The organism is Amycolatopsis sp. NPDC039088, assembly GCF_055598845.1.
This window is the reverse complement of the sequence record NZ_JBVKAE010000004.1, coordinates 56,184-113,052: the sequence shown is the minus strand read 5'-3', so window position 1 is coordinate 113,052 and position 56,869 is coordinate 56,184. Positions and strand designations below refer to the sequence as shown.

General features: G+C 69.1%; 52 protein-coding genes (1 of these 52 running past the window's edge). 22 read left to right on the top strand and 30 right to left on the bottom strand.

Going from position 1 to position 56,869, the window contains the following annotated elements; translation table 11 throughout:
• Window positions 1-472, top strand: partial view of a diacylglycerol/lipid kinase family protein gene (locus ACZ7KI_RS06940; RefSeq protein ID WP_470272259.1) — the 3' portion only. Its footprint begins 455 nt before the window's first position; 472 of the gene's 927 nt are visible here — the last part of the coding sequence; the start codon falls outside the window, past its left edge; its stop codon occupies window positions 470-472.
• A gap of 273 nt (window positions 473-745) precedes the next feature.
• Entirely contained in the window at window positions 746-1,000 is a 255-nt protein-coding gene (locus tag ACZ7KI_RS06935) for a WhiB family transcriptional regulator (RefSeq protein ID WP_037306843.1), read from the top strand.
• Between the two features lie 290 nt (window positions 1,001-1,290).
• On the opposite strand, the gene ACZ7KI_RS06930 is transcribed toward ACZ7KI_RS06935, so the two are convergent.
• Window positions 1,291-2,814, bottom strand: a complete 1,524-nt coding sequence (locus ACZ7KI_RS06930) for a sensor histidine kinase (RefSeq protein ID WP_470272258.1) — start codon at window positions 2,812-2,814, stop codon at window positions 1,291-1,293.
• A 106-nt stretch (window positions 2,815-2,920) separates the two neighbouring features.
• On the opposite strand from ACZ7KI_RS06930, the gene ACZ7KI_RS06925 reads away from it, so the two are divergent.
• Window positions 2,921-2,995 carry a 50S ribosomal protein bL37 gene (locus ACZ7KI_RS06925; protein WP_098515123.1) on the top strand — a complete coding sequence of 25 codons (75 nt, stop codon included), beginning with the start codon at window positions 2,921-2,923 and terminating at the stop codon, window positions 2,993-2,995.
• A 67-nt stretch (window positions 2,996-3,062) separates the two neighbouring features.
• Here the strand turns inward: ACZ7KI_RS06925 and rsrA are convergent, their stop codons facing one another.
• Together rsrA and ACZ7KI_RS06915 are read right to left on the bottom strand one after the other, a co-directional pair.
• Window positions 3,063-3,386, bottom strand: a complete 324-nt coding sequence (gene rsrA, locus ACZ7KI_RS06920; protein WP_470272257.1) for a mycothiol system anti-sigma-R factor — start codon at window positions 3,384-3,386, stop codon at window positions 3,063-3,065.
• Window positions 3,383-4,021, bottom strand: coding sequence for a sigma-70 family RNA polymerase sigma factor (locus ACZ7KI_RS06915; protein WP_465503944.1), 639 nt, complete (start codon window positions 4,019-4,021; stop codon window positions 3,383-3,385). Before ACZ7KI_RS06915 ends, rsrA begins: the two co-directional genes overlap by 4 nt.
• Window positions 4,022-4,211: 190 nt before the next feature.
• Between ACZ7KI_RS06915 and ybaK the strand changes: the two genes are divergently transcribed.
• Window positions 4,212-4,688 (top strand): Cys-tRNA(Pro) deacylase, encoded by a 477-nt coding sequence (ybaK, locus tag ACZ7KI_RS06910; RefSeq protein ID WP_470272256.1) that lies wholly within the window; start codon window positions 4,212-4,214, stop codon window positions 4,686-4,688.
• Window positions 4,689-4,873: 185 nt separating this feature from the next.
• Entirely contained in the window at window positions 4,874-5,437 is a 564-nt protein-coding gene (locus ACZ7KI_RS06905) for a hypothetical protein (RefSeq protein WP_470272255.1), read from the top strand.
• Here the strand turns inward: ACZ7KI_RS06905 and ACZ7KI_RS06900 are convergent.
• Window positions 5,387-5,995, bottom strand: a complete 609-nt coding sequence (locus tag ACZ7KI_RS06900; RefSeq protein WP_470272254.1) for an alpha/beta hydrolase family protein — start codon at window positions 5,993-5,995, stop codon at window positions 5,387-5,389. The two genes, ACZ7KI_RS06905 and ACZ7KI_RS06900, sit on opposite strands and share 51 nt — an antisense overlap.
• Window positions 5,992-6,750, bottom strand: coding sequence for an SOS response-associated peptidase (locus tag ACZ7KI_RS06895; protein WP_470272253.1), 759 nt, complete (start codon window positions 6,748-6,750; stop codon window positions 5,992-5,994). Before ACZ7KI_RS06895 ends, ACZ7KI_RS06900 begins: the two co-directional genes overlap by 4 nt.
• A gap of 101 nt (window positions 6,751-6,851) precedes the next feature.
• Between ACZ7KI_RS06895 and rsgA the strand changes: the two genes are divergently transcribed.
• The 5 genes from rsgA to ACZ7KI_RS06870 all read left to right on the top strand — a co-directional run bounded on the left by rsgA (window position 6,852) and on the right by ACZ7KI_RS06870 (window position 11,440).
• Window positions 6,852-7,862, top strand: coding sequence for a ribosome small subunit-dependent GTPase A (gene rsgA, locus ACZ7KI_RS06890; protein ID WP_470272252.1), 1,011 nt, complete (start codon window positions 6,852-6,854; stop codon window positions 7,860-7,862).
• Between the two features lie 62 nt (window positions 7,863-7,924).
• Window positions 7,925-8,812 carry an SCO4651 family lipoprotein gene (locus tag ACZ7KI_RS06885; RefSeq protein WP_470272251.1) on the top strand — a complete coding sequence of 296 codons (888 nt, stop codon included), beginning with the start codon at window positions 7,925-7,927 and terminating at the stop codon, window positions 8,810-8,812.
• Window positions 8,813-8,940: 128 nt separating this feature from the next.
• Window positions 8,941-9,621, top strand: a complete 681-nt coding sequence (locus tag ACZ7KI_RS06880; protein WP_470272250.1) for a hypothetical protein — start codon at window positions 8,941-8,943, stop codon at window positions 9,619-9,621.
• A gap of 72 nt (window positions 9,622-9,693) precedes the next feature.
• Window positions 9,694-10,494: an SCO4651 family lipoprotein gene (locus ACZ7KI_RS06875; protein ID WP_470272249.1), complete on the top strand. Its 801-nt coding sequence runs from the start codon at window positions 9,694-9,696 to the stop codon at window positions 10,492-10,494.
• 61 nt (window positions 10,495-10,555) lie between these two features.
• Window positions 10,556-11,440, top strand: a complete 885-nt coding sequence (locus ACZ7KI_RS06870; protein ID WP_470272248.1) for an NAD-dependent epimerase/dehydratase family protein — start codon at window positions 10,556-10,558, stop codon at window positions 11,438-11,440.
• 94 nt (window positions 11,441-11,534) lie between these two features.
• Here ACZ7KI_RS06870 and ACZ7KI_RS06865 read toward each other — a convergent pair whose 3' ends face one another.
• Window positions 11,535-12,026 (bottom strand): DUF6912 family protein, encoded by a 492-nt coding sequence (locus ACZ7KI_RS06865; RefSeq protein ID WP_470272247.1) that lies wholly within the window; start codon window positions 12,024-12,026, stop codon window positions 11,535-11,537.
• Window positions 12,023-13,429: a WS/DGAT/MGAT family O-acyltransferase gene (locus ACZ7KI_RS06860; RefSeq protein WP_470272246.1), complete on the bottom strand. Its 1,407-nt coding sequence runs from the start codon at window positions 13,427-13,429 to the stop codon at window positions 12,023-12,025. The genes ACZ7KI_RS06865 and ACZ7KI_RS06860 overlap by 4 nt, the downstream gene beginning before the upstream one ends.
• Before the next feature lie 34 nt (window positions 13,430-13,463).
• Here ACZ7KI_RS06860 and ACZ7KI_RS06855 point away from each other — a divergent pair, with 34 nt between their 5' ends.
• Entirely contained in the window at window positions 13,464-14,237 is a 774-nt protein-coding gene (locus ACZ7KI_RS06855) for a TrmH family RNA methyltransferase (protein WP_470272245.1), read from the top strand.
• Here the strand turns inward: ACZ7KI_RS06855 and ACZ7KI_RS06850 are convergent.
• Window positions 14,234-14,674 (bottom strand): HAD family hydrolase, encoded by a 441-nt coding sequence (locus ACZ7KI_RS06850; RefSeq protein WP_470272244.1) that lies wholly within the window; start codon window positions 14,672-14,674, stop codon window positions 14,234-14,236. The genes ACZ7KI_RS06855 and ACZ7KI_RS06850 overlap by 4 nt on opposite strands.
• Before the next feature lie 90 nt (window positions 14,675-14,764).
• Between ACZ7KI_RS06850 and ACZ7KI_RS06845 the strand changes: the two genes are divergently transcribed.
• The gene (locus tag ACZ7KI_RS06845; protein WP_470272243.1) at window positions 14,765-15,280 is read left to right on the top strand and encodes an Rv3235 family protein; all 516 of its coding nucleotides are present in this window, start codon (window positions 14,765-14,767) and stop codon (window positions 15,278-15,280) included.
• Window positions 15,281-15,346: 66 nt separating this feature from the next.
• On the opposite strand, the gene secA is transcribed toward ACZ7KI_RS06845, so the two are convergent.
• The 8 genes from secA to ACZ7KI_RS06805 form a co-directional block, all read right to left on the bottom strand.
• The gene (gene secA / locus ACZ7KI_RS06840) at window positions 15,347-18,175 is read right to left on the bottom strand and encodes a preprotein translocase subunit SecA (RefSeq protein WP_470272242.1); all 2,829 of its coding nucleotides are present in this window, start codon (window positions 18,173-18,175) and stop codon (window positions 15,347-15,349) included.
• Window positions 18,176-18,426: 251 nt separating this feature from the next.
• Window positions 18,427-19,119: a ribosome hibernation-promoting factor, HPF/YfiA family gene (hpf, locus tag ACZ7KI_RS06835; protein ID WP_037306587.1), complete on the bottom strand. Its 693-nt coding sequence runs from the start codon at window positions 19,117-19,119 to the stop codon at window positions 18,427-18,429.
• Window positions 19,120-19,661: 542 nt separating this feature from the next.
• Window positions 19,662-20,312 (bottom strand): ComF family protein, encoded by a 651-nt coding sequence (locus tag ACZ7KI_RS06830; protein WP_470272241.1) that lies wholly within the window; start codon window positions 20,310-20,312, stop codon window positions 19,662-19,664.
• A 602-nt stretch (window positions 20,313-20,914) separates the two neighbouring features.
• Complete coding sequence (locus tag ACZ7KI_RS06825) at window positions 20,915-22,645, bottom strand: LpqB family beta-propeller domain-containing protein (RefSeq protein WP_470272240.1); 1,731 nt, start codon at window positions 22,643-22,645, stop codon at window positions 20,915-20,917.
• The gene (gene mtrB / locus ACZ7KI_RS06820) at window positions 22,642-24,324 is read right to left on the bottom strand and encodes an MtrAB system histidine kinase MtrB (protein ID WP_470272239.1); all 1,683 of its coding nucleotides are present in this window, start codon (window positions 24,322-24,324) and stop codon (window positions 22,642-22,644) included. The genes ACZ7KI_RS06825 and mtrB overlap by 4 nt, the downstream gene beginning before the upstream one ends.
• A gap of 43 nt (window positions 24,325-24,367) precedes the next feature.
• Window positions 24,368-25,045 (bottom strand): MtrAB system response regulator MtrA, encoded by a 678-nt coding sequence (gene mtrA, locus ACZ7KI_RS06815; protein WP_005150760.1) that lies wholly within the window; start codon window positions 25,043-25,045, stop codon window positions 24,368-24,370.
• 111 nt (window positions 25,046-25,156) lie between these two features.
• Complete coding sequence (locus ACZ7KI_RS06810) at window positions 25,157-26,293, bottom strand: NAD(P)/FAD-dependent oxidoreductase (protein ID WP_470272238.1); 1,137 nt, start codon at window positions 26,291-26,293, stop codon at window positions 25,157-25,159.
• Window positions 26,290-26,607, bottom strand: a complete 318-nt coding sequence (locus ACZ7KI_RS06805; protein WP_470272237.1) for a bifunctional 3-phenylpropionate/cinnamic acid dioxygenase ferredoxin subunit — start codon at window positions 26,605-26,607, stop codon at window positions 26,290-26,292. The genes ACZ7KI_RS06810 and ACZ7KI_RS06805 overlap by 4 nt, the downstream gene beginning before the upstream one ends.
• A gap of 153 nt (window positions 26,608-26,760) precedes the next feature.
• Here ACZ7KI_RS06805 and ACZ7KI_RS06800 point away from each other — a divergent pair, with 153 nt between their 5' ends.
• From ACZ7KI_RS06800 to ACZ7KI_RS06785, 4 genes are all read left to right on the top strand, one after another.
• Window positions 26,761-27,546, top strand: a complete 786-nt coding sequence (locus ACZ7KI_RS06800) for an IclR family transcriptional regulator (protein ID WP_470272236.1) — start codon at window positions 26,761-26,763, stop codon at window positions 27,544-27,546.
• Window positions 27,547-27,798: 252 nt separating this feature from the next.
• A complete protein-coding gene (locus ACZ7KI_RS06795; RefSeq protein ID WP_470272235.1) occupies window positions 27,799-30,246 on the top strand; it encodes a GcvT family protein in 2,448 nt (815 codons plus the stop codon).
• Window positions 30,243-31,388: an N-methyl-L-tryptophan oxidase gene (gene solA, locus ACZ7KI_RS06790; RefSeq protein ID WP_470272234.1), complete on the top strand. Its 1,146-nt coding sequence runs from the start codon at window positions 30,243-30,245 to the stop codon at window positions 31,386-31,388. The genes ACZ7KI_RS06795 and solA overlap by 4 nt, the downstream gene beginning before the upstream one ends.
• The gene (locus tag ACZ7KI_RS06785; RefSeq protein WP_470272233.1) at window positions 31,385-32,488 is read left to right on the top strand and encodes an aromatic ring-hydroxylating oxygenase subunit alpha; all 1,104 of its coding nucleotides are present in this window, start codon (window positions 31,385-31,387) and stop codon (window positions 32,486-32,488) included. Before solA ends, ACZ7KI_RS06785 begins: the two co-directional genes overlap by 4 nt.
• A 38-nt stretch (window positions 32,489-32,526) precedes the next feature.
• Here ACZ7KI_RS06785 and ACZ7KI_RS06780 read toward each other — a convergent pair whose 3' ends face one another.
• The 3 genes from ACZ7KI_RS06780 to ACZ7KI_RS06770 all read right to left on the bottom strand — a co-directional run bounded on the left by ACZ7KI_RS06780 (window position 32,527) and on the right by ACZ7KI_RS06770 (window position 34,593).
• Window positions 32,527-33,159 carry a dTMP kinase gene (locus ACZ7KI_RS06780; RefSeq protein ID WP_470272416.1) on the bottom strand — a complete coding sequence of 211 codons (633 nt, stop codon included), beginning with the start codon at window positions 33,157-33,159 and terminating at the stop codon, window positions 32,527-32,529.
• Between the two features lie 85 nt (window positions 33,160-33,244).
• Entirely contained in the window at window positions 33,245-34,012 is a 768-nt protein-coding gene (locus ACZ7KI_RS06775; RefSeq protein ID WP_470272231.1) for a hypothetical protein, read from the bottom strand.
• On the bottom strand, window positions 34,009-34,593 hold the full coding sequence (locus ACZ7KI_RS06770) for a papain-like cysteine protease family protein (RefSeq protein WP_470272415.1): 585 nt from the start codon (window positions 34,591-34,593) through the stop codon (window positions 34,009-34,011). The genes ACZ7KI_RS06775 and ACZ7KI_RS06770 overlap by 4 nt, the downstream gene beginning before the upstream one ends.
• Window positions 34,594-34,843: 250 nt before the next feature.
• Here ACZ7KI_RS06770 and ACZ7KI_RS06765 point away from each other — a divergent pair, with 250 nt between their 5' ends.
• From ACZ7KI_RS06765 to ACZ7KI_RS06755, 3 genes are all read left to right on the top strand, one after another.
• On the top strand, window positions 34,844-35,839 hold the full coding sequence (locus tag ACZ7KI_RS06765; RefSeq protein WP_465503797.1) for a hypothetical protein: 996 nt from the start codon (window positions 34,844-34,846) through the stop codon (window positions 35,837-35,839).
• A gap of 190 nt (window positions 35,840-36,029) precedes the next feature.
• Entirely contained in the window at window positions 36,030-36,473 is a 444-nt protein-coding gene (locus tag ACZ7KI_RS06760) for a helix-turn-helix domain-containing protein (protein ID WP_470272230.1), read from the top strand.
• A gap of 70 nt (window positions 36,474-36,543) precedes the next feature.
• Window positions 36,544-37,056, top strand: coding sequence for a hypothetical protein (locus ACZ7KI_RS06755; protein ID WP_470272229.1), 513 nt, complete (start codon window positions 36,544-36,546; stop codon window positions 37,054-37,056).
• On the opposite strand, the gene ahcY is transcribed toward ACZ7KI_RS06755, so the two are convergent.
• Complete coding sequence (ahcY, locus tag ACZ7KI_RS06750) at window positions 37,044-38,516, bottom strand: adenosylhomocysteinase (protein WP_061985970.1); 1,473 nt, start codon at window positions 38,514-38,516, stop codon at window positions 37,044-37,046. The genes ACZ7KI_RS06755 and ahcY overlap by 13 nt on opposite strands.
• Before the next feature lie 92 nt (window positions 38,517-38,608).
• Between ahcY and ACZ7KI_RS06745 the strand changes: the two genes are divergently transcribed.
• Window positions 38,609-40,903, top strand: a complete 2,295-nt coding sequence (locus ACZ7KI_RS06745; RefSeq protein ID WP_470272228.1) for a hypothetical protein — start codon at window positions 38,609-38,611, stop codon at window positions 40,901-40,903.
• Window positions 40,904-40,947: 44 nt separating this feature from the next.
• Here ACZ7KI_RS06745 and ACZ7KI_RS06740 read toward each other — a convergent pair whose 3' ends face one another.
• The 3 genes from ACZ7KI_RS06740 to ACZ7KI_RS06730 form a co-directional block, all read right to left on the bottom strand.
• A complete protein-coding gene (locus tag ACZ7KI_RS06740; RefSeq protein WP_470272227.1) occupies window positions 40,948-41,652 on the bottom strand; it encodes an LPXTG cell wall anchor domain-containing protein in 705 nt (234 codons plus the stop codon).
• Between the two features lie 223 nt (window positions 41,653-41,875).
• Entirely contained in the window at window positions 41,876-43,396 is a 1,521-nt protein-coding gene (locus tag ACZ7KI_RS06735; protein ID WP_470272226.1) for an amino acid permease, read from the bottom strand.
• Window positions 43,397-43,559: 163 nt separating this feature from the next.
• The gene (locus tag ACZ7KI_RS06730; RefSeq protein ID WP_470272225.1) at window positions 43,560-44,474 is read right to left on the bottom strand and encodes a cation diffusion facilitator family transporter; all 915 of its coding nucleotides are present in this window, start codon (window positions 44,472-44,474) and stop codon (window positions 43,560-43,562) included.
• A 154-nt stretch (window positions 44,475-44,628) separates the two neighbouring features.
• Between ACZ7KI_RS06730 and ACZ7KI_RS06725 the strand changes: the two genes are divergently transcribed.
• On the top strand, window positions 44,629-47,643 hold the full coding sequence (locus ACZ7KI_RS06725; protein WP_470272224.1) for an AfsR/SARP family transcriptional regulator: 3,015 nt from the start codon (window positions 44,629-44,631) through the stop codon (window positions 47,641-47,643).
• A gap of 44 nt (window positions 47,644-47,687) precedes the next feature.
• On the opposite strand, the gene ACZ7KI_RS06720 is transcribed toward ACZ7KI_RS06725, so the two are convergent.
• From ACZ7KI_RS06720 to ACZ7KI_RS06695, 6 genes are all read right to left on the bottom strand, one after another.
• Window positions 47,688-48,194: a hypothetical protein gene (locus ACZ7KI_RS06720; RefSeq protein WP_470272223.1), complete on the bottom strand. Its 507-nt coding sequence runs from the start codon at window positions 48,192-48,194 to the stop codon at window positions 47,688-47,690.
• Window positions 48,195-48,387: 193 nt separating this feature from the next.
• Window positions 48,388-49,611, bottom strand: coding sequence for a mannose-6-phosphate isomerase, class I (manA, locus tag ACZ7KI_RS06715; RefSeq protein ID WP_470272414.1), 1,224 nt, complete (start codon window positions 49,609-49,611; stop codon window positions 48,388-48,390).
• Window positions 49,612-49,678: 67 nt separating this feature from the next.
• Window positions 49,679-50,770 carry a hypothetical protein gene (locus ACZ7KI_RS06710; RefSeq protein ID WP_470272222.1) on the bottom strand — a complete coding sequence of 364 codons (1,092 nt, stop codon included), beginning with the start codon at window positions 50,768-50,770 and terminating at the stop codon, window positions 49,679-49,681.
• Window positions 50,754-50,975, bottom strand: a complete 222-nt coding sequence (locus ACZ7KI_RS06705) for a Trm112 family protein (protein WP_465503788.1) — start codon at window positions 50,973-50,975, stop codon at window positions 50,754-50,756. Before ACZ7KI_RS06705 ends, ACZ7KI_RS06710 begins: the two co-directional genes overlap by 17 nt.
• Before the next feature lie 84 nt (window positions 50,976-51,059).
• On the bottom strand, window positions 51,060-52,415 hold the full coding sequence (locus ACZ7KI_RS06700; protein WP_470272221.1) for a phosphomannomutase/phosphoglucomutase: 1,356 nt from the start codon (window positions 52,413-52,415) through the stop codon (window positions 51,060-51,062).
• 71 nt (window positions 52,416-52,486) lie between these two features.
• Window positions 52,487-52,840, bottom strand: a complete 354-nt coding sequence (locus ACZ7KI_RS06695) for a DUF3499 domain-containing protein (protein ID WP_074038239.1) — start codon at window positions 52,838-52,840, stop codon at window positions 52,487-52,489.
• Window positions 52,841-52,956: 116 nt separating this feature from the next.
• On the opposite strand from ACZ7KI_RS06695, the gene ACZ7KI_RS06690 reads away from it, so the two are divergent.
• Window positions 52,957-53,388, top strand: a complete 432-nt coding sequence (locus tag ACZ7KI_RS06690) for a metallopeptidase family protein (protein WP_037306554.1) — start codon at window positions 52,957-52,959, stop codon at window positions 53,386-53,388.
• Between the two features lie 137 nt (window positions 53,389-53,525).
• Here ACZ7KI_RS06690 and ACZ7KI_RS06685 read toward each other — a convergent pair whose 3' ends face one another.
• The gene (locus ACZ7KI_RS06685) at window positions 53,526-56,834 is read right to left on the bottom strand and encodes a glycosyltransferase (protein ID WP_470272220.1); all 3,309 of its coding nucleotides are present in this window, start codon (window positions 56,832-56,834) and stop codon (window positions 53,526-53,528) included.
• Window positions 56,835-56,869 lie beyond the last annotated feature (35 nt).

Genomic DNA, 56,869 nt, shown 5'->3' with positions numbered 1-56,869 from the left:
CGTCGTCGGCCGGGTGGCCAAGCGGCGGGGCAAGCAGACCACCGCGGGGCTCTACCTGAGGGCCGCCGTGGCGTCCCATCTCCGGCCTCCGCTCGGTCGTCCGCCCCTCACCGTGCGGATCCCGGGTGAGGAGCCCACCGAAGTGCTGACCGCTTTCGTGTCGAACACCGATCCGTGGAGTTACCTGGGTGACCGTCCCGTGCACCTGAACCCGGGCAGCTCGTTCGACACCGGATTGGGCCTTTTCGCGTTGAGCGGTCTGCGGTTGCCCACCGTGTTCAAGCATGTACGGCAGGCATTGCTCACGAAGAGCGACCAACGCGGACGACGTCTCCTTCGTCACGATGACCTGCCGATGATCCGCATCGACGCTGCTGAACCGGTAAACTTCCAGGTGGACGGCGACCTCGTCGGCCAGCGGACGAGGGTGGAGTTCTTCAGCGTCCCGGGAGCACTCACAGTAACCGTGTGACGACCGGACCGCTGATCGCCTGCGGCAAAGTGCTATCTGCCGTTCATCGACGCAGAACCTCCGCTCACCGCATCGGCCTTCCCAACGGGAGGCCGTTTCGGAACGAAACCGCAGGTCAGGAGCGTCGCTCGGCCGGGTGAGCTGACTCACCGATCTCCAGAAAACCCTTGTCGAAACGGGTGCTTCGTGAAAGCATTCACAAGCACCCAAAAAAACGACCGCCATGACGACTATGGCGCGGAGTACCGCGCCGTTATGAAGGAGCTCAGAAACATGGACTGGCGCCATGACGCGGCCTGCCGAGACGAGGACCCCGAGCTGTTCTTCCCCGTGGGAACCAGTGGTCCGGCTCTGTCGCAGGTAACGCAGGCGAAGGCCGTGTGCCACCGCTGCACCGTCGCATCCGACTGCTTGGCCTGGGCTTTGGCCAGCGGGCAGGACGCAGGCGTCTGGGGCGGGATGAGCGAGGACGAGCGACGGGCCCTGAAGCGCCGTCGTACGCACATCGGCACGCGTACCTCCGCCTGAGTCTTTCGGGACTCAGCACTCTTCATCACAGCAACCAAAAGCTACATCCAAGCTTCGGGCCAATCCCGCGGCGCAATGGCTGTATGGCCGTGCGCTGCGAGGTGACACGTACCCGACTTGAGCTTAACAAGCGAGGCCGACACACCCCCACGGGGGTATGGCTTCACAGGACTTTTCTCCAGTCCTCCCGCGGAACCGTTGCAGGGCCGGCGCCACTTCTCTTCGGGCGCCGGCCCTTAAACGTGTCCGGATCAGACGGTCCACAAAGGATGCTCAAAGGGGACAGTCCACTAGAGACGGCGGGAAAGCGGGATCCGCAAGGCCGCCTCGGTTCCCGCCCGGCGGCCGCCGGTTTCCTCTTGCTCCCCACGCAGTCCGCGAAGCGACAGCGAACCGCGTAGTTCCGACTCCACCAGCGTCCGAACGATCTGCAGCCCGAGGCCGTCGCTGCGTTCGAGGGAGAAGCCCGAAGGCAGTCCGCGCCCGTTGTCGCGGATGACGACGTCGAGCCAGCGGGCCGACCGTTCCACCTCGAGTTCGACCTTGCCCGGCCGTCCGCCGGGGAAGGCGTGCTCGATGGCGTTCTGGACCAGTTCGGCCAGCACCATCACCAGCGGCGTCGCGATCTCGGCGACGACGATGCCGAACGAGCCCTTGCGCGAAAGGCCGACCTGCGACTCGGCCGTCGCGACCTCGCCGACCATCGGCAGGACGTTGTCGAGCAGCTTGTCGAGGTCGACCCGCTCGTCGACGGAGATGGACAGCGCCTCGTGCACCATCGCGATCGACGAAACCCGGCGTACGGACTCACCGAGCGCGAGCCGCGCCTCCTCGCTGGAGGTCCGTCGCGACTGGAGCCGCAGGAGCGCGGCCACGGTCTGCAGGTTGTTCTTCACCCGATGGTGGATCTCGCGGATGGTCGCGTCCTTCGAAAGGAGGGCACGATCGCGACGCTTCACCTCGGTGACGTCGCGCACCAGCACCAGCGCACCGGCGGCCTGCCCGGCCGGGCGCAGCGGCAGCGCACGGAACAGCACGACGGCACCGCGGCGTGAATCCGCCTCCGTACGGCTGCTGGGCTTGCCGTCGAGTGCCTCGATGATCCGATGCGACACCTCGGTCGCGTCGAACGGGTCACGGATGAGCGAGCGGGTCAGCGGCGCGAGACGCTGCCCGACGAGGTCGGATTCGTGCCCCATCCGGTGATAGGCCGACAACCCGTTCGGGCTGGCGAAGACCACGGTGCCGGTCGGGTCGAGTCGGATCAGGCCGTCGCCGACCCGCGGGCTGGTGTGCGTGTCGGTCTGATTCCCCGGGCTGGGGAAGGTGCCGTCGACGATCATCTGGCACAGGTCGCCCGCGCTGCCCAGATAGGCGATCTCGAGCGGGCTCGGCACCCGCGAGGCCGCCAGGTTGGTCTCGCGGCTGAGAACGGCGATCACCGTGCCGCCGAACACCACCGGGATGGCCTCGCGGCGCATCGGCAGGTCGCGGTACCAGTGCGGATCCTCTTCACGGCAGATCCGCACCTCACGGCTCGCCTTGGCCAGCTGCGGATGCTCGTCCACGGTGAACCGGGAGCCGACGACGTCCTCCGGATGGGCCGTGGGCGCCGTCGTCGGGCGTGCGTGCGCGACGCAGACGTAGTCCCCGCCGTCGGGCTGCAGCTCCTCGGAGACGGCTACCCAGAGCAGGAAATCGGCGAAGGAAAGGTCGGCGAGCAGCTGCCATTCGGCGACCACGGTCTGGAGGTGGTCCGCGGCTTCGCCGGACAGACCGGTGTTCTCGGCGAGCAGATCGGAGAGGGTCGACACGTCCCCATCCAAGCAGGGTGGGAGCCGCATGACACACTGGAGAGGTTGACCCTGGCCCAGCGGTGTCGTATCACCCCGCGAGGGCCACTTGGACAAGGAGTGGAACATGTCGAAGCGCGCCCGCAAGCGTCGCGACCGTAAGAAGAACGGCGCGAACCACGGCAAGAAGCCCAACGCCTGATCATCGATCGGACGGCGAAGGCCCCCGCACCGGATTCGGTACGGGGGCCTTCGCGTGTCCGAAGTGGTTATTCGAAGGTCTGCTCGATCTTGACCTCGGTGCGCTCGATGGTGAGCGAGCCCTTGGTCTGCACGGTCTGGCGGATCGAGGCCCGCAGCCGGGACTTCAGCTCGTCCGGCGCGTGGTCACCACCGCATTTCCGGGCGAGCAGCTGCTTGATGTGCTCGTCGATGCCGTATTCCTCGAGGCACGGCGGGCAGTCCTCGATGTGCTTGCGCAGGGCCGCGTCGCGTTCGGCGCTGCACTCCTTGTCCAGCAGCAGGTAGATGTCGGCGAGGGCCTCTTCGCACTTGACCTTGTCGTCCGCGCCGCTGCAGTAGTCCCCGCTCATCGCCCCGCCACCTCCTGCTGTTTGCCGGCGCGGATGAAGCCCCGCTCGCGGGCGACGTCGGCGAGCAGGTCACGAAGCTGGGCACGGCCGCGGTGCAGCCGGGACATCACGGTGCCGATCGGCGTGTCCATGATCTCGGCGATCTCCTTGTACGCGAAACCTTCGACATCGGCGAGGTAGACCGCGAGGCGGAACTCCTCGGGCAGCTTCTGCAGCGCTTCCTTGACGTCGACGTCGGGCAGATTGTCCATCGCCTCGACCTCGGCCGAGCGCAGGCCGCTGGAGGTGTGACTCTCCGCCTTGGCGATCTGCCAGTCGGTGATCTCCTCGGTGGGCTGCTGCACCGGCTGGCGCTGACGCTTGCGGTAGCCGTTGATGTAGGTGTTCGTGAGGATGCGGTACATCCACGCCTTGAGGTTCGTACCCGCCTTGAAGGAGGCGAAAGCCGCGTACGCCTTCAGGTACGTCTCTTGAACGAGGTCCTCGGCGTCGGCGGGATTCCGGGTCATCCGCATGGCGGCCGAGTACAACTGGTCGAGCAGGGGCATCGCGTCCCGCTCGAAGCGCTCGGCCCGCACGGCCACCTCTTCGGCGTCCGTGCCCGTTTCCGGCGCGGGATTCTGCGTGCTCGGCAAACCGTTCCCTTCCCGATCGGCGTCGATGCGCTTGTGCGCATGAGACGTCGTCGAGTTTACGCGCGGGAGGATCACCTGGCCGCCCGGCGTGCGCGGGATCAGGATTCGGGGAGCTTCCAGTGTGGTGGACACGTGCCTTCCAACAGCGCGGCCCGGCCGGGCATTCCCGGCGCGCTCGTAGACTCCGCCCATGGCAGGCAAGGGAACCCCGGCGACGGCGCTGCTGGCGAAGCAGAAGGTGCCGCACGTGCTGCACGCGTACGACCACGACCCGCGAGCCGAGTCGTACGGTCTCGAAGCGGTCGAGGCGCTGGGGCTGGACCCCGCGCGCGTGTTCAAGACACTGGTCGCCGAGGTCGACGGGAAGCTGACCGTGGGCGTGGTCCCGGTCACCGGTCAGCTGGATCTGAAGGCGCTGGCCGCCGCCGCGGGCGGGAAGAAGGCGAAGATGGCCGACCCGGCCGCCGCGCAGCGCGCGACGGGGTACGTGCTCGGCGGGATCTCGCCGCTCGGGCACCGGAGCCGGCTCCCGGTGGTGATCGACGCCTCGGCGGAGAAGTTCGAGACCGTGCACTGCTCGGCCGGGCGCCGAGGCCTGGAGGTCGAACTCGCGCCTGCCGACCTGGTGCGGCTCACCGGCGCCGTGGTGGCCCCGATCGCGAGCTGACCCGTCTCGCGTTTAGTCCTCTGAATGCGGTAGTTGCACGCGCAAGGACCGCATTCAGAGGACTAAACGCGGTAGGGCGACTCACCCTCACGAGGGAGGAAGATCGTCCCGCGGCGGGAAGAGCATCCGACCGGACTCGGGAATCGTCATCGGTAAGCGAACGACGACTCCTGGGGAGCCCCGAAATGACCAACACCGTGCCCGGCGTACCGAGATGGGCGAACGTCGCCGCCCATGCGACGTTGCTGGCGACCCTGCCGTCCGGGCTGTGGCGGATCGCGATGGGACTGGGCATCCCGGTCGGGTTCACCGCGCAAGGATTGGTGGAGTTCGGCATCCCCGGCTGGGGCACGGCCTACGTCTTCGGACTGAGCCTCCTCGCCGAGACGCTCGCGTTCCTCACCCTCGGCCTCGTCCGGCCGTGGGGTGAGGTGTGGCCACGCTGGATCCCGGGATTGCGCGGCCGTCCGATCCCGCCGCTCGCGGCGATCATCCCGGCCGCGGCGGGGGCGATCGCCCTGACCGCGCTGGGTGTCCAGGGGCTGTTCGGCTGGGCGGAGGCCGGTTCCTCGATGTCGCCGGGGAGCTGGGAGACCTCGCCGGTCTACGGCGCCGTGATGGCCGCCTGCTACGCCCCGCTCCTGCTCTGGGGTCCGCTGCTGGCAGCCGTCACCGTGCACTATGCCCGGCGACGCCACTCAGGTGAGCGGCCGCAGCACTCGCTCGAGCCACTCGGCGGCCGCGCGTGACACGCCTTCGAGGTCGGCGCTGAGGTTGTGGTCGCCCTTGAGCACCACGATCTCGTGATGCGGGCCGCCTTTGGGCAGGCCGAAGGGGTCACGTTCGCCCTGGATCACCAGGGTCGGCACCTCGACGGCGTCCAGCTCGGCCTGCCGGGTCTTCTCCGGCTTCCCCGGCGGATGTTCGGGGAAGGCCAGGCAGAGCACCGCCGACGCCTGCCCCGCCGCGGCCGTCCGGCAAGCGACACGCGCGCCGGAGGACCGGCCGCCGAACACGATCGGGAGATCGTCGAACCGGGCGGAGATCTCGTCGGCCACGGTGAGCCAGGCGGTGTCCAGCTGCGCGGCCGGTGCGGGCGCCCGGCGGCCGGCGACCCGGTACGGCTGCTCGACGAGCGCGACGTGCACACCTGCGGCCTGCGCCGCCCGCGTGACCGCCACCAGGTCCTTCGCGCCGATCCCGCCACCAGCGCCGTGGCCGAGCATCAGCACCGCGACCCCCTCCTCGGCACAGTGCAGCTCGGCCCGCGCGGGGCCGTGGGCGGTGTCGATCTCCAGCTTCGTCATGAGTTCGGCAGGTCGAACAGGGCGCTGTCGGCGGCGGGTTCGACGCGGTCGAGCAGCTCCGGACCGTTGTTGCGGACGTTGTTGACCAGACTGGACACCGGCCGCAGCTCGATCGTGTCGACCAGTTCCGCCGGGGGCGGGACGAGCAGTTCGGTGACGTCGGACAGGTCGGGGTCGAGCCAGGTGTCCCACTTCTCGCGCGGCATCAGCAGCGGCATGCGGTGGTGGATGTCGGTGAGCCTGCCGACCGAGTCCGTGGTGATCACCGAGAAGGTGATCAGCGGATCCGCGTCCTTGTCGTCCTTCGGCCGCCAGGTTTCCCAGATACCGGCGAAGGCGAGCGAAGCGTCATCGGGGCCTGTCATGAAGAAGGGCTGCTTCTCCTTGCCGTCGCGGCGCCACTCGTACCAGCCGTCGGCGGGGACCAGGCAGCGCCGTGCGGAGACCGCCTTCTTGAAGGACGGCTTCTCCTTGGCGGTCTCGGCTCGCGTGTTGATCATCTTCGAGCCGACGCCCGGGTCCTTCGCCCAGAACGGGACCAGGCCCCAGCGCATCATCCGCAGCGACCGGACGGCAGGCTCGTCTTCGAGCACCGCGCCGTCGGCGTCCCGGGGATGCCGCTGCACCACGGTGGCGACCTCCTTGGTCGGCGCCACGTTGTGATCGGTCCGGATCCGGCCTTCGGTCAGGTCCACCGCGGCGAACTCGTCGATCAGCGCGGCGGGGTCCTTCGTGGCGGCATAGCGCCCGCACATGCGAAAACCTCCTCGTCGAAGAGCCATCGTTACACGCTCGCCAGGCGATGGCGAGCGGCATGGGATCATTCTTCCGCGGTGTTCGAAGAGCAGGAGGCGGTTTGTCGGGCAAGGACTGGCGCAGGCTGGACGAATCCGATGTGCGGATCCGTCCCGGCAAGGGCACCAGACCGCGCAGCAAACGTCGTCCCGAGCACGCCGACGCCTCCACCGCGATGGTCATCGGGAAGGACCGCGGGCGCTGGACCTGCGCGATCGACTCGGATCCGGACCGGGTCGTCACCGCGATGCGGGCCCGCGAAATGGGCAGGGTCTCGGTCGTCGTCGGCGACACCGTCGGCATCGTCGGCGACGTGAGCGGCAAGCCGGACACCCTCGCCCGGATCATCCGGGTGGATGAACGCTCCAGCGTGCTCCGCCGGACCGCGGACGACACCGATCCCTACGAACGGGTGGTCGTCGCCAACGCCGAACAGCTGCTGATCGTGACCGCACTGGCCGATCCCCCGCCGCGCACCGGATTCATCGACCGCTGTCTCGTCGCCTGCTACGCGGGCGGACTCGAGCCGGTCCTGTGCCTGACGAAGGCCGACCTCGCGAGCCCGGACGAACTCCTCGCCGGTTACGCGGGCCTCGACATCCCGGCCGTGGTCACCCGGCACGACGAACACCCGGACGAACTGGCCGGACGGCTCAAGGACCGGGTCACCGCGCTGGTCGGGCATTCCGGGGTCGGGAAGTCCACTTTGGTCAACCGGCTGGTGCCGGACGCCGGGCTGGCGACCGGGGTGGTCAGCGCGGTCGGCAAGGGCAGGCATACGTCGGTCGCGGCGGTCGCGCTCTCGCTGCCCGGCGGCGGCTGGGTCGTCGACACCCCCGGCATCCGCTCATTCGGTCTCGCCCACGTGACGGCGGACGACATCGTGCTCGCGTTCGAGGAGTTCGCCGAAGCGGCCGAGGAGTGCCCCTCGGGCTGCGGTCACCTCGGACCGCCGTCGGATCCGGACTGCGCCCTCGACGACGTGGTCACGGAGGGTCACGCGAGCCCGGAGCGGCTAGGCTCCTTGCGTCGCCTTTTGGGCTCCCGAGCCGGGCATGACGACGAGCGGTAACTAAATTCGCGCTGGTGCGATACCCCGTTCGGATCAGATCAACTTTTTCTGAGGGGTTCACTTTGAAGCGCGTAACCAAGCTCGCCGCGGTGACCGTGGCACTGGCCCTCGTGGTCACCGGCTGCGGCGCCCGCCCGAGTGCGACCGGCGAGAACAAGGGCGTCGAGAACAAGGGCGGCGAGCTGGCGCTGGCCACCCCGTTCACCGACGCGCTCGGGCTGGTCGAGGCCGCGAAGCAGGGCACGGCGAAGAGCAAGTCCTCCAAAACGACCGTCGACAGCATGATCGGCAACAAGGTCACGGGCACCTTGACGGCGTACTACGACGGTCCCGCCTCGAAGATCGAAGCGAACATGACCGTCGACGGCGAACAGGGCATCCTGCGGCTGGTGAACCGGACGCTGTTCCTCAAGCTGCCGCCTTCCGAGAAAGCCGAGCTCAAGACGGACAAGAACTGGGGGAAGGTCGACCTGGACAGCGAAGACCCCCAGGCCAAGGCCTTCGGGAAGGCCATGGTGAAGTCGTTCGAGATGGGCGATCCGGCGAAGCAGCTGGAACTGATCGAGAAGACCGGCCGCATCGTCCGTTCGGAGCAGACCCAGCTGAACGGCGTGCCGGTGAACCACTACTTCGTGGAATTCGACGTCAAGAAGCAGATCGCCCTGTTCCTCGGCGATGACGTCCCCGCCGACCAGCGGGCGAAGCTCGAGAAGCGGTTGGAGGGCAAGGATCTGCGTGTCCCCGCGGAAATGTGGCTCAACGCCGAGCAGCTTCCGCTGAAGATGACCATGGACATGACCTCGTTCCTGAAGTCTGCGGGCAGCGCCATCGAGGGTGAGGCCAAGGCGACCTACACCTACAGCGACTGGGGCGTGCCGGTGGAGGTCACTCCGCCACCGGCCGACGAGGTGGGCGACTACGCCGAAATGAACAAGAAGGCAGGTCGCTAGACCTCGCTCCGCGTGAAGGCCCCTTCCCTCGGCCCTGTTTTCGAGTGACCGCCGAGGGAAGGGGGCCTTCACGCGCCGGCGTTCTCTGGCTACGGTGGTGGTACAGACCATTCACCCGAGGGAGTCCTATGCGTGCCACCGGATTCGCCGCCGTCTGTACCGCCATCCTCCTGTTGGGCGGTTGTTCCGGGGAAGAGAAACCGGTGGCGAAGCCGGTCACCGACGCGGCTCAGCTGGCCTCGGTCGCCGCCGCCGGCACGCAGAAGGCACGCTCGTCGAAGGTGGCGCTGGAGACCACCGCCGAGGACGGCCGCAAGGTCGCGGTGACCAGTTCCGGGCTTTACGAGGGATCGAACAGCAAGTTCTCCATGGTCGCCGAGATCGACGGCGAGAAACGGGATCTGATCTTCGCCGACGGCGTCCTCTACTACCACCTGTCCGACGCGCAGCTCCAGGAACTCAAGACCGGCAAGGAATGGGTCAAGATCACCGCCGGTGGCAAGGACACGATCTCCGCGGCCCATGGCGAGCTGATGACGAAGGTCGTCGAGACGATGGATCCGACGCGCACGATCGACCGGATCTCGAAGTCCGGCAAGGTCGTCAAATCCGAGCAGGCCGACGTGAACGGTACGGCCACCACGCATTACGTCCTCGACCTCGGCGGCGCCCCCGCCGAAATATGGCTCGACGCCGAGCAACGCCCGGTTCAGGTCACCTTCGGCAAGTCCACGGTCAACTACGACAGCTGGGCCTCGGACGTGGTGATCATCGCGCCGCCGCCCGAGGCGATCGGCGACAGCCGCTGAGCCGTTCCCCCGATCGGGGCGAGGTCCGCGGCTGTGTTTCGCTTGGGTGCCCGCACTTGAAAGCAGGTCCTCATGCGGAGAACGGCCCTGTCCACCGTCGTGTTCGTACTCGGCGCCCTGCTCGGCGCTTGCGACGGCGAAACCACCGCGTTCGCCGACGCCCGCGCTCTCGCGGACGGGACCACGTCCGCCATCGACGGCAAGGCCGCGAAGTTCGCCACGGACGTCACGGCGGGAGCGATGCGCTCGAAGAGCCAAGGCCAGGCCAGGGTCGCGCGAGCGGGTACCGCACTGGCCATGACCACGGACTTCCTCGGCGAACCGCTCGAACTCCGGCTGGTCGACAAGATCGTCTTCGCCAAGGTGCCCGAGAGCGCCCGTGAAGACATTCCCGGCGGCAAGCCGTGGGTCAAGGTCTCCGCCAACGGCGCGGACCCGTTCTCGCAGGTCGCCGGCGGCAGTATCGACCAGCTGGCGAAACAGAACGATCCCGGTCGCGCGCTCGACCAGATCCGGCGCGCGGGCACCCTCGTCGAGTCCGGGCACACCGAACTCGACGGCGTGTCCGCCGAGCGCTACCGGCTGGACATCGACGTGGCCGCGCTGGGCGGCGATCTGCCCGCCGGGTTGTCGGCCGAGGCCGTGGGGGAACTGGGCGGCAAGCTCGGGAAGCTCCCCATGGAGCTCTGGCTCGACGACGCGCACCAGCCGTTGCAGGTCATGCTCGACCTCGCCCCCGTCCTCGCCGCCTCGGGTGTCCCGGACAGCGCGATGGCCAGGATCGTCACGCGCTACACCGAATGGGGCACGCAGGACCCTCTTTACATCCAGGCACCGCCGCCGGACCAGGTCGGCGAGATCCCGGGCGGCTGAGCCTGTCACGTTCCTCCCGCGCGTCCCGTCCCCATCGTGAAGGCGAACAGGAGGGACGAACATGCGCGTGATGGTGATCGGGGCGACGGGCGTGCTGGGACGGCCGCTGGTGCGGCGGCTGCTGGCCGAGGGTCACGAGGTGAGCGGACTGGCCCGCGGCGAGGACCGGGTCGCGGCCGTACGCGCGACCGGCGCGAAACCGGTGACGGGCTCGTTGTTCGACGTCGATTCCCTGGCCGCGGCGCTGCGCGGGCACGACGCGGTGGTGAACGTCGCGACCCGGATCCCGGACGCTCGCCGGGCGATGAGGCTGTCCGGCTGGGCGGAGAACGACCGTGTGCGGATCGAGGGCAGCCGGACGCTCGCGGCCGCCGTTCGACGGGTCGACGAGCTGGGAATCGTTGTGCAGGAAGGGATTTCTTTCGTCTACGCCGACGGCGGCGATCGCGAACTCGACGAGGACGCGCCTCTGGCGCTTCGCGACAACATCGCGTCCTCGACGGTGGCGCACGCGAACATCGCGGAGCTGGCGGACGAGGGCCGCACCGCGATCCGGCTGCGGATCGGGTCACTGGTCGCCGACGACGCGATGACCAAGACCATGCTCGCCGCCGCGCGGCGCGGTTCGCCGCTGATCATCGGTCGCCGTACCGACTGGACGGCGCCGATCCACCCGGACGACGCGGCGGCGGGGGCGATCGCGGCACTGCGAGCGCCGAGCGGCGTCTACAACCTGGCGGCGGATCCGGTGCGGAAGCAGGAACTCGGTGAAGCGATGGCCGCCGCGGCCGGTGTCCGGCGGCCACGCGCGCTGCCGAAGTGGCTGGCGAACCGGCTGGGCATGATGTCGGTACTGGCGCGCTCACAGCGGGTAGTCTCGACCCGGCTCACCGAGGCGACCGGATGGCGCCCCGAACGCCCGGTGCCCGGCCCCTCCTGGTTCTAGCTCCCCTCCCCTGGCGCGTTTCGTCCTCTCAATGCGGTAGTTGCGCGTGCAAGGACCGCAATTAGAGGACGAAACGCGCGCGGGCGGAGGGGTGTCAGAGGAGTTCGAGCAGGAAGGGGAGTTCCTGGGGCGCGTACCAGGCGAGTTCGTGGTCTTCGGCGTCGCCGAGGGTGAACTCCGCGTCCGGGTCGCCGAGGTCGGCCTGGTCGATCACCGCGGCCGCGGCCTGCACGGACTCGGCGGCTTCGGCCGCGTCGACGTGGATCGCGGCGACGTCGGCGATCTTCACCGGCCCGGACAGCCGGACGACGGGGGCGTCGAGATCCGGGCGCAGCGTGACGTCGTCGATATCGGCCGAGATCACCACCCGCCTCGGCTCGGGCTTCTCCTCGGCCGCGATCAGCCGGAGCGACGCCCTGGCCGCGTCGAGCAGCGCGGCGTACTCGAGTTCCTCGTCGGAGCCGCTGGCGTAGGACTCCCGCAACGCCGGGGTCAGCGCGAACCCGGTACCGCTGCGCGCCCGGAATTCACCGGCGGTCTCGAGATCACGAAGCATCGCGATCGTCCCGGGTAGATAGACCCTCACCAGTGCGCACCCTTCAGCTCTTCCAACGATTCCTCGATCATCCCGGCGAGCAGGTCCACATCGGACACGGCTTTGCGGTCGCCGTTCAGTCCGAAGTAGACACCCCCGTGATACGAGGTGACCCCGATCGCCAGCGCCTGATTGCGCACCAGCGGCATGACCGGGTACATCTCCACCATCTTCGCCTGTCCCGCGTAGAGCGGCACCTGCGGGCCCGGCGAATTCGTGATCAGCACGTTGAAGATGCGCCCCGACATCGATCCGGCGGCCCGCGCGCCCAGCGAATGCAGCGTCGCGGGCGCGAAGCCACCGACCGTCAGCAGCCCGCGCGCGGCGACCGACCGGCCGGAGTCGAGGTGATCCGCCATCGCGTGACCGATGTGCTGCAGCCGCAGGACGGCGTTCGGCTCGCCCACGGGAAGGTCGATCAGGTAGGCGTCGACCTGGTTCCCCACTAGCGCCGGCGTCGAATACTCGGCCGTCTCGGCGTCACGCACGGCCATCGGGACCAGCGCGCGCAGCGTGGTCGTCGCGGTCAGGTTCGAGCCGCGGGAGAGCAGCCACTCGCGCAGTGCGCCGGTGATCGCGGCCAGCACCGCGTCGTTGACCGTGCCGCCGTGCGCGGCGCGGACCTTGCGGAAGTCCTCCAGCCGCGTGCGGACCACGGCGAACACGCGCCCGCCGGAAGTGCGGACGTTGAGCGGTCCGGACGGCGCCGGATGGACCATGGTCTTCAACGCCGACGCGACGTCGCCGACCGTCTCGGTGACCTTGCCCGCCATCGCGGTGGCGTCGTGGGCGATGGACCGGACGTTCTCGACCAGTTCGGTCGGCCGCTGCACGGTCTCGGCGACCGCGTCGAGGATCAGCTGCGTACGGCTCGGCTCGCGGCGTGGATGCCAGTTGTCGTCGAAGGGTTCCGGCTCCTGCGGGGTGGCGTCGAGGATCAGCTGCCCGAGCTCGATGGTGCCCAGCCCGTCCACAACGGACTGATGCGTCTTGGTCACCAGCGCGACGCGGTCCCCCGCGAGCCCCTCGACGAAGTACGCCTCCCAGAGCGGCCTTCCCGGATCGAGCCGCCTCGACATCAGCCGGGCCACGAGGTCGAACAGCTGCCCGTCGGAACCCGGCTGCGGCAGCGCGGACCGGCGGACGTGGTAGCTGAGATCGAAGTCGACGTCGTCGACCCACACCGGCCGGGCGAGGTGACCCGGGACCTCCAGTACCCGCTGCCGGTAGCGCGGCAGGAACGACAGGCGCTGCCCGATCAGGTCGAGCAGCTGCTCGTAGGTGAAGCCGTCACGCGGCCGTTCGAAGATCGCCACACCGCCGACGTGCATCGGGGTCGAGTGGTCTTCCACGTACAGGAACGAGGCGTCCAGCGCGGAGAGGCGGTCGGGCATGAGCCGATCCTTACATAGTGGGACACTCGCCGGTGTGGGTGATGAGTCGGTGATTTCGCCGAAGGACCGGTTCCTGACGGTGTACGGGCGGAAACCGGTGCTCGAGGCACTGGACGACGCGGCGCTCGAGGTGGACAAGGTGATTCTCGCCGACACCGTGCGAGGGCCGAACGCCGCCGAGATCCAGCGTGCCGCGAAGGCCGCCGGGGTGCCGGTGCAGCGGGCGAGCGCGCACCGCGTCAAGGTGCTGGCGGGCAACGGCAAGCAGGACCAGGGCGTCCTCGCCGACGTCGTCGCCCCGCGGATGCGGTCGCTGCACGCTGCCCTGTCCGACGGCAGGCCACCGTCGCGGGTGTTGCTGCTCGACGGGATCACCACGCCGGCGAACGTCGGGATGATCCTGCGCACGGCGACCGCCGCCGGGCTCGAAGGTGTCGTGGTGCCGCGGCGCGGAGTCGCCGCCCTCGACCCGATGGTGGTCAAGGCCTCGGCCGGGGTCGCGTTCCGCGCGCCGGTGCTGCGGTGCGGCAGCGCGCGCGAAGCCGCCGAGATGCTCACCGAAGCCGGGTATGGGATCTACGCGCTGGGTGCTTCGGCACGCGCTTCGGTGTTCGACGTCGAGCTGCCGCAGCGCGCGGCGTTCGTGCTGGGCGGGGAGACGAACGGCGTCAGCGCCGAGGTCGGCGAACTGGTGACGGAGTGGGTGTCGATCCCGATGCCGGGCGAGGTCGAGTCGCTCAACGTCTCCGCTGCCGCCGCCGTGCTGTCGTTCGAGCTGGTCCGGCGGGCTAACGGTTCGGCGGGCTAGCCGTCCGCCGCGAAGAGGGCGCTGAGCTCGCTCAGGGTCTCCTCGACCGACGTGTGGTGCACCCCCGCCATCCCGGCCGCCACCGCGGCACGGACGTTGTGCGCGGCGTCGTCGACGAACACGCACCGGTCCGCGGGTAGGTCGAGCAGCCCGGCGGTGAGCAGGTAGACCTCGCGTTCGGGTTTGGCGACGCCGACCTCGCCGGAGAAGACGAGCGCGTCGAAGAACGGGTCCAGCGCCTGTTTGGCCTCGTCCGACGCGCCGGGAGCGTTCGAGAGCAAGGCCGTTTTGATGCCGCGTTCCCTGGCGGCCCGCAGGAAGGCGTACAGCTCGTCCGCGTCGGCGTCCGTGAGCACCCCGACGTAGTCGACGACCAGCCCTTTCAGCACCAGCCCACCGTACCCCGGCCGTCCACAAGCGATTATCGCCCGTTTCATCCTCTCGGGCGGTTCCTGTCGCCTTGAGGACCGTCGCGAGCCCCTTAATTGCTGGGCGCGGCCGAGGGGTCCGCGAAGGGGGACGACCTGATGGCTTCGTACGTACTGAGACGGCTCAAATCGTGTGAACCGGCTTACCGGACCACGAACCGCCCGGATCGGCTGACACACCGGGTGCCGCCGCCGGACAACCAGCTCGTGCTGGACCTGCCGTTGCCCGGCGCAGGGCCCACGCAGGCACCACAGCCCCGGCAGGAGCCCGACGCACTGGACGGGCGGCAGGTGAGCAGGCTGCTGACGACCATCCTCGAAGCCTGCGACGGACGCCGCCCGGCGGTCCAGGTGCGGCCCATCCTCGACCCGGCGCTCCACAGCGCGCTGCTCGACCGCGGCCGTCGCCGTCCGCCGGGCGGCTACCGGCCGAAGTCGATCCACCTGTGTCATCCGGCGGACGGGGTCATCGAGGCCTGCGCGACCGTCGAGCAGAACAGTCGCTGCCTCGCGCTGGCCGCCCGCTTCGAACGGACGCCGACAGGTTGGGTGTGCACCCGTTTCCATTTGCTGAAGCCGCCGCGCCGCGTTTCCGCGCTTCGCCTGACGGCATGACAACGGCATGACAAAGGGGGCCTTCTCCGCCGGTCCTGCGCGGAGAAGGCCCCCTTCGGCTCGCGTTTAGCGGCGCGGGCCCTTCTTGCCCTTCTTCTGGGAGGCGCGCTGCGCGGCGCGACGCTCCCGGCGGGTCCCGCTCTGGTCACCGGCGTCGCCGGCGGCACTGTCCGAATGCGACTCGACGCCGCCGTCCTCGGACGGGCCCGACATGGTCAGCCCGGACCGCGAACCGCCGCCGAGTCCCTTGCCGCGCAAGGCGGACGGCACGGATTCGGTGTCGGTCGCCGGACCCTGCGGAGGCGTCGGACGGGCGTGGCGGCCGTCGCCGTTGGCCTGGCCGTTCCCGGAAGCGACACCGGCGGGCAGCGCGGCCGCCGACTCCGGCGACGGCGCGGCGGGCTCGGCCTGCTCGACCTGGAGGTTGAACAGGAAGCCGACGGCCTCCTCCTTCAGCGACTCCAGCATCGCGCGGAACATGTCGTAGCCCTCGCGCTGGTACTCGATGACCGGGTCGCGCTGGGCCAGGGCCCGCATGCCGATGCCCTCCTTGAGATAGTCCATCTCGTAGAGGTGCTCGCGCCACTTGCGGTCGAGCACGGTCAGCATCACCTGACGCTCCAGGCTGCGCATCGCGCCCTCGCCGACCTTGGCGTCGATCTCGGCCTCACGCTCGTCGTACGCGCGGTGAGCGTCCTTGAGCAGCGCCTCGCGAAGCCCTTCGGCGTCGAGGTCGTCGTCCTCGGTGAGCTCTTCCCAGGTGACCCCGACCGGGTACAGCGTCTTGAGCGCCGTCCACAGCTTCTCGTGATCCCAGTCCTCGGCGTAGCCCGACGAGGTCTCCTCGGTGACGTACGCGTTGATGACGTCGACCAGCATGTGCTCGATCTGCTCGCGCAGATCCTCGCCCTCGAGGACGCGCAGGCGCTCGGCGTAGATCACCTTGCGCTGCTCGTTCATGACCTCGTCGTACTTGAGGACGTTCTTGCGGATCTCCATGTTCTGCTGCTCGACCTGCGTCTGCGCGCTCTTGATCGCCTTGGAGACCATCTTGTGCTCGATCGGCACGTCGTCCGGCAGCCGCATCGTGGTCATGACCCGCTCGACCATCGACGCGTTGAAGCGGCGCATGAGCTCGTCGCCGAGCGACAGGTAGAAGCGGGACTCGCCCGGGTCGCCCTGACGGCCGGAACGACCGCGGAGCTGGTTGTCGATCCGGCGGGACTCGTGCCGCTCGGTGCCGAGCACATACAGACCGCCGGCCTCGCGGACCTCCTCGGCCTCGGCCTTGGCCTCCGCCTGGATCTCTTCGAGGACCTTCGGCCAGGCGGCCTCGTACTCCTCCGAGTGCTCCACCGGGTCGAGGCCCCGCTCGCGCAGCACCTCGTCGGCGATGATGTCCGGGTTGCCGCCGAGCACGATGTCGGTACCGCGGCCCGCCATGTTGGTGGCGACCGTGACCGCGCCCTTGCGGCCCGCGCGGGCGACGATCAGCGCCTCCCGGTCGTGGTGCTTCGCGTTGAGGACCTCGTGCGGGACACCCAGCTTGAGCAGCAGCTTCGACAGGTGCTCGGACTTCTCGACACTCGTGGTGCCGACCAGCACCGGCTGGCCCTTCTCGTGCCGCTCGGCGATGTCCTCGGCGACGGCCTCGAACTTGGCCTGCTCGGTCTTGTAGATCAGGTCGGCCTGGTCGGCGCGGACCATCGGCTTGTTGGTCGGGATCGGCACCACACCCAGCTTGTAGGTCTGGTGGAACTCGGCCGCCTCGGTCTCGGCGGTACCGGTCATGCCCGACAACTTGTCGTAGAGCCGGAAGTAGTTCTGCAGCGTGATCGTGGCGAGCGTCTGGTTCTCGGCCTTGATCTCGACGCCTTCCTTGGCCTCGATCGCCTGGTGCATGCCCTCGTTGTAGCGGCGGCCGTGCAGGATGCGGCCGGTGAACTCGTCGACGATGAGGACTTCGCCGTCACGGACGATGTAGTCCTTGTCGCGCTTGTAGAGCTCCTTGACCTTCAGCGCGTTGTTCAGGTAGCCGACCAGCGGCGTGTTCGCGGCCTCGTAGAGGTTCTCGATGCCGAGCTGGTCCTCGACGAAGGCGACACCCTTTTCGGTGACACCGACGGTGCGCTTGCGGATGTCCACCTCGTAGTGGATGTCCGGCTTCATCAGCGGGGTCATCCGCGCGAACTCGATGTACCAGCGCGAGGACTGGTCGGCCGGGCCGGAGATGATCAGCGGCGTCCTGGCCTCGTCGATGAGGATGGAGTCCACCTCGTCGACGATCGCGAAGTTGTGGCCACGCTGTACGCAGTCTTCGAGGCTCCACGCCATGTTGTCGCGGAGGTAGTCGAAGCCGAACTCGTTGTTCGTGCCGTGCGTGATGTCGGCGGCGTACTGCTGACGGCGGACCTCGGGGGTCTGATCGGCCAGGATGATCCCCACCTCGAGGCCGAGGAAGCGGTGGATGCGACCCATCCACTCGGCGTCACGTTTGGCGAGGTAGTCGTTCACCGTGATGACGTGCACGCCTTTGCCGGACAGCCCGTTCAGGTACGCGGGAAGCACCTGGGTCAGGGTCTTGCCCTCACCGGTCTTCATCTCGGAGACCTGGCCGAGGTGCAGCGCGGCGCCGCCCATCAGCTGGACGTCGTAGGGCCGCTGGCCGAGCACGCGCCAGGCGGCCTCCCTCGCCACCGCGAACGCCTCCGGCAGGAGGTCGTCGAGTGACTCGCCGTCCGCGTGCCGTTTACGGAACTCGTCGGTCTTCGCCCGCAGCGCCGTGTCCGAAAGTTCCTTGACGTCGTCTTCGAGGGTGTTGATGTGATCGGCGATGTTACGCAGCCGCTTCACCATTTTGCCCTCGCCCGCGCGGAGCAGGCGGTTCAGCACCATCCGGTCGACCTCACTAGCTGATTTGTGATCGCACCCGAGCCGGTCCCGGGCAATCTCGTACGCGGTGGTGCCTGGTACCGCACCACCGTCCGACCCCCATCGTAGGGAACACCTCGGTGTTCGCGCACGCACCGTCTGTCGGTACTTGACGAGGCGGGGTCGTATCGCGCCTGATCCGGACACGGCAGCGGCCCGCACGCGAACACGTGCGGGCCGCCGTCATGGGCGTCTGTGGTCGGTTGGAGGGCCGGCTAACTCAGCCGGATCACGCCGTAGTCGAAGCCTCGCCTCCGGTAGACGACGCTCGGGCATCCGGCGTCGGAGTCGTTGAAGAGGTAGAAGTCGTGGCCGACCAATTCCATCTCGTAGAGGGCCTGGTCCACCGTCATCGGTACCGCGTCGTGTTTCTTCTCGCGGACGACGCGACCGGGCTGATGTTCGGTCACCCCGTCATCCCAGCGCTGCTGCTGGGGCATCTCGAAGTCGTCACCGCTCTCGACAGCGAAACCGTTGGCCATGGGTTCGGCCTCTGGCGCTTCGAGGACAGCGGTGCCTGCCAGATGTCGGGTGTCGGTGGTCATGCCACCGGCGACCGCGATCGAAGTCGCCTCGGCGACGGATTCCGGGCGGCTGCGGCCGTAGTGCACGCGCCGTCGGTCGTGTGTCTTCCGCAACCGGTTCTCGAGCTTGTTCAGTGCGGAATCCAGCGCTGCGTAGAAGTCGCCTGCACACGCTTCAGCGCGTACGGCGGGGCCCCGTCCCTTCCCGGTGATTTCGACCCGCTGGCAGTTTTTGGACTGCCGGCGATTGGGCTCGTGGAAGAGTTCCACGTCGTAACGGATGACCTTCTTGTCGTAGCGCTCTAGCCGGGCCAGCTTTTCGCTGACGAGTGCCCGATAGTGGTCGGGCACCTCCACGTTGCGGCCCTTAACGACGATGTCCATACACGACCTCCCTCGCTGAAATGACTGCGAGCTGTAGATGTGTTCACTAGGGCGCCGGTAAAGCGGGGACGAAGCCCGGATCGCGGGCGGTGAGAGAACTCGGCATGCGCCACGACGTCTCGTGTCGGTTGTCCGAGCGCGGACTCAGCGCGGCTCCGGCGCCAGGGACATGGGCTGGTCACCTCCCTGCCTGCCGGGATTGCTGATAGCGCTGCACGTTAGCCGCATCACGCCGCGAGCAACAGCCCCCGAGCCGGGGGATATCAGGACGTGAGAGCTCGTCACCGCACGCGACGACGGGGGTGTGGACAGCGGGACAATCCGGCCTGTCGGGCGTCGTCCCCGTGATTTGTTTTCACGCGGACGGCGCAAGCCTTCGGACAGGAAAAAGCCGAGGGTGACGCTGCCCGGGGAATCAGCCGCCACCCCGGTGGAGTGGCGGGCTGTCGGAGTGTTCCCCGGTAGCCTCCTCATATCCCGTCAACGCCCTTGTACCCATTCCCGTTCCCGACTATTCATCACTCTTGTAGGTGACCGCCTCATCACCCGGCGGCGGCCAGCGCCACCACGGCGTGAACATGAATTCCGCTTACGTCCAAAAGGCGCGTACAAGCGGCGGCCGTCGCTCCGGTTGTGATCACGTCGTCAAGAAGAATGACCGGCGTCCCCTTCGGTGGGACGGCTCCGGGAGCGACGCGGACGCGTCCTTCCAGGTTCGCCGCACGCTCGGCCTTGGTGAGCCTCGCGGCGTCGCGGACGCCCGCCTTGAGGCTGAGCACAGGCGCCACGGTCGCTCGTTTCCCGTTACGCGAAAGGGATTTCGCGCATTCCTCGGCCAGCCGTCGGATATGCGGTCCACCTCGGACACGTGAGGCGTGCCGTCTCGATGGGACAGGGACGAGCCACCATCCGGCGTCCTGCCCGGCGGGGAGTTGAGGCAGGGCTTCGGCGACAGCCCTGCCCAGGGAAGGCGCGAGATCGCGTCGGCCGCGTTCCTTGTAGGCGAGGATCAGGCGGCGGGCTTCGTCGGCGTAGCGGGCCAGGGCGTAGACGGGGACGAGGCCGGCCGTCGGGGCGCGGGTTATCTCGCTGAGCGAACCCCAAACGGCTTGGCAGACCGGGCAGCACGGGGCGCCGGGCACACCGCAGGAGGCGCAGCGGGCGGGGATGAGGAGATCCAGGATTTCGGACATGGCGCGAGTGTCTTCGGAGGTACCGACGTTTTCCGGGCGACTTGCGCCGTGAGAGGTCCGCTTTGGACAGTTTCGGGCCAAAGGTGACCGGTCATGACCGCAGTTCTGGAGAAGGCCGCTCCGCCTGTTGGGCGAAGCTCCTTCGCCGCTCCTGCCGCCTTCGCGCTTACTAGCCTCCCTGGGCTCGCGGTCCGTGAAGGCCTCCTTCCCTACTTTGAGGGCAGGGTCCCGGCAAAGTCGCATAGCTGCTGGTCAGTGCGACTCTTGGTGGTCCGGATGTGGCATCGCTGATGCCCGCGGGGTCCGAGTGTGGAGGATTTGGGACGTTGAACGTCCCAAATCCTCCACACTCGAGGTGCACCGGCTTCAGGGGCATACCCCTGAAGCTCTGTTGATCAAGCTTCGCAACCGGGGTGCGACCCCGTGTCTGCGCCATGACGAAGAGGTCCCCGACCTGCAGCATCCCGACATTGCCGGGACCCTGACCCTCAAAGTGGGGAAGGAGGCCTTCACGGACTCCCGGGCACCCTTATTCGCTAGCGATGCTAGGAAAGCTAGCGATACTAAAGGTCCCTTGCTCCCCTTCTGCCGCGCGTGAAGGCTCAGCCCGGGTAGAACGGATCCGCGTCGGTGACGGTGTGCGCCTGCGGCCGCCAGACCTCGCCCAGTTCGGAAGCGACCCACAGCCCGCCCGCGTCCGCGACCAGGTTCTGCCGGTTGGGCGCCGCGGTGACGCCGTGCACCGGCGGGGTCAGGTTCGAGCTGTTGAAGGTGTCCATCCGCTGCCCGTCCAGCGGCACCTTGACCACCGGCAGGGTGCTCGACGACGTGGCGACGATCAGGTGGTCCTGTGTCGCCCAGTCGACGTCGACGACGTCCTTGAGCTGGCGTTCCTGCAGCGAGCGAGGCGCGCGCAGGGCCACCGAATCCGCCGTCCGCACGATCGAGGCGATCACCAGCTGGCCGTTGACCACCGCGGCCAGGCGTGATCCGTCGCGCGAGAGCCGCAGTTCGGTGATCTGGCCGAGTCCGGTGAGCATGGTCGCGTCGACGCCCGCCTTCACCCAGCGGCCGTCCGCGGCCAGCGTGACCCTGGCGACGGTGTTGTGGTCGACGACCGTCCAGACCTCGCCCGAAACCCCGCCGCTGCCGCGAGGGACCGGCCGCCAGGTCGGGCGGCTCAGGCTGCCGCCGAACAGGTCGACCGAGGCGAGGTCGTGGCCGAGATCGCCGACCCGCAGCCACTGTCTGCCGTCCCGCTCTTCGACCACCGCGAGCCGTTTGCCGTCGACGGACTGCGCGGCGCTGACGACCTTGTACCCGCCGTTGCCCGCCGGCCCCCCGACCGGAGCCCCGTCGCCGAGCGACCGGACCCGCCCGTTCACCGTCATCAGCCCCTTCAGCTCCGAATTGGGCTCGATCTCCGTGTTGTACGCGGGCAGGTCACTGGAGCGCCAGTACTCGTGGTCCGGCACCAGCGCGGTGCCGTCGGCCAGCAAGCGGATCCGGCTCAGCGTCACCGTCTGCAGGGAGAGGACGATCTGCGCGGCGATCAGGGACCGGTCCGCGGGGCTGGCCCCGCCGATACCGGTCAGCGCGACGTCCAGGGTCCCGTCGTCCGTGCTGCGCACGTTCGTGTCGGTGGTGACTTGGTCCGCGAGCAGGTCTTTGACCGCACCCTTCAGCCCTTCCGACGGTCCTTGCAGCACCAGGTCCATCACCCGGCCAGGGAGCCCGGACTGCGGTTTCGCCGCGACGTAGCGGAGGTCGGGGACGAAGGTGCCGGAATCGGGTGAGTAGAACCGGATCGGCACCCGGAAGTAGTTGACCGAGAAATCCTCGTCGGTGATGGCGAGATCCTGCGGCGGATCCACGATCCGCCACTGGCCGTTCGACTGCTTCCGCAGCTTGAACTGCTGCGAGTACTCGGCCTTCTGCGGGATGAACGCGCTGTCGGGGCTCAGGGTGCCGAGTTTGAACCCGCGGACGTTCACCAGCTGCTCGTCCGGGTTCGCCTGCGGTGACGAAGTGTCGTAGACGGTGCCGAAGGTGTCGTCGATGATCGTCAGCCCCGGCGACGGCTTCCAGGTACGCCGAGCCTCGTCGTCGAGGTAGACCCGCGCGTTGGCGTTCGCGGTGCCCGGTGTCGCGGAGTTGCGGATGAACTGCCGGGTGACGGTCAGCGAGTCGATCCCGGCCGCCGGTTCGGGGACGTCCACCGGTGCTTGCGCGGGTTTGTCCCCGGAGACGACGGCGGGCTGGGATTCGAGCGGGATGTTCGCGCAACCGGCGACCAGCAGAAACACCGCGAGCAGGGTCAGCAGCCGTTTCACCGGCCCACCTCCTCGGACTCGGCGAAGATCGCCTCGGGCGCCGGCCTGACTTCGAGCAGTCCGGACGACAAGCCGAGTGAGTCGGTGCCCTTGTGATCGGGCGGCGGCAGCACCAGCGGGCTCTCCCCCATCGGCGTGTCCTGCTGTCGCGGCAGTACGAGCCGGAAACAGGCGCCGTGGCCGGTCTCGCCCCACGCGTCGAGCACGCCGCCGTGCAGCCGCGCGTCCTCCTGGCTGATCGCGAGGCCGAGCCCGGTGCCGCCGGTCCGGCGGTTGCGGGATGGGTCGGCGCGCCAGAACCGGTTGAACACCAGTTCCGCCTCGCCGGGGCGGAGCCCGACGCCGTGGTCGCGCACGGTGATGGCGATCGCGGTCTCGTTCACCGCCAGGGTCAGGACCACCGGTTTCCCTTCGCTGTGGTCCACCGCGTTGGCCAGCAGGTTGCGCAGGATCCGCTCGACGCGGCGCGCGTCGACCTCGGCGGCTGCCTCTTCGTCCGGCAGTACCAGCTCGACCGAACTGCCCGCGTTGCCCGCGATCACCCGGACCTGTTCGACGGCCCTGGTCGCGATCGGCCGGACGTCGATCAGCTCGGCCGATAGCTCCTCCACCCCCGCGTCGAGCCTGCTGATCTCCAACAGGTCGCCGAGCAGGGCTTCGAACCGGTCGAGTTCGTCGACCAGCAGTTCGGTGGAGCGGGCGAGGCCGGCCGGGAACTGCTCGCGTGACGCGTGCAGCACGTCGGCCGCCATCCGGACGGTGGTCAACGGGGTGCGCAGTTCGTGCGAGACGTCGGAGGTGAACCGGCGCTGCAGCCCACCGAAGTCCTCGAGCTGCCGGATCTGCCGCTGGATGCTCGCGGCCATCTCGTTGTAGGACACGGCGAGTTTGGCCAGATCGTCCTCGCCGAGCACGGCGAGCCGCTGGTCGAGGTCGCCACCCGCGAATCCCTCCGCCGCCGCGGCGGCCTGCCGGACCGGCCGCACCACCTGCCGGGTGACCAGGTTCGTGATCCCGGCCAGCAGGAGCAGCAGCACGAGACAGCCGACGAGCAGCGTGTTCTGCACGGTCGAGACGGTGTTCTGCTCACTGGTGAGCGGGTAGAGCAAGTAGAGCTGAAGCGGGTTGATCATGGTGGTCACCGGGGCACCGACGATCAGATACGTCGTCTTGCCGCCGTCCGGTTCGGTGACCGTGTGTATCAGGTAGCTGACCTGCTCGGTCTCCACGAACTGACGCAGCCGCACCGGCACCCGCTCGTAGGGACCGGCGGCCACCGGCTGGCTCGACAGGTCGCGGCCACCGGCGGCCAGCACCGGTTCGAAGGTGCCGGCGGCCGAGCCCGCGCCGTCCTGCGAGGTCGTGGTGCTGGAGATCTTCTTCAGCGCGTTCTTCAGCCGCGCGGCCATCGCTTCCGGCGTTTCGGCGCCGACGCCGACCAGCTCGCTGGCCGCGGTCTCGACGACCGCCCTGGTCTGCGCGATCGCCGCGTTCTGCTTGGTTTCGAGCAGCCGTTCGGTGATCTGGTTCTGCAACACCATGCCCAGTACGAACACCACGGCCGACGACAGCGCCAGTGTGGACACCGTGACCCGGAACTGCAGCGAATGCCGCCACAGCTCGTTGAAGGCGATGGACTTACGGCGCACGAAAACCACGATGCGCCGAAGGCGGCGCATCGTGGTTTGGGCAAGCTGGGGAAAGCGTCCTCTCATGGGGCGATCACGGCGGGCCGGCCTTGTACCCGACGCCGCGAACGGTCAACACCACCTCGGGGTGTTCCGGATCCTTCTCCACCTTCGACCGCAGACGCTGGACGTGCACGTTCACCAGGCGGGTGTCGGCGGCGTGGCGGTAACCCCACACCTGCTCGAGCAGCACCTCACGGGTGAACACCTGCCGCGGCTTGCGGGCGAGCGCGACCAGGAGGTCGAACTCGAGCGGGGTCAGCGGGATGGCCTTGCCCTCCCTGGTCACCTCGTGGCCGGGGACGTCGATCGCGAGGTCGCCGATCGTCAGCGACTCGGCGGGCTCGGCCTCGGTGCGACGCATCCTCGCGCGGACGCGGGCCACCAGCTCCTTCGGCTTGAAGGGCTTGACCACGTAGTCGTCGGCACCCGACTCGAGCCCGAGGACGATGTCCACGGTGTCGCTCTTGGCGGTGAGCATCACGATCGGCACACCGGACTCGGCCCGGATCGCCTTGCAGACGTCGATGCCGTTCATGCCGGGCAGCATGAGGTCGAGGAGGACCAGATCCGGTTTCAGCTCACGAAGCGCCGGCAGCGCCCGTGAGCCGTCGGCCACGACGGCTGTGTCGAACCCCTCCCCACGCAGCACGATGGTGAGCATCTCCGCGAGAGCAGGGTCGTCGTCGACGACCAGAACACGTGCCTTCATAAACCTATGTTCGCACTAGTTTCCCCGCGCGAGCGCGCGACCCGGCGATGTGACCACCAGAAAGATCATCGAATCGGGCAAATTGCTCCATCCGAGTAGGGCATTCGGACCCTAGAGGGAGCGCCGGAGCCTGGTGAAGGGGCGAGGAGAGTCGATGGCGAACACACCGGCCAAGGCGTCGTCGCGGTAGTAGGCCGCCACGAAACGCTTCGCCGCGACATCGCCTTCGACGGTCCGGACGTCTTCTGTGGCCACTCCGGCGAACTGGATGCGGCGTCCGTACTGATCGGACCAAAAGTAACCGTGTCGTGCGAAATGCGTGACGGTCGCGCCGGCGAGCAGATTCGCGACCGCGACGCCCGCCTGTTCGTTCGCGGCCGTCCAGTGCTCGGCACGGAGCCGTCTACCGCGCAGACGGCAGCGGTACCGCGCGACGTCACCCACCGCGATCACTCGGGGATTCGCTGTGACACAGCCGGAATCGACCAGCACCCCGTCGTCGACGGCGAGCCCGGAACCGGTCAGCCATTCGGTGGCCGGTCTCGCCCCCACTCCGGCGACGACGAGATCGGCGGCGATCTCCCTGCCGTCCGCGAGCCGCACACCGGTGACACGATCGGTCCCGGCGAACCCGGAAACGGGAACGCCGGTGAGCAACCGGACATCGCTCTCGGCGTGCAGCGCGCCGCATACCGCGCCCATTTCCGGTCCGACGACCGAAGCCAGCGGGACGGGCATCGCCTCGATGACGGTGACGTCGTGACCGAGCAGACGGCAGGCGGACGCGACCTCCGCGCCGATGAATCCCGCGCCGATGACGACCACCGCGGCAGGCCCGGCCGCGAGGCCTCGTTTCAGCGCGACGGCGTCGTCGAGCGTCCGCAAGGTGTGAACGCCTTTCAGATTCCTCGCCGCGCCAAGGGTTCTGGCCACGGCGCCGGTCGCGATGACGTAACCGTCCGCGGCGATCGTCGTACCGTCGTCGAGCGCCACGCCGTCGCCGGTGAGCCGTTCGGCGCGGACGCCGAGGTGCCATTCGGCCTCCAGCGCGTCGAGACCGGTTCGCCCGTCGAGGGCGAGATCCTCGGCGGAAACCTTGCCCAGCAAGAAATCCTTCGACAACGGCGGCCGATCGTACGGCGGTTCCGCGCCGATCATCACCAGCCGCCCGTCGAAGCCCTGCGCGCGCAGCTCCTGCGCCGACCGGAGTCCGGCCAGGGACGTGCCGACGACGGCGACGGTTCTCAAGCCACTTCCTGACGCGCCTCGGTGTCCACGTAGATCACCCCGTCGTCGACGACGACCGGGTACGTGCGCACGGCGTGTTTCGCGGGCAGGCAGGCCGGGACGCCGGTCCGCAGATCGAACCGCGCCGCGTGCAGCGGGCATTCGACGAAGCAGTCCTCGATCCAGCCGTCGGCGAGCGACGCGTCCTGGTGAGTGCAGGTGTCGTCGAGGGCGTAAAACCCGCCCTCGGCATGGAAGACCGAGACGGGGACGGGGCCATCCAGGCGGAGAGCCTCGCCTTCGGGCAGTTCGGAGACGGAGCAGGCACGGATCATCGGGGCCTCCGGGGAAAGGACCGACGGTTTGTTGATGTTGCGTATTACGAGACTGGACGTGCTCTGCGCAACAATCGCCCCCGAGGGGCCGGTGCGTCAAGAGATTCGCCCACTCAGCCGAGCGGATGTGGGCGAAACGGCTACTGTTGCGTCATGCGGAACCAGGACACGGGGAACGCAACACCCAGTCAGGTGCAGTCCGTCGACCGCGCGATCAGCGTGCTGGAACTGCTGGCACGCAACGGGGAAACGGGTATCACCGAGATCGCGGGTGAACTCGGCGTGCACAAATCGACGGCCTCTCGTCTGCTGAGCGTCCTGGAAAACCGCGGCCTCGTCGAGCAGCTCGGCGAACGCGGCAAGTACGCGATCGGTTTCGGTGTCGTCCGGCTCGCCGGTGCCGCCACCGGCCGGATGGATCTGGCGAAACTGGGCAGGCAGACCTGCCAGGGGCTGGCCGAGACGCTCGGCGAAACGGTCAACATCGCGATCGCCGACGACGGGGTCGCGATCAACATCAGCCAGGCCCGCGGCTCGGCCGCGATCACCACGCAGAACTGGACCGGCCAGCGCACGCCGCTGCACGCCACCTCCAGCGGAAAGGTCCTGCTCGCGTACATGGACGACGTCGAGCGCAAACGCTTGCTCCGGCGGAAACTCGAACAGTTCACGCCGCGGACCACGATCGACCCCGACGAGCTGACCGCCGAACTGGAGCGCGTGGCCGAGGACGGGTACGCGGCCTGCTTCGAGGAGCTGGAGCTGGGGATGCACGCGGTCGCGGTCCCGGTGCACGGGCCCGGCGGCGAGGTCGTCGCGGCGATGAGCGCGTCCGGTCCCTCGTACCGGCTCTCGAAGCAGCGGGTGCGGCAGATCGTGCGGCCGCTGACCGAGGCCTCCGCGGCTCTCTCGGCGCAGCTGGGGTACTTCACCGAGTGAGGTGACCGGTCCTTTCACGGCCCACGTGCGCGCTATGAAAGGTCCTTTCCTTGCAAATTTTGCAAGGAAAGGACCTTTCATTGCGCGCGCCGGTTGAAGCAGCCGACCTCTTCTGGCTCTTGACAGCGTGCCCGCACGTGCCGCACTTTGTTGCTGAAGACGGAACACCGTGCCTCATCCGCAACAGCGCCGGTCACCCCGATGCCCCGTGTCCACTGTGGACGCCTGGGCAGGCAGGAGGTTCCCCTCACCATGGCCCTCAGACCCCGCGTGGTCGTGATCGGCGCCGGTATCGTCGGCTGCGCGATCGCCGACGAGCTGACCGAACGCGGCTGGACCGACCTCACCGTGCTGGAACAGGGCGACCTGTTCACCACCGGCGGGTCCAGTTCGCACGCGCCCGGACTGGTCTTCCAGACCACCGGCTGCCGCACGATGACCGAGTTCGCCCGCTACACCGTCGCCAAATACGGCGCGCTCGACCTCGACGGCAAGCCGTGCTTCCGGCCGGTCGGCGGGCTGGAGGTGGCCACGACGCCGGAGCGGCTCGCCGACCTCAAGCGGCGACACGGCTGGGCGACCGCGTCGGGTGTCGAAAGCAGGCTGATCGAGCCGGACGAATGCGCCACGCTGCATCCGCTGCTCGATTCGGCCAAGGTGCTCGGCGGGTTTCACATCCCGTCCGACGGTCTGGCGAAACCCCTGCGGGCGGCCGAGGCACAGGCCAGGCGCGCGATCGGTCGCGGCGCGAAATTCCTCGCGCACCAGAAGGTCGTCGGCGTCGAAAGCGCGGGCGGACGGGTCACCGGCGTCACCACCGAGGCCGGGAGTTTCCGCGCGGACATCGTGCTCTCCTGCGCCGGGATGTGGGGTCCGGTGCTCGGCGAACTGGTGGACCTCACGATCCCGCTGGTCCCGATGGCGCACCAGTACGCGCGCACCACTCCCCTGCCGTCACTCGCCGGTGCGCTCGAAGAAGCGACCCTGCCGATCCTGCGGCACCAGGACGCCGACCTCTACTTCCGCGAGCACGCCGATCGCATCGGCATCGGCGCCTACGGGCACCGGCCGATGCCGTTACCCGCCAAGGAGATCGGCGATCCTCGCACCAGCGAGGGTATGCCGTCGGAACTCGCGTTCACGCCGTCGGACTTCGAAGAGTCCTGGGCGGCCGCCGTCGCGCTGCTCCCACCCTTGGGCGAGACCAAGGTGGAAGAAGGCATCAACGGGCTGTTCTCGTTCACCCCCGACGGGATGCCGCTGCTGGGTGAGCATCCGGACCTCGACGGGTTCTGGGTCGCGGAAGCCGTCTGGATCACGCATTCGGCCGGGGTCGCGCGGGCGATGGCGCAGTGGCTGGTCGACGGGCAGCCCGAGGCGGATCTGCACGGTTGCGACCTCGCCAGGTTCGAAAAGGTGCAACTGGCCCCGGACTACGTCATGGCACGCAGTTGCCAGAGCTTCGTCGAGGTCTACGACGTCGTCCATCCCTTGCAACCCATGGAGGAACCGCGGCCACTGCGGACGAGCCCGTTCTACGAGCGGCAGGCGGACCTCGGCGCGTTCTTCCTCGAAGCGAGCGGCTGGGAGCGGCCGCACTGGTACGAGGCGAACGCGAACCTGCCGGAAGTCGACCTCATCCCGGCCCGCAACGACTGGGCCGCGCGATACTGGTCACCGATCGGCGGCGCCGAGGCACTGGTCGCGCGGCAGCGGGTCGCGATGTTCGACATGACGTCGTTGAAACGCGTGGAGGTCACCGGACCCGGTGCGCTGCCGTTCCTCCAGACCATGACCACGAACCAGCTCGACAAGAAACCCGGCTCGGTCACTTACACCCTGTTGCTCGGCGAGGACGGCGGCGTGCGCAGCGACCTCACCGTGGCCAGGATCGGCACCGAACGGTTCCAGGTCGGGGTCAACAGCGCCATCGACATCGACTGGCTGCGACGGCATCTGCCGGGTGACGGCGCCGCGCAGATCCACGAGACAACGCCGGGAACCTGTTGCATCGGCTTGTGGGGGCCACTCGCCAGAGCGGTGCTCCAGCCACTGTCCACAACAGACTTCTCCCACAAGGCGATGGGCTACTTCAAGACGAAACAGGCCTACGTCGGCCAAGTGCCGGTGACCGCGCTGCGACTGTCCTATGTGGGCGAACTCGGCTGGGAGCTGTACACGAGCGCCGACCTCGGCCGCGAATTGTGGGACACGCTCTGGGACGCCGGGCAGGCGCACGGCGTCATCGCCGCCGGACGCGACGCCTTCTCCAGCATGCGACTGGAAAAGGGGTACCGCCTGTGGGGCACCGACGTCACCGCGGAGCACGACCCGTTCGAGGCCGGACTGGGTTTCGCGGTAAGAATGGACAAGGGTTACTTCATCGGGCGGGACGCGCTGGCCGGCCGCTCGGAAGACACCGTCACCAGGAAGCTGACCTGCCTCACGATCGACGATCCGTACTCGGTGGTCCTCGGCAAGGAACCCGTGTACGCCGACGGCCGCCCCGCCGGATACGTCACCAGTGCGGCGTACGGCTACACCGTCGCGAAGAACATCGCGTACGCCTGGCTTCCGGTCGAGTTCACCCAGCCGGGCAGGCCGCTGGAGATCGAGTACTTCGGCGAGCGGATCCCCGCCGTCGTGGCGAGTGAACCGCTGTTCGACGCCGGCATGACCCGGATCAGGAGTGCCGCATGAGCCATTACGACGTCATCGTCATCGGCCTCGGCGGGATGGGCAGCGCGGCCGCGTACCGGCTCGCCCGGCGCGGACAGCGGGTGCTGGGCATCGACCAGTTCGCGCCGGTGCACAATCTCGGCTCCAGCCACGGCGGCTCGCGGGTCACGCGGCAGGCGTACTTCGAAGATCCGGCGTACGTCCCGCTGCTGGTGCGGGCACACGAACTGTGGGACGGGATCGAACGCGACTCCGGCCGGAAGATCTTCACCCGCTGCGGCGGGATCATGCTCGGTGCCCCCGGCTCGCGGACGGTGTCGGGAAGCCTTGCCAGCGCCCGGAAATGGGATCTGCCGCACGAGATCCTTGACGCGTCGGAGGTCCGGCGCCGGTTCCCGACGATGAACCCGGCCGAGGGTGAAATCGCGCTGTACGAGGAGAACGCCGGATTCGTGGTACCGGAAGGCAGTGTGGCGGCACATCTGCAACTCGCCACACGGGCCGGGGCCGAACTGCGCCACGAGGAGAAAGTCCTTTCGTGGCACCAGACGTCCACCGGTGTCCGGGTCGGCACCTCGCAGAACTTCTACACCGCCGAGCAGCTGGTGATCTGTCCCGGCGCCTGGGCACCGGAACTGCTCGCCGAACTCGGTGTCGAGTTCACCATCGAACGGCAGATCCAGTACTGGTTCGCCCCGTCGGGCGGAGCGGAGGCGTTCCGTGCGGAACGGCATCCGATCTACGTCTGGGAAGGCGAGAACGGCCGTCAGTTCTATGGCTTCCCGTCACACGACGACTCCGGGAGCGTGAAGGTGGCGTTCTTCCGCGGCGGCAAGACCTGCACTCCGGAGACCATCGACCGGACGGTGCACGCCGAGGAGATCGGCGAGATCTCCGCTTTCGTCGGCCGGAAGATGCCGTCGCTGCCCGGCACCTTCCTGCGGGCGGCGACCTGTATGTACACGAACACCCCTGACGAGCATTTCGTCATCTCCCGCCATCCCACCTGCGAACGCGTGGTGGTCGCCTGTGGCTTCTCCGGGCACGGTTTCAAATTCGTGCCGGTGGTCGGCGAGGTGCTCGCCGACCTGGTGGTGGACGGCACCACCGACCATCCGATCGCCCTGTTCGACCCCGCCCGGCTGACGGGAGTGCCGAGATGACGAGTCTCATCCCGACGCTGGCAGGCGATTACTACACCGACCCCGGGATCTTCGCGGCCGAACAGGAAAAACTCTTCGAGCGCGGGTGGTTCTGCGCGGTGCGTTCGGCGGATCTGCCGTCGGCGGGCGACTTCCGGACCGTCCAAATCGGACGCGAGAGCGTGCTCGTCAGCCGAGGCCGTGACGGTGGGCTGAAGGCGTTCCTGAACGTCTGCCGCCACCGGGGCGCCCGGCTGTGCACCGAGGAGTCGGGCACGGTGAAGCGCGCCTTCCAGTGCCCGTACCACGCGTGGACCTACGGACTCGACGGGAAGCTGATCGCGGCGCCGAATCTGGCGAACCTGCCGGACATCGACCGCGCCGGATACGGCCTGCACACCGTGCACCTGCGGGAGTGGCTGGGTTACGCGTGGGTCTGCCTGGCCGCGGACCCGCCGTCGTTCGAGGCCGACGTCGAAGGCGCGGTGCGCGAACGGCTGGGCGACGTCGAGTCGATCGAGCGGTACGGCCTCGACGGGCTTTCGGTCGGGCGCCGGATCACCTACGACGTCAAGGCGAACTGGAAGCTGATCGTCGAGAATTTCATGGAGTGCTACCACTGCGCGACGATCCACCCCGAACTGACCGAGGTGCTGCCGGAGTTCGCCGACGGCTACGCGGCGCAGTACTACGTCGGGCACGGTGCCGAGTTCGGCGAGGACGTCGACGGGTTCACCATCGACGGCGGGTCGGGCTTCGCGCGGCTCGACGGCGTCGCGAGCGAGCAGGACAGGCGGTACTACGCGATCACCATCCGGCCGCAGGTGTTCGTGAACCTGGTGCCGGATCACGTGATCTTCCACCGGATGTACCCCCTCGCGCCGGACCGGACGGTCGTCGAATGCGATTGGCTGTACTCGGCCGACGTCGTGGCCTCCGGCCGGGACGTGTCACGGTCGGTGGAGTTGTTCCACCGCGTCAACGAGCAGGACTTCGCCGCGTGCGAACGCTGTCAGCCCGCGATGGCTTCCCGCGCCTACCGCGACGGCGGCGTCCTGATGCCCTCGGAGCACCACATCGGCGAGTTCCACGACTGGCTGCTCAAGCATTTAGAGGACTGAACGCGGTAGTTGCGCACGCAAGTACCGCATTTAGAGGACTAAACGCCGAGAAGGGTGGTGGCCAGCGCGGCGGTATCGACCCCGGCGACGCCGTCGAGAACGTGCCAAGGCGCGAGCCAGCCGGTCGCGGCCAGTTCGTCGTAGACCACCGAGCAGCGCTTCTGGAGCGCGTCGTCGGTCTCGAAGGAGTCCCGCGCGCGGGCGGCGTCGCCCTCCGCACGGCGCTGCGCGCGTTCGGCGGCGACGTCGGAGGTGACCCGCAGCAGCAGATGCGCGGCGGGCACCGGCAGACCGAACCGCTCGATCTCCAGGTCGCGGAGCCACCGGACGAACTCGCCGTCCACGCCCTGGTGGAGCCGGGCCGCGCCGTACGCCGCGTTCGAGGCGACGTACCGGTCGAGCAGCACGACGTCGTGATCGTCGAGACGGGCGCGGATCTCGTCCGCCGCGCCGCGACGGTCGAGCGCGTAGAGCATCGCCATGCCGTAGACGGAGTCGGCGAGGTCGCCGTGTCCTCGGTGCAGCGCCTCGCGCACGAGGTCTGCGTGCACGCTTTCGCCGTAACGCGGGAACGCGATCGACGTGACGCTCGCGCCGTCGGCGTTCAGCGCACCGGTCAGCGCGTCGGCGAGGGTGCGCTTTCCGGCGCCGTCCAGACCTTCGATCACCACGAGTCGTCCCACAGCGCCTACTTTAAGGTGCCGTGGTCGACCGGCGGGCCAGGCGGGGTCAGCACACGCCCGGCCCACCGGTCCGCTAGGGGACGCGCCGCTTCGAGTGGAGGAAGAAGCCGGCGATACCGATGAGGAGCAGGCCGCCGAAGATCAGCAGCGGGACGAAGCCGGTGTCCTGCGCGTCGGGTGCGGGGCCGCCGTCACCGCGAGGCATCACCTGGGCGTTGTAACCACCGGCCTTGCCTTCTTGGGCGTAGGGCGAGCCCGCGAGCATCGATCCGTACCGGCCGGAGACCGTCTTCTGGTACTCCGCGAGTGTGGTCGACGCGCCGGACGCGTAGCCGCCGGCGCCCGAGTCGAGCAGCGTCACCCGGCCGTCGCGCAGCGCGTACCAGGCGTCGACCTGGGGCTCGTGGAGCAGCGTCGCACCGGCGGGCAGCCGCCGGGCCAGTTCGCTTTCCCGGTCACCCGACGCGATGTTGCCGACGCGCCAGACACCGTCGTCGCCACGGACCGACCAGACCGTCGCGGTCTGCCCGTCGGACGCCGTCACCGGGATGGCGACATAGGCGAGCTGCCCGGCGACCGCGCCGTTTCCGGCGACGAAATCCCTCGAAAGCTCGTAAACCGGGACGGATTCGTCGACGACGGTGACCGACGGCGAATGCCCCGAACCACCCGTCTGAGTGAAGAACCGACTGATTTCCGCACGCAGCGTGGGATCGTCGGCGGCCGCCTTCGCGGCCGCGAGATCTTCACCCGACAGGTGATCCGCGCGCGCTCCCGGCGCCGACGTCAGCAACGCGATCGCGACGAGCCCGGCGAGCCCGAGGAGCCGCCGCGCCCTCATCGCCGGATCCCGGTGAGGGTGTGGGTCCAGGTGAAGGACCGGTTGCCGGCGTAGAAGTCGTAGGTCGACCAGTTGTAGCGGTTACCGGTGGGCAGTGGATCCCCCCACGAGACCCACTTCCGGCCGGTGTCGTAGCCGTAGAGCACGTGCATGTGGCCGCCGCCCGCGGCCCAGCCGACCCTGGTCTGCACCGGCTGCCCGGCACCGGTCTGCGCCTGAACGGCCGAGTAGCCGATGCGGCCCTTGACGTAGTTTCCCGGGGCCGAGAAGCCGAGCTTCCCGAAGGCATGCCGGACGTCGCCCAGCGTCCCAGTGCGGTCGGCGCAGTCCCGGCGCCGCTCGTCGTGGGCCATCCGGCAGAATTCGTTCTGGCTGACGGTGACGCCGTGGCGTGCCGCGATGGTGTTGCCCGAGGCCACCCAGCACCACTGCGACTTTTCCTGTACCTGCATGACGATGGGGTTCTGGTAGGCGGAGTGCTGCCGGGCCGGCGGCGAGGGCAGCGCGCTCGCCGGGGTCGCGACCGCGAGCCACGCCGCGAGACTCGCGGCGCCCGCGGCGCAAACCCTCCTCGAGAACACAGGCACGACGGGCCTCCTGGTCACCATGGCGAACCAATGTGGTCACAACGGTGAACAGAAGGTTCACACAGAGCAAGATGGGCACTCGGCGGAACGGACCGTTCCGGGGCGTTTCCGCACCCCGGAACGGTCACTCTTCCGGGGTCAACCACCCCGAACGGGGGACGTAGTGTTCACAGTGCGCTGCTAACGTGAACGTTCCGCGGTGTTCACGCTCAGCGCACACACTGGTCTGGTGAAGGGACGAGCGGTGACACGAGAAGGGGACACCCCGACGATCATCGACGGCGCGCGCCGTCAACCGCTCGAAGCACTGCCCAAAGAGCTGGTCGAAGCCCTGCGCAGCGGCGAATTCCACCACGCGTTGCGGCAGGCGATCGCCTATCGCGGTCTCTCTCTGGCCCGGCTTCGCGCCCATCTCGGCCTTCGCGGCGTCCAAATCGGACAGTCGACGCTGAGCTACTGGCAGCGCGGGTTACGCCAGCCGGAGGTACCCAAGGCGCTGCCGGCGGTCCGTGCCCTGGAATCGGTGCTGCAACTGCCTCCCGACGCGCTCGTCGTGTTGATCGGGCCGCGGACGGCGCGGGCGCGCGGGCATCAGATGGCCGCGTCGTTCCACGACATCCGTTCCGGTGACATGGGTTCGATCGTCGACCAGCTGCTGTCCGAACTCGGCGCGTACCCGTCGGCCAACCGCTACAACGCCGATCTCGAAATGCTTTCGGTGCACGACACGATCACCTTCGACGCCGCGCACCGGCAGGTCGGCCTGCAGACCCGGCTGGTGTGCCGGGCACGGCGGCACGGCCCGGACCGGTACGTCACCGTCTACAACGGCGACCCAGGCTGCAATATCGGCGACGTCGAGCTGATCACCGCCGAGGGCTGCCGGGTCGGCCGGATCCGGCGCAACGCCGACGCCGAGACGATGGCCACCGAGCTGCTCTTCGACCGGAAGCTCGCCGAGGGCGAGATCCACGTGTTCTGCTTCGAGGTCCGCGACGACTCGGGCACCGCGTCGCCCGGCTACTTCCGGATGTTGCGGGACCAGTGTTCGAGCTATCTGGTGCAGCTCAAGTTCGCGCTCGGCGCGCTGCCCGCCCGCTGCACGCGGCAGTTCCGGACCCGCGACGACGCCGTGCCCGTCGAGTCCGAGGAGCTGCCGCTCGACATGGGCGGCGTGACCAGTGGCTACTTCAGCGACGCCGGGCCGGGGCTGGCCGGCATCGAGGTCGAGTGGCGCTAGCCCGCGCGGGCTCACGGACCTGGTGGTGATCCAGACTGCATCACCAGCCCGCTTCAGCGGTGAACCACCAGGGTGTGATGTGTGCGCATCGAGCTTGCGCGCACGCCAGCTCGATGGTTCTCTGGACCCAAGGTTGCAGATACAGGTGAAAGCCTGTGCGGATGTAACTGCAGATCGTAGTGGGGAAGTGATGAGCGTGTCGACGCTGGTGGGTACGACCGATCGGGATGTTGTGCTGGCCGACAAGCGCGACCAGCAGCAAGCCCAGGAACTGGCGAACCTTCTCCCGCGCCGCGGTGCCCGATTTACCGCGGACAGCGGCGGGGGAGATCAGACCATCCCGGTTCCGATGGAGCTGTCCCAGATCATCACCCAGGTCGTTCAAGCCGTGGCCCTCGGGCAGACCGTCACGGTCAGCTCGATGCCCGAGGAACTCACCACCACCGCGGCGGCCAAGCTCCTCGGCATCTCCCGGCCCACGCTGATGCGCATGGTCAACGCCGGTGAGATACCAGCCCGCAAGGTCGGCTCGCACACGCGCCTGCGGACCGTTGATGTGCTACAAGAGCAACAGGCCCGCCGGCAGCGGCAGATCGCCGCGTTCGACGAACTCCGCGCGCTCGAAGACGACTGAAACGCAGGTGCACGGCCGTTCCGGCCGCGACCGGGACGGCCGATAACCTCGTGCGGTGGTCCCGACGAGAGTGTTCGTCGATGCGAACGTCCGCGTCGAGGACTTCGTCGTCGACGGCTCGTTTCCCGGCAAGGACGCCGACGACGAACACGTGCACGCCGCGGCGATCGCCTGTTCCGCAGAAATCATTCTGAGCTGCGACAACGGGTTCTCCCAGAACGGGGTGGACCCGGACTCCCTGCCCTACGAGGTGTACAAACCTGACGAGTTCTTCGTCCTCATCGACGACAGCGCACCCGAGCTCGTGCGCGAGGTGACCCGGCGGCAAACGATGTACTGGGCACAACGCGCCGCCGGGCGTGCCGATCTGGCAGGCAAGCTGATCGACGCCGGATGCCCTGTCTTCGCCGAGCGAGTCCGCAGCCACCAGGGTCAACTTTCGTTCCCCGCCGCGGCCGCGGATGTGGGCACAGCCGTGGGAACGACGCACCTCCCGCCGGCCGGTCAGCCCGCCATGAAAGGTCCTTTCCTGGCAAATTTTGCAAGGAAAGGACCTTTCATGGCAGCCGGTCAGTACCGGTAGTGATCCGTCTTGAACGGGCCTTCGACGTCCACGTCGATGTACTCGGCCTGCTCCTTGGTCAGCTTCGTGAGCTCACCGCCGAGCGCGTCGAGGTGGATCTTCGCGACCTTCTCGTCGAGCTTCTTCGGGAGGCGGAAGACCTCCTTGTCGTACTCCTCGTACTTGGTGAACAGCTCGATCTGCGCGATCACCTGGTTGGAGAAGCTGTTCGACATCACGAACGACGGGTGGCCGGTCGCGTTGCCCAGGTTCAGCAGACGGCCTTCCGACAGCACGATGATGCTCTTGCCGTCCGGGAAGACCCACTCGTCGACCTGCGGTTTGATGTTGATCCGCCGGATACCCGGGTAGCGCTGCAGACCCGCCATGTCGAGCTCGTTGTCGAAGTGGCCGATGTTGCCCAGGATCGCCTGGTGCTTCATCTGAGCCATGTGCTCGACGAGCACGACGTCCTTGTTTCCGGTGGTCGTGATGATGATGTCGGCCTCGCCGAGGACGTTCTCCAGCTTCTTGACCTGGTAGCCGTCCATCGCCGCCTGCAGCGCGCAGATCGGGTCGATCTCGGTGACGATCACCCTGGCGCCCTGGCCGCGCAGCGATTCCGCGGCGCCCTTGCCGACGTCGCCGTAGCCGCAGACGACCGCGACCTTGCCGCCGATGAGGACGTCGGTGCCGCGGTTGATGCCGTCGATCAGCGAGTGCCGGATGCCGTAGCGGTTGTCGAACTTCGACTTGGTCACGGCGTCGTTCACGTTGATCGCGGGGAACAGCAGCTCACCGGCCGCGGCGAGCTGGTAGAGCCGCAGGACGCCGGTGGTGGTCTCCTCGGTGACCCCGCGGATGCCTTCGCCGATCTTGGTCCATTTGCCGGTGTCGGCCGCGACGGAGGCGCTCAGCAGCTGGAGGAACACGCGGAACTCGTCCGAGGTGTTCTCGTCCGGCGAGGGGACGACGCCCGCCTTCTCGAACTCGGTTCCCTTGTGCACCAGCATGGTGGCGTCGCCGCCGTCGTCGAGGATCATGTTGGGACCCTCGCCGTCCCAGGTCAGCATCTTCTCGGTGCACCACCAGTACTCCTCCAGCGACTCGCCCTTCCAGGCGAACACCGGCACACCCTTCGGCTCCTCGACGGTGCCGTGCGGGCCGACGACGACCGCCGCGGCGGCGTGGTCCTGCGTGGAGAAGATGTTGCACGAGGCCCAGCGCACCTCCGCGCCCAGCGCGACGAGGGTCTCGATCAGCACCGCGGTCTGTACCGTCATGTGCAGCGAGCCCGAAACCCGGGCTCCCCGCAGGGGATACACCTCGGCGTACTCGCGGCGCAACGCCATCAGGCCAGGCATCTCGTGCTCGGCGAGGCGGATCTCCTTGCGGCCGAACTCGGCGGCCTCGAGATCGGCGACGGCGAACTCGATGCCGTTGCGGGTGTCGTGCCGCTTGGCAACGCTTTCGGGGGTCATATGCGCGCTTCCTCCAAGGTTGGATGACATCGGAACAGTACCGTTGTCGGCTCAGTCCCCACTGGAACGGTTTGGAGGCCTTCACCGTGGTCATGCCGGGTCCCGACACCCGCGTCGTCGAAATACGCGTACCCGGGCTGGTGGGCACGAGCGGTGAAAGCCTGCTGGATTCGACGTCGGTGGTCGACGTCGCGGGCGACGGGATCGGCAGGCTGATCCGGCCGTCGGACCGGCTGCGCCGTCCCGCTCCCGGTCCGGTGCTGCCCGCGCTCGGCCGTTCGATCCCGCGCATTCTCGAAGGCTACCTGTGGAGCGGGATGACCTCCGGGGGTGCGGCCAAGGCCACCTGGGCGCTGCTGTTCCCCTTTTCGCTGGCGAACGTCGCGCACTGGATGCTGCCGCCGGTCCCGGAGGGCAAGCGGTCCGCCGCGCTGCTCGCCGCCGCTTGCCGAGGCGTGTTGCGGGTGGCTTCGCTGCTGCTGACGATGCTGCTGATCAGCCAGCTCGCGGTGGTCTCGCTGGACCTGTTCGCCGCACAATGCCTCGCCCCCGGCTCCGCCTGCCTCTCGGGCGCGCCGTCGTTCCTGCGGGATTTCGCGCCGCTGCGGACCGCGATCGGCGTGGTGCCGCTGCTGGTGCTGATCTTCGTGCTCGACCGGATCCCGTCCTCGGACTGGCGATCACGGAACAGGCTGCACCGCGCCCACAGTTCGAGCCCGCTGCAGCCCCAGGACCTGCCGCGGACGCCGGGCCTGCGCACGCTGCACACCGTCGCCGCGTTGACCTGTGTCGCGCTTCCGCTGCTCGGCGGGCCGTTCCGGCTGCCGACGGCGACGTTCGACCTGATCGTCTGGAGCTGCGCGCTGGTGCTCGTCCTCGCCGCGCTCGTGGCTTCGACGGTCGGTTTCTCGGCCGGACCGATCGTCCGCGGCGGAGTGATCGCGATCGCCGTGGCGCTGGTCGGGATCGCCGTCGTCCGCCGGACACCGCTGCCGGCCGGGCTGTCGGGCGGCGGTCTCGGCGGAGCCGACGGGACGGTCGAAGCGCTCGGCGCGGCGATGGTCGCGGTGACCTCGCTGTTCGCGCTGATGCTCATCCCGGCGGCGTTGCTCGGCCGTCCGACCTGGAAGCACCTGCCGCACCGGCTGCGGCCGTGGCTCGGCGGCTGGGCCGCGGCCCCGGTCCTCGCGCTCGCCGGGCTGCTCGGTGGCGGCTTCGGCGCGGGACTCGCGGTCGCGCTACGGCAACTGGTCGGCGCGAACGATCTGCGGCTGCCCGACACCTACCTCCTGGTGACCGTGCTGTGGGGCGCCGGGCTCGCGCTCGCCGTCGTGCTCGGTGTGCTCGGGTTCGCCGTGGCCGTCCCGCTGCGGCGCCTGCGTCGCGGCATCCCGAAGATCGTCGCGCTGATGGAGATCAGCAAGGCACAGGAAGAAGAGGCCGCGCGCGTTTGGGCCCGTGCTTCGTGGGAACGCAAGCATCTGCACCATCTCGCGCTCACCGTCGCGCTGGCGATGGCGGCGGGCGGTGGCGCGCTCCTGGTGGCGCGCTTCGGTTTCGAGCACCTGCCCGGCTGGTTCACGCCGCTCTCGACGATCGGTGTCTTCGCGCTCGGCGCGCTGGCGGCGGGGCTGCTGCGGGTCGTGTTCGCCGCCGCGACGACGCCCAAACGCAGCCGTCACCTCGGCGCGCTGGCGGACCTCGTGTGCTTCTGGCCGCGTGCCGCGCATCCGACCGTCCCGCCGAGTTACGCGCTCAAGGTCGTCCCGGAACTCGCGGACCGGGTCAAGGAACACCTCGCCGATCCGGGCACGCGGGTAGTGCTGTCCGGGTACAACCTCGGCAGCCTGCTCACCGTGCTCGCGGCGGCGCGGGTGATCGCCGATCTCCCGCCGGAAGACCGCGACCGCGTCGGGCTGCTGACCGCGGGCTCACCGCTGCAATGGGGTTATCAGCGGGCCTTCCCGGCGATGCTGCCGCAGGCCCAACTGGCCGCGCTGTACGAGGATCTCGACGGCCGATGGCGGGCGCTGTGCCGCGGCACGGACATCTTCGGCGGCGGCGTCACGACGTGGCGGCACCGCGTGGTGGGCGGGAAACTGCTCGGCGACGGCTATCTGGCCGCCGGTGGAACGGGACCGCTGGCCGCCGAAGCCGACGACCAGGGCGTCCTCGTGCTCGGGGGCGACCACTGGCTGCCCGACCCCATGCGCGGGCCGACCGGGCGGCACCGCTGGGCGCCCGGCGTGCTCAAGCACACGGACTACGTCGTCGACGCCGAATGGGACAACGCCGTCGCGATGGCCGCCGGACTCGGCCGTCCCCGCCCGACGAAACCCTGGGGCGAGCAGGGCTCGCTGTTCGGGGACTTCCCCCAGATGCGCTGAAGGCCCCCTTCACGAGGAAGGAGGCCTTCAGGCACTAGCTAGCTTCAGTTGGCCTTGCGGCGCACGCGCAGCAGGACCAGGACGCCGGCACCGGCCAGGACCAGCAGGCCACCGGCCCACAGCAGCCAGGCGTTGTCGAAACCGGTGTTCGCGAGGCCGCCGCCGTTGCCACCGTTACCGCCGACCGCGGGGGCCGGGGCGGTGGTGCTGCTCGGGGCTTCCGACGTCTGGGTCGGCTTGTCCGAGGTGGTCGGCGCGGTCGTCGTCGGCTTGGCCGTCGTGGTCTTCGTCGGCTCGCTCGGCTTCGTCGGCTCGGTCGGCTTGGTCTTCTTCTCACCACAGGCGAACCAGTGGCTGATGTCGGCCTGCTGACCACCGTTGTTCATCGGCGAGCGCAGCTTCTCCCACGGCGGTGTCTTGCCGAGGCCCCGCTTGCCGGGCTCGTAGATGTTGTAGCCGTCGCCGCCCTTGACGACGATCGCGGTGACGGTGACGCCTTCACCGACAGCGGTGATGTTGAGGTACTTGTCCTTCTCCGTGCCACCGGTGAAGGTCAGGTCCTTCGTCGAGATCTCGGTGCCCGGAAGCTGGGCCTTCTCGCAGGTGCTGACGTTCTTCGGCGTCGCGATGGCGCGACCGTCGTCGGTATGGCACGCCAGCGCGGTGCCGGTGACGCCGAGCAGGGCGGCGGTCGCCAGCGCGAAGACGGTGGCGGCGGAACGGACACGCCGTCTGGTGATGATCTGCATTCAGAGCTCTCCTGTACCGATCGGGGGACAAACGAGCAAAGCGCGGTGCTTCTTTGGAGGGGTGAAGGTCGACTCGCAGTGCGTCTACACGAGTCCCGTTCACCCGTCAGGGGGAAGCGAGAGACCGGACGCTATCGCACACCGATTTCACACCGAAACCGGGGCCCCGAACAGCGCGGCCCACCATCCACAAAGGAATGGTGGGCCGCCGAAACGAGAATGATCAGTCCGATACGGACGTGGGCACCTCGTCCTTGTTCTGCTTGCCGAGCAGCGAATGACGACGGCCGTAGGCGAAGTAGATGACGATGCCGAGCGCCATCCACGCGAGGAAGCGCAGCCAGGTCAGCACGGTGAGGTTCAGCATCAGCCAGACACAGGCGACGATCGCGAGGATCGGGATCACCGGAACCCACGGCACCCGGAAGGCGCGGGGCAGATCGGGCCGGGTCTTGCGCAGCACCAGCACCCCCGCGGAGACCAGAACGAAAGCGAAAAGCGTCCCGACGTTGACCATTTCCTCGAGTTTGTCCGCCGGGAAGAACGTCGCCGCGACCGCGACCAGCCCACCGACGACGATGGTCGCCCGCTTCGGCGTGCCGTTCTCCCCGGTCTTCGCCAGGCCGCGCGGCATCAGGCCGTCACGCGACATCGCGAAGATGATCCGGATCTGGCCGAGCATCAGCACCATGACGACGGTCGTCAGACCGGCGAGGGCGCCGACGGAGATGATGTTGGCCGCCCAGTCGACACCGTTGGCCGCGAACGCGGACGCGAGCGTCTTCTTGCCGCCGTCACCGGCCGAAGTGGCGAGATCCTTGTAGTTCACCATGCCGACGACCACGAGCGACACGGCGACGTAGAGCACCGTGACGATGGCGAGCGAGCCGAAAATGCCCCGGGGCACCGCCTTCTGCGGGTTGCGCGTCTCCTCGGCGGTGGTCGCGACGATGTCGAAGCCGATGAACGCGAAGAACACCAGCGACGCCGCGGCCAGCAGGCCGAAGACGCCGAACGCGCTGCTGCCGCCACCGGCGACCAGCGAGAACAGCGACTGGTCGACGCCGGTGGACGCCGACTCCGCGGCGGGCTGGGCGTCCGGGATGAACGGGGTGTAGTTCGAACCCTTGATGTAGAAGATGCCGAGCACGATCACGAACAGCACCACCGCGACCTTGATCCCGGTGATCACCATCGAGAACCGCGACGACAGCTTCGTGCCGACGGCGAGCAGCGTCGCCAGCACGAGCACCACGAGCAGGGCGCCCCAGTCGACCGGCACCGGGCCGATCTCGAAGGTCGTCTTCGTGCCCTTGCCGAAAATGTAGGAGAGCACGGTTTCGAGGTACGCGGACCAGCCCTTCGAGACCGCGGCCGCGCCGACCGCGAGTTCCAGGATGAGGTCCCAGCCGATGATCCACGCCATGAACTCGCCGAACGTGGCGTAGGAGAACGTGTACGCGCTCCCGGCCACCGGGACGGTCGACGCGAATTCCGCGTAGCAGAGGGCGGCCAAGGCGCAGGCGATGGCCGCGAACACGAACGCGAGCGAGACGGACGGTCCCGCGAAGTCACCCGCCGTACGGGCGGTGAGCGTGAAGATCCCGGCGCCGATGACGACGGCGACCCCGAAGACGGTCAGGTCCCACGCGCCCAGGTTCCGCCTGAGCTTGGTCCCCGGCTCGTCGGTGTCCGCGATGGACTGCTCGATGGATTTCGTACGCCACAGACCGTTTCCGGGCACCCTTGACCTCCTACACCTGACTGCGGTTCAACGGACCCTATCTCTCGGCCGGAACGGCAGCGCGGTGGGAGAGCAACGAAATATGAGGAGGTCGCGACGGTAACCGGCGGAGTACGGACAGTTGCTCCGGACGGCGGTCACGGACTTCCCGGCCGAGCGGGGATCAGACCAGGGAGCGGTCCAGGTCCGGCTCCAGGTAGATCAGCTTCGCCGTAGGCACCTTCGCGCGCACACGCGCTTCGGCGTCGTCGATGGTCTGCGCGACCTCGCCGGTGTCCAGTCCGGGTACCAAAGCGAGCTTCGCGGCCACCAGCATCTCGTCCGGGCCGATGTAGAGGGTGCGGATGTGGATGACCCGCTCGACCTTGCCCGCGGCCAGTTCGTCGACGATCGTGTCGAGGTCGGCCGGAGAAGCGCCTTCGCCGATCAGCAGGCTCTTCATCTCGATGATCAGGATGATCGCGATGACGCCGAGCAGCAGGCCGATCATGACGGTGCCGATACCGTCCCACACCGGATCGCCGGTGACGACGGAAAGGCCGACGCCGATGAGCGCGAACACCAGGCCGAGCAGCGCGCCGGCGTCCTCCAGCAGGACCACCGGGAGTTCGGGGGTCTTGGCCTGGCGGATGAACGCCCACCAGCCCGCGTCGCCCTTGATCTTCTTCGACTCCTGGATCGCGGTGTAGAAGGAGTACGACTCCAACCCGATCGCGACCACCAGGATGCCGACGGCCACCAGCGGCGAGGTCAGCGCCTCGGGCTCGCCGATCTTGTGGATGCCCTCCCACAGTGCGAACACCGAGCCGAGGCTGAAGAGCATCAGCGCGACGATGAACGAGTAGAAGTACCGGTCACGCCCGAACCCGAACGGATGCGTGCGGGTCGCCTTGCGCTGCGAGGTCTTCTGGCCCAGCAGCAGCAGCCCCTGGTTCGAGGTGTCCGCGAGCGAGTGCACGGACTCGGCGAGCATCGAGGACGACCCCGTGATGAGGAAGCCGGTGAATTTCGCGGCCGCGATTCCGGCGTTCGCCACGAGCGCGGCGATGATCGCCTTGGTTCCGCCACCTGCAGACACGTGCAACTCCCCAATGGTGTCCCGATATGCCGGGTTCGAAGGCTAGCAGTGCAGATGAGCCCGTACGCGCTGGGCGGCCCCACCCGGGGACAGGTCACAGAATTGTCGGACGCCCTCGCTAGTCTCGCCCCTCTCATGAGCTGGGGAGGTGCCCGTGCCGCGATTCGGCGTGCTCGGACCGTTGACGATCGAGAGCCCGCACGGGCGGCGGACGACGCCGCGCGGCGATCGTCAGCGCACCCTGCTGGCCGTTCTGCTGCTGAACGCGAACTCGGCCGTCCCGGTCGACGCACTGGTCGAGACGCTCTGGCCGGAGACGCCGCCGAAGTCGTACGCCTCGAATCTGCACACCTACGTCTCCCGGCTGCGTGCGCGGATCGAGGGGCTGGAGATCGAGCGGGATCCGCACGGCTACCGGCTGGTGGTCGAGCCCGGCGAACTCGATCTGCTGTCCTTCCGCGAAGCCGCGGCGGAGGGGAAGGCGGCGGCCCGGGCGGGTGATCCGGCGGTGGCCGCCGGGCACTACCGCCGCGCGCTCGCGGAATGGCGCGGGCCGGTCCTGTCCGGATTGCATGTTCCCCGGCTCGACGCGGACATCGCCCGGCTCGAATCGGAACGTCTCGCCGCCTTCGAAGACTGTGTCGACGCCGAATTGTCCGACGGCAGGCACGGCGAACTCACCGGCGAACTCCAGGCGATGATCACCGAACACCCCCTGCGTGAGCGGCTGGCCGCGCAGCTGATGATCGCGCTGCACCGTGCCGGGCGGCAGGCCGATTCGCTGGCCGTCTACCGCGATCTGCGCACCACCCTCGTCGAAGAACTCGGCGTGGAACCCGGTGCCGAGGTCCGCCGCGTGCACGCCGCCGTGCTGCGCGGTGAGGATCCGGTACCCGCCACCAAGGTGACGCCGGTCTTCCCGATCTGCCAGCTCCCGCCGGACATCGCGGATTTCGCCGGCCGCGAAGGCGAGATCGCGAGGCTCTCCGGCCTGCTCGGCGACGGCACCGGCGTACCGGTCGCGGTGATCACCGGCGAACCCGGTGCCGGCAAGTCCACCCTCGCGATCAGCACGGCGCACCGGCTCCGCCGGTCCTTTCCGGACGGTCAGCTGTTCGTCCCGCTGGCGGGCGCCTCGAGTCCGCGCGACCTCGCCGACGTCCTCGGCGACCTCTTACGGGCGCTGGGTGTCACCGGCCCCGCCATTCCGGACGACGTCGAGGCGCGGGCGGCCGTCTACCGCGGGCGCCTCGCCGACCGGCGGGTCCTCGTCGTGCTCGACGACGCCGCCGGCCCGGAACAGATCCGCGCACTGCTGCCGGGAACGCCGGGCTGCGCCGTCCTGATCACCAGCAGGCAACGGCTTTCCGGCCTCGCCGGGGCCGATCGTCTCCACCTCGCGCCGCTGTCCGGCGCCGAGGCGATGACCCTGTTGGAGCGGCTGGCCGGACCGGACAGGGTGGGCGCCGCACGCGCGGACGCGGAGCGGATCGCCAAGGCCTGCGGCAATCTCCCGCTGGCGCTGCGGATCGCGGGCAGCAGGCTCGCCATGCGGCCGGGACTGCCGCTGGGGAAACTCGCCGCGAAGCTGGAGGACGAGGTCTCCCGCCTCGACGAACTGCGGGTCAGCGATCTTCAGGTCCGCGGCAGCATCGCGTTGAGCTACCGGGCACTGAGCCCGGCCGCGCGGCGCGCGTTCCGGTTGATCGGCCGCTGCCGCACCCTCGACCTTCCCGCCTGGGCGGTGTCGACCCTCGTCAACGACACCGACGACGAAGACGCGGACGAGGCCATCGACGAACTCGTCGAAGCCAGCCTGCTCCAAGCCACCGGCCTCGATCCGACGGGCGAACAGCGGTTCCGCGTGCACGACCTCGTTCGCGTGTTCGCCACCGAACTCGGCCGGGAACTGGAGACCCGCGCCGAGCGGGTGGCCACCGTCGCGAAGGTGTCGGACGCGGCGCTGTGCCTCGCCGACACGGCGGCCCGCCGTCTGCCGAGGACGGTGCCGATGCCGTTGTCGGATCAGGACCTGCCCGCGCAACCGCTCGCGGGCGAACTGGTCGAGCGGCTGCTGCGCGATCCCGGGGCGTGGTTCTCCGTGGAGCGGGCCAATCTGGTCACCGCCGTCTCGTCGCTGTGTGCCATCGGTTGGCGGCGAAAAGCGTTGCGGATACTGGAAAGGCTGAGCGCGTATCTGTATCTGCACAGCCACTACACCGATATGCGGACGGCGTACGAGACGCTGCGCGACGCCGCCCGCGAGGCGGGTGACAGGCATATCGTGGCCATCGCCGAGGCGAACTTGACGGTATTGCTGCACGCTCGCGGCGAGTACGAACGCGCCGTCGAGGGTTATCGCGAATGTTCGAAGGAGCTGGCGGCACTCGGCGACAGTTCCGCGCAGGCGTGGGTCGAAACGAATCTGGCGCACTGCCTCGTCGGCCTCGGCCGGGCGGGGGAATCCCTGCACGCCGCGACCCAGGCCCGTGAACTGTCCACTGTGGAGGAAACCGGGCCCGGAGCGTACGCGCGGCACGCGGAGTCCGCCGCGTTGCACCGGCTCGGCAAGGTCTCCGAAGCGCTGGAGATCGACCGCAGGATCCTCGCACACGCCCGCGAACGAGGTGACGAACGCCAGCTCGGCGTTGCGCTGCAAGGACTTTCGTGGTCGCTGATGCTCGACGGGCACCCGGTGGAAGCACTGGAGACGATCGAGGAGTCGGTCCGGGTACTGCGCCGGACGACGGCGAAATCGGCGCTGGCGAAGTCGTTGCGTACGCAGGGCGCCATTCTCGCGGGTGCCGGACGGCGGGTCGGCGCGGTGAAGGCCTACGAGAACGCGCGGCGGCTGGCCGGCGCGCTCGAAGAACGGCCGCGGGAGCTTTCCTGCACGCGCGCGATCGCGGCCAGCTGGATCGGCGACGGCCGGGCCGATCGCGCGATTCCCGTGCTGCGCCACTGCCTCGACGAATTCCGGGCCATGGGCGGGAAACCCGCGACCGGCCTCACCCTGCACGTGCTGCGCCGGGCGTACGAGGCCGTCGGGGAGACGAGGGCGGCCGAGGCGGCGGGCGAAGAGGCGAAGCAATTGGAAGTCCCCCACGACGCCAACGCTTCGACCCTCGTCCGGTTGCTGTTGTCGCTCACCGAACCCGCCCCGGCCTGACCGGGGGGTGCCCGACCCCTCAGACGAGCACCTCCCGGAAATCACTACAGCGCGAACCGCGGCTCACGGCGGGTCGAGGAGAACCAGGCCAGCACGATGACCAGCGCCCCGTTGGCGGCGGCGTCCCACGCCGACGGCGACGTGGGTTCGAGGCGCGCGACCGCGAACATGTTGAGCAGGCCGGCGACGGTCAGCATCACGCGGGTCGGCTGGGCGCCGGTGACCACGAGCGCGGCGGTGAGCAGTACCTGCGCGCCGAGAGTGGCGAACACGACCAGCGGGAGGTTCAGCCTGCTTTCCGCGTCGGCGGCGAGGCCGTGCAGACCGGAACCCGCGGTTTTGGCGGCCTCGATCACGTCACCGGCGATCCCCGCCAGCGCCTGCGCCGAGACGACCAGGTCCTGGCCGTCCGACAGCAGCCGCGCCCGGTCGACGACCGGGACGAGCACGGTCACCACGGCGAAGCCGAGCGCGGTGAGCAGGACACCGGGGCGCACGGAAACCGGCACCCGGTAAACGCGCCCGCTCACCGCGTCGGGATGGGAAGTCACTGCTGGTCACTCCTTGGCTATCGACATCCGGGATGAGCCGACGACAACCGCCGGGTCACCCCTTCGGGCGATAGTTGCGGAACCCACCACACGGAACGCACACACTTCGGCCAAGAACGCGTTTCGTCCTCTGAATGCGGTCCTTGCGTGTGCAAGTACCGCATTCAGAGGACGAAACGCGAGGGGTCGAGGGCTAGCAGGTGCCGGCGGTGGCGCGGAAGACCTGGGTGCGCTCGGCGGAAAGCGGTCGCACGCGGACGGCGGGGTCGGCGGCCGGGAGCCACACCGACTGGCCGCGGCGGAGTTCGACCTGCTCGCCGTCGTCTGCGGTCACCTGGAGACTGCCAGCGGTGCACAGCAGGATCTGCGGGCCGACGTCGTGGACGGCGACCTCGCCGTCGTCCCCGGCCTCCCATTCGATCCGCGAGAGCTCGAATTCGGGAGCGTCGGTGCGATAGACCGACATGCGCGCCTCCTGCTCGCCGCTCTGGACCGGCATCTCGCCGCACGCGAAGTCGACGACTCGCAGCAATTCCGGCACGTCGACGTGCTTGGGGGTGAGCCCGCAGCGCAGGATGTTGTCCGAGTTCGCGAGGATCTCGACGGCGGTGCCGTGCAGGTACAGGTGCAGGTTCCCGGCAGGCAGGTAGATCGCCTCACCCGCGCGGAGGGTGAGCCGGTTGAGCAGCAGCGCGGCGAGGACACCCGCGTCCCGCGGATGCGACTCGCCGAGCTCCAGGATGGTCCGGCATTCGACGTCGAACTCGCCGCGCTCCCGCACGTGTTTGACGCACGAATCGAGGACCTCGGGCAGCAGTTCGTCGAGCGCGGCCTGCGGCAGCGTGATCCAGGTGGTGAACAGCGCGCGCAGCCCGGCCGGATCCGGCTGGGCCTCCAGCAGCACCGCGTACTTCGCCAGGCCGGGCGTCTCGATCGCCTTCAGCAGCGAGATCGTGCGCTCCGGGTCACGGAAGCCCGCCAGCGCGTGGAACTCCGTCAGCGCGCAGACGAGTTCCGGTTTCGCGGTCGGGTCCGGGTAGTTGCGGTTCGAGGCGTCACGCGGGATCCCGGCGGACTCCTCGCGGGCGTAGCCCTCCGCCGCCTGCGCGGCCGACGGGTGTGCCTGCATCGAGAGCGGCTCTTCGGCGGCGAGGATCTTCAACAGGAACGGCAGCCTGCCGCCCCAGCGGTTGGCGCAGCTCGTGCCGAGCTGGCCGACCGGGTCGGCTTCGACGAGCTCCAGCAGGCTCCGCTCGGTACCGTCCGGGCCGATGACGTGGGACGGGTCGCCGGGGTGGGCGCCCATCCACAGTTCCGCCTCCGGATGCGGCGCCGGCACCGGACGCCCCAGCAGCTCGGGGATCGTCGTTCTCGATCCCCACGCGTAGGGCCGCACGGCATTGCGCAGCAGCTCCACTGTCACCTCAACTCCTCGCCGGGCACGGGTGGTGCCGGCCCTCATTCATTCACGTCGCGCTCGGGGCTCACGCCGTTGCAGGCGTGTACCTCCCGGCGCCGCCGATGCTGCCGACGGCCAGCCCCAGGTAGACCGCGGCCAGCTCGAAACGCAGCGCGAGAACGGCCGCACGCACGATCTCGTCCGTTTCGATCTCTTCGGCCGGGGCGATCACGTCCGCACCGGGCAACAGGTCTTGTGCCTCGAAGCGGGCCGCCTCCGTGGCGGGCCCCGTCCGAACCGAGAGGAGCAACACCCTCGGCGTCAAGCCGACCCCCTCCTCCGGGTCCGCGAAGATATCGCGCTCCACGCCCCCGGACAACGCCGCGCGCCGCAAAGCGGGCCTGGCCAGCGCCTGGCGGTAGTCCTCCACGTCACAGACGAGCGCCGCGTGGGCGGCGAAAGCGTGTGCCGCGTGCTCGCCGACGGCGACCGCGACCGGGTCCAGTCCCCAGAGCAGCGGCTGCCGGTCGGCGACGCGCAGCGCCATCGCCTTGGCCGGGTTCGCGAACGACTCCCTGGCCAGGTAGTCCTTCTCGGCTTCCGCGTCGAGGTGGTCGGCGAGCTGCTCCAGATCGGCCACCAGCAGGCCGAGCGCGTTCGCGGTGACCAGCGCGGCGGCGAGCCCGCGCGGAAAGGCCATCTCCGGCGGGACCGGGATGCGGGGCGCCAGCAGCACGCCCTTCCCCGCCACGGCGGCCGCGACCGGGCCTTCGGCGGGCGCGGACAGCACGACGGTCGCGCCGAACCGGGCGGCGCGCTCCAGCGAAGCGGCCAGCTCGCGGTCACCGGCGTCGTCGGTGTGCGCGAAAACGACGTCGAGCGCGCCGATCCAGCTGGGCACCACCTCGGCGACGACCACCGGGACCGGGCACGACGGGGTCAGCAGCGCGGCGACCAGCCGGGTCAGCGTCCGGCTGACCCCTGGCCGGTCGAGCAGCACGAGCGAGCGGGGACGCCCGACGTCGAGGCGATCACTCAGCTCGAGTTCGGCCGCGGCCTCGGCGGTCGCCCTGACCTGGGCTCCCGCCATCGCGGCGGCACGGAGAAGCCCCGCGGTGTCGGCCTCGGCCAGCCTCGCGGGATCGTCGAGCAGGGAATCGTCAGGGACCGTCGGCATGTTCGCCATCCGGGTTCGTCGGCTCGGTGGCTTCGTCCAGCAACAATACCGGGATTCCATCACGGACCGGATACACTCGACCACACTCCGTGCAAGTCAGTGCGTCGGCCTCGGGGTCCGCCGTCGTCCCCGTGCGCAGCGGCGCGTGGTCGGGGGACGGGCAGGCCAGGATCTCCAGCAACTGTGCGTCAAGCGTGACGGCCATGGTTACTCCCTACCTGTGGGTACGTCGTGAATGCCACCTTCGAGACCAAGAGATGTCCCTATGTGCGTTTTCACGACATATTCGTTACCCACGGACTATCGCCAATACGTCTTCGGTCAGTGCCCGGACGGCTTCGGCGTCGGCGGCCTCGACGTTCAGGCGGAGCAGCGGCTCGGTGTTGGACGGGCGGAGGTTGAACCAGCCGCCGCCGGGGAGCTGCACGGTGAGCCCGTCCAGTTCGTCGATCTCGACGCCGTCGCGCGCGCCGAACGCGTCCTTGACCGCCATCATGCGCGCGACCTGGTCGTCCACGGTCGAGTTGATCTCGCCGGAGGCCGCGTAGCGCGAGTACTCCGCCGTCAGCTCGGACAGCGGACCGTCCTGCTCGCCGAGGGCGGCGAGGACGTGGAGCGCGGCCAGCATGCCGGTGTCGGCGCGCCAGAAGTCGCGGAAGTAGTAGTGCGCGGAGTGCTCGCCGCCGAAGATCGCGCCGGTCTTGGCCATCTCGGCCTTGATGAACGAGTGCCCGACCCGGGTGCGCACCGGTTTGCCGCCGTGCTCGGCGACGATCTCGGGTACGCCCTTCGACGTGATCAGGTTGTGGATGATGGTGCCGCCCGGCTCCTTCTCCAGCTCACGGATCGCGACCAGCGCGGTGATGGCGCTCGGCGAAACCGGCTCGCCGCGCTCGTCGACCACGAAGCAGCGGTCCGCGTCGCCGTCGAAGGCCAGACCGGCGTCGGCGCCCTCTTCGCGCACCTTCGCCTGGAGGTCGACGATGTTCTTCGGGTCGAGCGGGTTGGCCTCGTGGTTCGGGAAGCTGCCGTCGAGCTCGAAGTACATCGGCACGATCTCGATGGGCAGGCCCGCGAAGACGGTCGGCACGGTGTGGCCGCCCATGCCGTTGCCCGCGTCGACGACGACCTTCAGCGGACGGCTGCCCGACAGGTCGACGAGTTTGCGCAGGTACGCCGCGTAGTCGGCGAGGACGTCCTTCTCGGTCACCGACCCGCGCTGGCCCACGAAGGCGGGCACGCCCTGCTCGACGGTGTCGCGGATCTCCGCGAGACCGGAGTCCTGGCCGACCGGGGCCGCGCCCGAACGGCACAGCTTGATGCCGTTGTACTTGGCCGGGTTGTGGCTGGCGGTGAACATGGCGCCGGGCAGGTTCAGCGAACCGGACGCGAAGTACAGCTGGTCGGTGCTGGCGAGACCGATCGTGACGACGTCGAGGCCCTGCGAGGTCACGCCGTCGGCGAACGCGGCGGACAGCTCCGGCGAGGAGTCGCGCATGTCGTGGCCGATGACGATCGCGTCCGACTCGGGTTTGATCAACAGGGCGAACGCCGAGCCGAGGTCGCGGACGAGTGCGACGTCCAGTTGTTCACCGACCACGCCGCGAATGTCGTAGGCCTTCACGATGCCCGAAAGGTCTGGCACGCCTGCTCCCCGCCAATAGTCTCGTTACAACGCCCTCTGGCGCCTCGAAAGCCTACCGGCGAGCCCTCGCGTCAGGCGCGGCCGGGCAGGACGCGCAGGTGGCCGCGCCTGCCCGAGGGTCCCTCGGGTTCGGGGTCCGGCGCGGGCTTGTCCGAACGGCCCGCTTCGCGGACGGCCTCGGCCAGGGCGGTCAGCTCGTCGGCGGACGGGTCCGGGGCGGCGAAGGCCCCCTCGTGCCGGACTACTTCCCAGCCCTTGGGCACGGTCAGCCGGAGGGCGTGGGCCTCGCAGAGGTCATAGGAGTGCGGCTCGCTCGCGGTGGCCAGTGGGCCCACCACGGCCGTCGAATCGCTGTAGGCATACGTGAGCGTGGCGACAGCGGGTTCGAGGCAACCCGTTCGCGAACACTTTCGTACGCTCCGCACGATCGAGAACGATAGCGCGTCGCGAGCCAGGCGTACCGGCGACACGCGCTTCGACTCGCCGAGCGCGTACCCTTCGGTTCGTGGCGACGGCTCGTGATTCCCGACAGCGACGGCGGATGCGCCGGGACCGGCACGGCCGGGGCCTGCGTGGTGCGCTCTATCCGTCGACCCTTCCCGCCGCCGCTAGCAGGGCGGAAAGGTTCGACGCACTGGTTCTCGACGCGCTCGAACCGATCGAGGCGCGGTGGCGGCACGAGCTGACGAAGCTCGACGTCGCCGTCGACGACGTCCCCGAAGTTCGCTCGGATGGCGCACCGAGCGGAGTGGACGGCGTGTTGCACGACGGAGCAGTCCCGCTCTCGCGGCTCGTGCCCGCCGGCGTCGACCGGGCCGGACTGCCGACGCGCGCCCGCATCGTCCTCTACCGCCGCCCCCTCGAGGCGCGCGCGAAGGACCCGGGCGAACTCGCGGAACTCGTGCACGACGTCCTCGTGGAGCAGGTCGCCGGCTACCTCGGCGTCGAACCCGACGTCATCGAAGGCGAATAGCCCTCACCTTCCCCGCCCGCCCCGAAGAGCTGTGGACAACTCAAGGTCCGGGTGAGTTCAAGGGTTCCCAATGTCGCATTTGGGTCGCTCAGCGTCTCGAATGCGACATTGGGGACGCTGGGCCCAAGACTCGAAGGTCAGCCCGGTCGCCGCCGCGTGGGCACCGCCGTCAGCAGTGTGAACAGCACCGCCGCGATCTGCGCCAGCAGCAACAGGTTCCGCGTCGTGCCCTGGTGCTCCACCACCACCTCCGAAGGCGTGGGAGGCACCGAGACGGCGACCTGGTGACCCCAAGCCCGCACGATCGGCACGGCCTTGCCGTCCACGGTCGCCTGCCAGCCCGCCTCGAACTCCGCGGCCAGCACGAGCAGCCGCCCGGTCGGCCCTTCCGAGACACGCACCCGCACGTCCGGCAGCCCGGCCTGCACCGGCGCCACCCCGGGCGAAGCGCCCGGCGCGCCCTTCCCGGTCACCGCCGCCTGCGCCAGTTCCGGGGAGATCAACGCAACCTGACCACCGGCGGGCAGCAGCCGTAGCACCGCACGCCCGTCGGAGGTCGGCGCGACCGGCGCGACCGGCGCGACCAGGTCCCGCGCGAGCCCGACGAAAGCCGAGCCGTCCACGCCGCTGGGCAGCACGACGTACTGCACCCCGGATGCCGCGGCCGCCGCGAAGGCCTGTTTGACCGCGTCCGGCGAGCCCTGCAGCAGGTCCCGGCGCCACGAGGCCAGCCTGTCGGCGCTGCCAGGCGTCGGCGCGAGTTCGTCGTCGCCGTAAAGCGGCAACCGGCCGCCGGTCTGCCGGACCACGTCCGGAGACGAGCCCACCACCAGTACCGAACGTCCGCTCGAAGCCAGTTCCGCCGAAATCTCCGGGGCCAGAGAAGGACGGTCACCCGACCTCAAAGGCCCTTCCCGGCCGGCGACGACCGCACCGGTCGCCAGCGCGAGCAGCACGAGCACGCCGGCCACAGCCGTGACCTTCGCCAGCCACGGCGCCGGTTCGACGACGGCCGCGCCACGCTGCCAGGTCGCCAGGACCGTCCACAGCAGCCCCGCGCCGATCACCAGCAGCGGCACCCCGGCGTATCCGGTCGCGTGCGCGCCGCCCGACATCGGCGTCACCGCCACGAACCGCACGGCCACGAGCCCGAGCACACCCAGTACGACGACCGCGACGCCGCCGCCCGCCCCCCTCGACGGCCGGACCACCAGCGCGACGATCGCCGCCGCGACCAGCACCACCCCGATCGGCCAGGCGCCGGGACCGCCAGGGTCAAGCCCGGCGAGATCGGCGCCGGACGCGGCCGTCGCCCCGCCGCCGAGCCCGTGCAGCAGCAGTTCCGGATGCCTCAGCAGCACACTCGGCCACGGCAGCAGCAACGCCAGCGGCAGGAAGACCACGATGCCGACCGACGCGATCCGTCGCGCGAGCCCGCTCGGCGAAGGCAGCACCACGAACCCGACCACCAGCCCGACCAGCGCCAGCGCGTGCGCCAGCGGCGAGAAGGCGCCGATCAGCGCCAGCCCGATCGCGCTCAGCGCGGAAACGTGCAGCCACCGCGAGTCCGCGCGGACCAGCAACCCCACGACGCCGGCGATCACCAGCGGCAGCAGCAGGTGCACGACAACGACGTCGAGCCGTCCCTGCGCGACCGAGGCCGTGGCGGCGGGAAGCACGCCGTACGCCGCCGCGACGACGGCACGCACCCAGCGACGCACGCGAAGGTGCCGAGTAGCCGCGTACGCGCTGAGGGCGGCGAGCGGGATGTCACCGATCAGCAGGATCGCGACCAGCGCCGCGGGACCCCCGATCGGCGTGAAGATCGCGCCGAGGACGCCCAGCACCGGCAGCGTCGCGGGTGCGGGACTCGCCGTCCCACCCGCGATCGCGTGCCACGGCGCGAGATACGCCGACCAGATCTCACCGAGCCCGCCGACCGGCAGCAGTTTCCCGCCGAAGAGGTCGAGCCCGAGCCGCGAACCGTTGACCACGAACGCGAGCGCCGTCAGCAGGACGAGCATCACCACCGGCGGGGCGAACACGGTCGCGCCGAGCACCCGTTTCCGGTCGACCTCGACGAACACGAGTTCCGGCTCCGAAGCCCGGCCGCCGTCACGCGGCACCGGGGAAGGTTTGGGCCTGCCCTCGCCGCGTGGCTCGGCCGCCTGCTCGGGCACCGCGACCGCGACGACCCCGCTCGGCCGTCGCAGACCGGTCCCCCGCGAGCCGACACCGCGCATCGCGCCCGCGGGCAGCGCACCGGGGCCGACCGGCCGCTCTTCCCCGGCTTTCAACGCTTCCGGTGGAATCCAGGCGCCTTGCTGATCCGCGGTCTCCGGCACGGTCCCGAGCGCGTAGTCCCGTTCGACGCCACGCCGGACGAGACCGACGACACCGGCGCGGACGGCGTTCCGCACCCGCGTCATCCGCCCGGTGAAGAGACCGCGGACATCGCCGGGCTTGCCGGTCTTGCGGCGTTCGGCGCGGGCCGCGCGCAGTCCGCCGCGGCCGCGCAGCAGGTACCAGGTCGCCGCGAGTTCCGCGCCCGCTTCGCCGGTGCGGCGCAACAGCAGGAACGCCAACGCGCGCAGCACCGCGAAGAACGGGATTCGAAGCAAGCCGAACCAAAACGACAACGGGGAGCAGTTGACGAAGAACACCCGGAGTCCGTGTGCGCGGTTGGCGGCGGCGAGCGAAATCCCGAGCGCGTCCGGTTCCCGCTGTCCGGTGCTGAGCGCGCGGGCGTGCCGAAGCCGGGCAGACGGCACCGAAAGCACGCGACCGCCCGCGGCGTTGGCGCGCCAGCCGAAGTCGAGATCCTCGCGCAGCAAAGGAAATCCGGGGTCATATCCGCCGAGGTCGTGCCAAATCTCCCGTCGTATCAGCGATCCCGCGCTCGGCACGGCGAGCACCGCCGCGGCGGTCTCCTCGGGTGAGATCTGCTGCCGGTGGCCGATGGCGTCGGTCGACAGCCCGGCTTCGACGATCAGCCGCGGATCGCTCCAGTCCACCGCGAGTGGACCGAGCACCGTCGCGGCCGGCTCGTTTTCGGCCGCTGCCAACAGGTTTTCGAGACAGTCGGGTTCCGGCGCGCAATCGTCGTGCAGCAGCCAGACCCAACCGCCGGGATCGCCCCAGCGGTCGACGGCGTACTCGACGGCCTCGCCGACAGCGGCACCAAAGCCCACTTCATCCGATAGTGTGAGAATTCCGTCGAGGACCGGCGCCTCTCCGGCGACGCCCTCGGCCGCAGCCGCATCGGCCAGGAGCCGCGCGGTCCGGTCAGTGGAACCGGTGTCGACGGCGAGCACGTGCCGGGGCCGGACACCGCTGCGCCGCAACGCGGAAAGCGCCAGTGGCAACCAGTTCTCGCCGTTGTGACAGACCACAATGGCCAGAACGGGGACCGTGCGCAGTGCGGGTGACGCGGCAGTGCGGGACAACGGGCACTCCAGATGTGGCGGCGAAGTCGAGTGCC

Excerpts from the sequence above, each read along its gene's own strand:
- ACZ7KI_RS06875 (WP_470272249.1), top strand. The coding sequence starts at position 9,694 with ATGCGGAGAACGGCCCTGTCCACCGTCGTGTTCGTACTCGGCGCCCTG.
- ACZ7KI_RS06705 (WP_465503788.1), bottom strand. The coding sequence starts at position 50,975 with ATGGCCGTCACGCTTGACGCACAGTTGCTGGAGATCCTGGCCTGCCCG.
- mtrA (WP_005150760.1), bottom strand. The coding sequence starts at position 25,045 with ATGAAGGCACGTGTTCTGGTCGTCGACGACGACCCTGCTCTCGCGGAG.
- ybaK (WP_470272256.1), top strand. The coding sequence starts at position 4,212 with ATGGCAGGCAAGGGAACCCCGGCGACGGCGCTGCTGGCGAAGCAGAAG.
- ACZ7KI_RS06905 (WP_470272255.1), top strand. The coding sequence starts at position 4,874 with ATGACCAACACCGTGCCCGGCGTACCGAGATGGGCGAACGTCGCCGCC.
- ACZ7KI_RS06740 (WP_470272227.1), bottom strand. The coding sequence starts at position 41,652 with ATGCAGATCATCACCAGACGGCGTGTCCGTTCCGCCGCCACCGTCTTC.
- mtrB (WP_470272239.1), bottom strand. The coding sequence starts at position 24,324 with ATGCGCCGCCTTCGGCGCATCGTGGTTTTCGTGCGCCGTAAGTCCATC.
- ahcY (WP_061985970.1), bottom strand. The coding sequence starts at position 38,516 with ATGACCCCCGAAAGCGTTGCCAAGCGGCACGACACCCGCAACGGCATC.
- ACZ7KI_RS06870 (WP_470272248.1), top strand. The coding sequence starts at position 10,556 with ATGCGCGTGATGGTGATCGGGGCGACGGGCGTGCTGGGACGGCCGCTG.
- ACZ7KI_RS06785 (WP_470272233.1), top strand. The coding sequence starts at position 31,385 with ATGACGAGTCTCATCCCGACGCTGGCAGGCGATTACTACACCGACCCC.
- ACZ7KI_RS06775 (WP_470272231.1), bottom strand. The coding sequence starts at position 34,012 with ATGAGGGCGCGGCGGCTCCTCGGGCTCGCCGGGCTCGTCGCGATCGCG.
- ACZ7KI_RS06860 (WP_470272246.1), bottom strand. The coding sequence starts at position 13,429 with ATGCCCGACCGCCTCTCCGCGCTGGACGCCTCGTTCCTGTACGTGGAA.
- ACZ7KI_RS06800 (WP_470272236.1), top strand. The coding sequence starts at position 26,761 with ATGCGGAACCAGGACACGGGGAACGCAACACCCAGTCAGGTGCAGTCC.
- ACZ7KI_RS06845 (WP_470272243.1), top strand. The coding sequence starts at position 14,765 with ATGGCTTCGTACGTACTGAGACGGCTCAAATCGTGTGAACCGGCTTAC.
- ACZ7KI_RS06900 (WP_470272254.1), bottom strand. The coding sequence starts at position 5,995 with ATGACGAAGCTGGAGATCGACACCGCCCACGGCCCCGCGCGGGCCGAG.
- ACZ7KI_RS06880 (WP_470272250.1), top strand. The coding sequence starts at position 8,941 with ATGCGTGCCACCGGATTCGCCGCCGTCTGTACCGCCATCCTCCTGTTG.
- secA (WP_470272242.1), bottom strand. The coding sequence starts at position 18,175 with ATGGTGCTGAACCGCCTGCTCCGCGCGGGCGAGGGCAAAATGGTGAAG.
- hpf (WP_037306587.1), bottom strand. The coding sequence starts at position 19,119 with ATGGACATCGTCGTTAAGGGCCGCAACGTGGAGGTGCCCGACCACTAT.
- ACZ7KI_RS06760 (WP_470272230.1), top strand. The coding sequence starts at position 36,030 with ATGAGCGTGTCGACGCTGGTGGGTACGACCGATCGGGATGTTGTGCTG.
- ACZ7KI_RS06805 (WP_470272237.1), bottom strand. The coding sequence starts at position 26,607 with ATGATCCGTGCCTGCTCCGTCTCCGAACTGCCCGAAGGCGAGGCTCTC.
- ACZ7KI_RS06850 (WP_470272244.1), bottom strand. The coding sequence starts at position 14,674 with ATGAAACGGGCGATAATCGCTTGTGGACGGCCGGGGTACGGTGGGCTG.
- ACZ7KI_RS06690 (WP_037306554.1), top strand. The coding sequence starts at position 52,957 with ATGCGCCGGGACCGGCACGGCCGGGGCCTGCGTGGTGCGCTCTATCCG.
- ACZ7KI_RS06745 (WP_470272228.1), top strand. The coding sequence starts at position 38,609 with ATGCCGGGTCCCGACACCCGCGTCGTCGAAATACGCGTACCCGGGCTG.
- ACZ7KI_RS06895 (WP_470272253.1), bottom strand. The coding sequence starts at position 6,750 with ATGTGCGGGCGCTATGCCGCCACGAAGGACCCCGCCGCGCTGATCGAC.
- ACZ7KI_RS06935 (WP_037306843.1), top strand. The coding sequence starts at position 746 with ATGGACTGGCGCCATGACGCGGCCTGCCGAGACGAGGACCCCGAGCTG.
- rsrA (WP_470272257.1), bottom strand. The coding sequence starts at position 3,386 with ATGAGCGGGGACTACTGCAGCGGCGCGGACGACAAGGTCAAGTGCGAA.
- ACZ7KI_RS06830 (WP_470272241.1), bottom strand. The coding sequence starts at position 20,312 with ATGTCCGAAATCCTGGATCTCCTCATCCCCGCCCGCTGCGCCTCCTGC.
- ACZ7KI_RS06710 (WP_470272222.1), bottom strand. The coding sequence starts at position 50,770 with ATGCCGACGGTCCCTGACGATTCCCTGCTCGACGATCCCGCGAGGCTG.
- ACZ7KI_RS06795 (WP_470272235.1), top strand. The coding sequence starts at position 27,799 with ATGGCCCTCAGACCCCGCGTGGTCGTGATCGGCGCCGGTATCGTCGGC.
- solA (WP_470272234.1), top strand. The coding sequence starts at position 30,243 with ATGAGCCATTACGACGTCATCGTCATCGGCCTCGGCGGGATGGGCAGC.